General features: G+C 43.3%; 52 protein-coding genes and 1 tRNA gene (2 of these 53 running past the window's edge). 30 read left to right on the forward strand and 23 right to left on the reverse strand.

Annotated features, from left to right (window positions below):
- A protein-coding gene (clpA, locus tag BUR09_RS03460; protein ID WP_074215541.1) for an ATP-dependent Clp protease ATP-binding subunit ClpA crosses the window boundary here: on the forward strand, positions 1 to 328 show its 3' portion. Its footprint begins 1,949 nt before the window's first position; 328 of the gene's 2,277 nt are visible here — the last part of the coding sequence; its start codon lies off the left edge, out of view; the stop codon is at positions 326 to 328.
- Between the two features lie 64 nt (positions 329 to 392).
- Entirely contained in the window at positions 393 to 1,097 is a 705-nt protein-coding gene (gene aat / locus BUR09_RS03465) for a leucyl/phenylalanyl-tRNA--protein transferase (RefSeq protein WP_074215542.1), read from the forward strand.
- Between the two features lie 61 nt (positions 1,098 to 1,158).
- On the opposite strand, the gene BUR09_RS03470 is transcribed toward aat, so the two are convergent.
- Entirely contained in the window at positions 1,159 to 1,659 is a 501-nt protein-coding gene (locus tag BUR09_RS03470; protein ID WP_074215543.1) for a hypothetical protein, read from the reverse strand.
- Positions 1,660 to 1,840: 181 nt separating this feature from the next.
- On the opposite strand from BUR09_RS03470, the gene uvrB reads away from it, so the two are divergent.
- The 5 genes from uvrB to BUR09_RS03495 all read left to right on the forward strand — a co-directional run bounded on the left by uvrB (position 1,841) and on the right by BUR09_RS03495 (position 10,197).
- Entirely contained in the window at positions 1,841 to 3,859 is a 2,019-nt protein-coding gene (uvrB, locus tag BUR09_RS03475; protein WP_074215544.1) for an excinuclease ABC subunit UvrB, read from the forward strand.
- A gap of 18 nt (positions 3,860 to 3,877) precedes the next feature.
- Positions 3,878 to 4,918, forward strand: coding sequence for a potassium channel family protein (locus BUR09_RS03480; protein ID WP_074215545.1), 1,041 nt, complete (start codon positions 3,878 to 3,880; stop codon positions 4,916 to 4,918).
- Positions 4,919 to 5,310: 392 nt separating this feature from the next.
- Positions 5,311 to 7,668 (forward strand): NAD-dependent DNA ligase LigA, encoded by a 2,358-nt coding sequence (gene ligA / locus BUR09_RS03485; protein WP_074215546.1) that lies wholly within the window; start codon positions 5,311 to 5,313, stop codon positions 7,666 to 7,668.
- Between the two features lie 100 nt (positions 7,669 to 7,768).
- A complete protein-coding gene (dapB, locus tag BUR09_RS03490; RefSeq protein WP_074215547.1) occupies positions 7,769 to 8,548 on the forward strand; it encodes a 4-hydroxy-tetrahydrodipicolinate reductase in 780 nt (259 codons plus the stop codon).
- The gene (locus BUR09_RS03495) at positions 8,548 to 10,197 is read left to right on the forward strand and encodes an NAD+ synthase (RefSeq protein WP_074215548.1); all 1,650 of its coding nucleotides are present in this window, start codon (positions 8,548 to 8,550) and stop codon (positions 10,195 to 10,197) included. Before dapB ends, BUR09_RS03495 begins: the two co-directional genes overlap by 1 nt.
- Positions 10,198 to 10,258: 61 nt before the next feature.
- Here the strand turns inward: BUR09_RS03495 and BUR09_RS03500 are convergent, their stop codons facing one another.
- Both BUR09_RS03500 and BUR09_RS03505 read right to left on the reverse strand, forming a co-directional pair.
- Positions 10,259 to 12,181, reverse strand: coding sequence for a molybdopterin-dependent oxidoreductase (locus BUR09_RS03500; protein ID WP_074215549.1), 1,923 nt, complete (start codon positions 12,179 to 12,181; stop codon positions 10,259 to 10,261).
- A 218-nt stretch (positions 12,182 to 12,399) separates the two neighbouring features.
- A complete protein-coding gene (locus BUR09_RS03505; RefSeq protein ID WP_074215550.1) occupies positions 12,400 to 12,831 on the reverse strand; it encodes an ACT domain-containing protein in 432 nt (143 codons plus the stop codon).
- 317 nt (positions 12,832 to 13,148) lie between these two features.
- Here BUR09_RS03505 and BUR09_RS03510 point away from each other — a divergent pair, with 317 nt between their 5' ends.
- Positions 13,149 to 14,195: an FAD-dependent oxidoreductase gene (locus BUR09_RS03510; RefSeq protein WP_074215551.1), complete on the forward strand. Its 1,047-nt coding sequence runs from the start codon at positions 13,149 to 13,151 to the stop codon at positions 14,193 to 14,195.
- A 23-nt stretch (positions 14,196 to 14,218) separates the two neighbouring features.
- Positions 14,219 to 14,722 (forward strand): 4Fe-4S dicluster domain-containing protein, encoded by a 504-nt coding sequence (locus tag BUR09_RS03515; protein ID WP_074215552.1) that lies wholly within the window; start codon positions 14,219 to 14,221, stop codon positions 14,720 to 14,722.
- 167 nt (positions 14,723 to 14,889) lie between these two features.
- Here BUR09_RS03515 and bcp read toward each other — a convergent pair whose 3' ends face one another.
- The 3 genes from bcp to BUR09_RS03530 form a co-directional block, all read right to left on the reverse strand.
- Positions 14,890 to 15,369, reverse strand: coding sequence for a thioredoxin-dependent thiol peroxidase (gene bcp / locus BUR09_RS03520; RefSeq protein WP_084539308.1), 480 nt, complete (start codon positions 15,367 to 15,369; stop codon positions 14,890 to 14,892).
- A 465-nt stretch (positions 15,370 to 15,834) separates the two neighbouring features.
- The gene (locus BUR09_RS03525) at positions 15,835 to 17,151 is read right to left on the reverse strand and encodes a peptidoglycan DD-metalloendopeptidase family protein (protein WP_074215553.1); all 1,317 of its coding nucleotides are present in this window, start codon (positions 17,149 to 17,151) and stop codon (positions 15,835 to 15,837) included.
- Between the two features lie 306 nt (positions 17,152 to 17,457).
- Positions 17,458 to 17,883, reverse strand: coding sequence for a CBS domain-containing protein (locus tag BUR09_RS03530; protein WP_074215554.1), 426 nt, complete (start codon positions 17,881 to 17,883; stop codon positions 17,458 to 17,460).
- A 178-nt stretch (positions 17,884 to 18,061) separates the two neighbouring features.
- Here BUR09_RS03530 and BUR09_RS03535 point away from each other — a divergent pair, with 178 nt between their 5' ends.
- From BUR09_RS03535 to BUR09_RS03595, 13 genes are all read left to right on the forward strand, one after another.
- A complete protein-coding gene (locus BUR09_RS03535; protein WP_084539309.1) occupies positions 18,062 to 18,706 on the forward strand; it encodes a protein-L-isoaspartate(D-aspartate) O-methyltransferase in 645 nt (214 codons plus the stop codon).
- Positions 18,707 to 18,710: 4 nt separating this feature from the next.
- Complete coding sequence (locus tag BUR09_RS03540; RefSeq protein WP_245796691.1) at positions 18,711 to 19,295, forward strand: YqaA family protein; 585 nt, start codon at positions 18,711 to 18,713, stop codon at positions 19,293 to 19,295.
- 78 nt (positions 19,296 to 19,373) lie between these two features.
- The gene (locus BUR09_RS03545; RefSeq protein WP_074215555.1) at positions 19,374 to 20,276 is read left to right on the forward strand and encodes an Mrp/NBP35 family ATP-binding protein; all 903 of its coding nucleotides are present in this window, start codon (positions 19,374 to 19,376) and stop codon (positions 20,274 to 20,276) included.
- A 213-nt stretch (positions 20,277 to 20,489) separates the two neighbouring features.
- Positions 20,490 to 21,044 carry a CDP-diacylglycerol--glycerol-3-phosphate 3-phosphatidyltransferase gene (gene pgsA, locus BUR09_RS03550; protein WP_074215556.1) on the forward strand — a complete coding sequence of 185 codons (555 nt, stop codon included), beginning with the start codon at positions 20,490 to 20,492 and terminating at the stop codon, positions 21,042 to 21,044.
- 64 nt (positions 21,045 to 21,108) lie between these two features.
- On the forward strand, positions 21,109 to 21,381 hold the full coding sequence (locus BUR09_RS03555) for a hypothetical protein (protein ID WP_074215557.1): 273 nt from the start codon (positions 21,109 to 21,111) through the stop codon (positions 21,379 to 21,381).
- Positions 21,382 to 21,383: 2 nt separating this feature from the next.
- The gene (locus BUR09_RS03560) at positions 21,384 to 21,695 is read left to right on the forward strand and encodes an FtsB family cell division protein (RefSeq protein WP_074215558.1); all 312 of its coding nucleotides are present in this window, start codon (positions 21,384 to 21,386) and stop codon (positions 21,693 to 21,695) included.
- Entirely contained in the window at positions 21,692 to 22,603 is a 912-nt protein-coding gene (locus BUR09_RS03565) for a tetratricopeptide repeat protein (protein ID WP_074215559.1), read from the forward strand. The genes BUR09_RS03560 and BUR09_RS03565 overlap by 4 nt, the downstream gene beginning before the upstream one ends.
- A 30-nt stretch (positions 22,604 to 22,633) precedes the next feature.
- Complete coding sequence (locus BUR09_RS03570) at positions 22,634 to 23,419, forward strand: hypothetical protein (protein WP_074215560.1); 786 nt, start codon at positions 22,634 to 22,636, stop codon at positions 23,417 to 23,419.
- 277 nt (positions 23,420 to 23,696) lie between these two features.
- On the forward strand, positions 23,697 to 24,719 hold the full coding sequence (gene fbp, locus BUR09_RS03575; protein ID WP_074215561.1) for a class 1 fructose-bisphosphatase: 1,023 nt from the start codon (positions 23,697 to 23,699) through the stop codon (positions 24,717 to 24,719).
- A 29-nt stretch (positions 24,720 to 24,748) separates the two neighbouring features.
- Complete coding sequence (gene tsaD / locus BUR09_RS03580) at positions 24,749 to 25,834, forward strand: tRNA (adenosine(37)-N6)-threonylcarbamoyltransferase complex transferase subunit TsaD (RefSeq protein WP_074215562.1); 1,086 nt, start codon at positions 24,749 to 24,751, stop codon at positions 25,832 to 25,834.
- 165 nt (positions 25,835 to 25,999) lie between these two features.
- A complete protein-coding gene (trxA, locus tag BUR09_RS03585; RefSeq protein WP_020001787.1) occupies positions 26,000 to 26,323 on the forward strand; it encodes a thioredoxin in 324 nt (107 codons plus the stop codon).
- Positions 26,323 to 27,246: a thioredoxin-disulfide reductase gene (gene trxB, locus BUR09_RS03590; protein WP_074215563.1), complete on the forward strand. Its 924-nt coding sequence runs from the start codon at positions 26,323 to 26,325 to the stop codon at positions 27,244 to 27,246. Before trxA ends, trxB begins: the two co-directional genes overlap by 1 nt.
- On the forward strand, positions 27,239 to 27,970 hold the full coding sequence (locus BUR09_RS03595) for an outer membrane protein assembly factor BamD (protein WP_074215564.1): 732 nt from the start codon (positions 27,239 to 27,241) through the stop codon (positions 27,968 to 27,970). The genes trxB and BUR09_RS03595 overlap by 8 nt, the downstream gene beginning before the upstream one ends.
- 153 nt (positions 27,971 to 28,123) lie before the next feature.
- Here BUR09_RS03595 and BUR09_RS03600 read toward each other — a convergent pair whose 3' ends face one another.
- A complete protein-coding gene (locus BUR09_RS03600; protein WP_074215565.1) occupies positions 28,124 to 28,813 on the reverse strand; it encodes a Crp/Fnr family transcriptional regulator in 690 nt (229 codons plus the stop codon).
- Positions 28,814 to 29,158: 345 nt separating this feature from the next.
- Here BUR09_RS03600 and BUR09_RS03605 point away from each other — a divergent pair, with 345 nt between their 5' ends.
- Both BUR09_RS03605 and BUR09_RS03610 read left to right on the forward strand, forming a co-directional pair.
- On the forward strand, positions 29,159 to 30,700 hold the full coding sequence (locus BUR09_RS03605) for a tetrathionate reductase family octaheme c-type cytochrome (RefSeq protein ID WP_407645266.1): 1,542 nt from the start codon (positions 29,159 to 29,161) through the stop codon (positions 30,698 to 30,700).
- An 8-nt stretch (positions 30,701 to 30,708) separates the two neighbouring features.
- Entirely contained in the window at positions 30,709 to 31,317 is a 609-nt protein-coding gene (locus BUR09_RS03610; RefSeq protein WP_074215567.1) for a cytochrome b/b6 domain-containing protein, read from the forward strand.
- Between the two features lie 190 nt (positions 31,318 to 31,507).
- Here the strand turns inward: BUR09_RS03610 and BUR09_RS03615 are convergent.
- From BUR09_RS03615 to BUR09_RS03660, 10 genes are all read right to left on the reverse strand, one after another.
- Positions 31,508 to 31,583, reverse strand: a tRNA-Gln gene (locus tag BUR09_RS03615).
- Positions 31,584 to 32,238: 655 nt separating this feature from the next.
- Positions 32,239 to 32,889: a LexA family transcriptional regulator gene (locus BUR09_RS03620; RefSeq protein ID WP_074215568.1), complete on the reverse strand. Its 651-nt coding sequence runs from the start codon at positions 32,887 to 32,889 to the stop codon at positions 32,239 to 32,241.
- 216 nt (positions 32,890 to 33,105) lie between these two features.
- Positions 33,106 to 33,549: a hypothetical protein gene (locus tag BUR09_RS03625; protein WP_074215569.1), complete on the reverse strand. Its 444-nt coding sequence runs from the start codon at positions 33,547 to 33,549 to the stop codon at positions 33,106 to 33,108.
- Positions 33,536 to 36,253: a DNA mismatch repair protein MutS gene (gene mutS, locus BUR09_RS03630; protein WP_074215570.1), complete on the reverse strand. Its 2,718-nt coding sequence runs from the start codon at positions 36,251 to 36,253 to the stop codon at positions 33,536 to 33,538. Before mutS ends, BUR09_RS03625 begins: the two co-directional genes overlap by 14 nt.
- 142 nt (positions 36,254 to 36,395) lie before the next feature.
- Positions 36,396 to 37,493 (reverse strand): tetratricopeptide repeat protein, encoded by a 1,098-nt coding sequence (locus BUR09_RS03635; protein WP_074215571.1) that lies wholly within the window; start codon positions 37,491 to 37,493, stop codon positions 36,396 to 36,398.
- A gap of 23 nt (positions 37,494 to 37,516) precedes the next feature.
- Positions 37,517 to 37,891, reverse strand: a complete 375-nt coding sequence (locus BUR09_RS03640) for a LapA family protein (protein WP_074215572.1) — start codon at positions 37,889 to 37,891, stop codon at positions 37,517 to 37,519.
- 22 nt (positions 37,892 to 37,913) lie between these two features.
- The gene (locus BUR09_RS03645) at positions 37,914 to 38,399 is read right to left on the reverse strand and encodes an HIT family protein (protein WP_074215573.1); all 486 of its coding nucleotides are present in this window, start codon (positions 38,397 to 38,399) and stop codon (positions 37,914 to 37,916) included.
- A 206-nt stretch (positions 38,400 to 38,605) separates the two neighbouring features.
- On the reverse strand, positions 38,606 to 41,278 hold the full coding sequence (locus tag BUR09_RS03650) for a CBS domain-containing protein (RefSeq protein WP_074215574.1): 2,673 nt from the start codon (positions 41,276 to 41,278) through the stop codon (positions 38,606 to 38,608).
- A 2-nt stretch (positions 41,279 to 41,280) separates the two neighbouring features.
- Positions 41,281 to 42,198 (reverse strand): site-specific tyrosine recombinase XerD, encoded by a 918-nt coding sequence (gene xerD / locus BUR09_RS03655; protein WP_074215575.1) that lies wholly within the window; start codon positions 42,196 to 42,198, stop codon positions 41,281 to 41,283.
- Positions 42,199 to 42,213: 15 nt separating this feature from the next.
- A complete protein-coding gene (locus tag BUR09_RS03660) occupies positions 42,214 to 43,107 on the reverse strand; it encodes a sulfite exporter TauE/SafE family protein (protein WP_074215576.1) in 894 nt (297 codons plus the stop codon).
- Between the two features lie 267 nt (positions 43,108 to 43,374).
- On the opposite strand from BUR09_RS03660, the gene BUR09_RS03665 reads away from it, so the two are divergent.
- The 4 genes from BUR09_RS03665 to BUR09_RS03680 all read left to right on the forward strand — a co-directional run bounded on the left by BUR09_RS03665 (position 43,375) and on the right by BUR09_RS03680 (position 47,121).
- Positions 43,375 to 44,931, forward strand: a complete 1,557-nt coding sequence (locus tag BUR09_RS03665) for a methyl-accepting chemotaxis protein (RefSeq protein WP_074215577.1) — start codon at positions 43,375 to 43,377, stop codon at positions 44,929 to 44,931.
- 216 nt (positions 44,932 to 45,147) lie between these two features.
- Positions 45,148 to 46,314, forward strand: a complete 1,167-nt coding sequence (locus BUR09_RS03670) for an LL-diaminopimelate aminotransferase (protein ID WP_074215578.1) — start codon at positions 45,148 to 45,150, stop codon at positions 46,312 to 46,314.
- Between the two features lie 8 nt (positions 46,315 to 46,322).
- Positions 46,323 to 46,799 carry a 2-amino-4-hydroxy-6-hydroxymethyldihydropteridine diphosphokinase gene (gene folK / locus BUR09_RS03675; protein ID WP_074215579.1) on the forward strand — a complete coding sequence of 159 codons (477 nt, stop codon included), beginning with the start codon at positions 46,323 to 46,325 and terminating at the stop codon, positions 46,797 to 46,799.
- Positions 46,800 to 46,821: 22 nt separating this feature from the next.
- A complete protein-coding gene (locus BUR09_RS03680) occupies positions 46,822 to 47,121 on the forward strand; it encodes a transcriptional regulator (RefSeq protein WP_074215580.1) in 300 nt (99 codons plus the stop codon).
- A gap of 891 nt (positions 47,122 to 48,012) precedes the next feature.
- Here the strand turns inward: BUR09_RS03680 and BUR09_RS16800 are convergent.
- Genes BUR09_RS16800 through BUR09_RS03695 form a run of 3 tightly spaced genes read right to left on the reverse strand, consistent with a single transcriptional unit; the run spans position 48,013 to position 51,329 of the window.
- Positions 48,013 to 48,927, reverse strand: a complete 915-nt coding sequence (locus BUR09_RS16800) for a lysophospholipid acyltransferase family protein (protein ID WP_074215581.1) — start codon at positions 48,925 to 48,927, stop codon at positions 48,013 to 48,015.
- A gap of 9 nt (positions 48,928 to 48,936) precedes the next feature.
- Positions 48,937 to 49,569: a lysophospholipid acyltransferase family protein gene (locus BUR09_RS16805; protein WP_084539311.1), complete on the reverse strand. Its 633-nt coding sequence runs from the start codon at positions 49,567 to 49,569 to the stop codon at positions 48,937 to 48,939.
- Entirely contained in the window at positions 49,569 to 51,329 is a 1,761-nt protein-coding gene (locus tag BUR09_RS03695; RefSeq protein WP_074215582.1) for an ABC transporter ATP-binding protein, read from the reverse strand. Before BUR09_RS03695 ends, BUR09_RS16805 begins: the two co-directional genes overlap by 1 nt.
- 122 nt (positions 51,330 to 51,451) lie before the next feature.
- Between BUR09_RS03695 and yedF the strand changes: the two genes are divergently transcribed.
- Entirely contained in the window at positions 51,452 to 52,054 is a 603-nt protein-coding gene (gene yedF / locus BUR09_RS03700; protein ID WP_074215583.1) for a sulfurtransferase-like selenium metabolism protein YedF, read from the forward strand.
- Positions 52,055 to 52,057: 3 nt separating this feature from the next.
- On the forward strand, positions 52,058 to 53,944 hold the full coding sequence (locus BUR09_RS16520; protein ID WP_084539312.1) for a pseudouridine synthase: 1,887 nt from the start codon (positions 52,058 to 52,060) through the stop codon (positions 53,942 to 53,944).
- Between the two features lie 48 nt (positions 53,945 to 53,992).
- On the opposite strand, the gene lolA is transcribed toward BUR09_RS16520, so the two are convergent.
- The 3 genes from lolA to efp form a co-directional block, all read right to left on the reverse strand.
- Positions 53,993 to 54,625: an outer membrane lipoprotein chaperone LolA gene (gene lolA / locus BUR09_RS03710; protein ID WP_074215584.1), complete on the reverse strand. Its 633-nt coding sequence runs from the start codon at positions 54,623 to 54,625 to the stop codon at positions 53,993 to 53,995.
- A gap of 13 nt (positions 54,626 to 54,638) precedes the next feature.
- Positions 54,639 to 57,011: a DNA translocase FtsK gene (locus BUR09_RS03715; RefSeq protein ID WP_074215585.1), complete on the reverse strand. Its 2,373-nt coding sequence runs from the start codon at positions 57,009 to 57,011 to the stop codon at positions 54,639 to 54,641.
- 226 nt (positions 57,012 to 57,237) lie between these two features.
- Positions 57,238 to 57,671, reverse strand: the 3' portion of a protein-coding gene (gene efp, locus BUR09_RS03720; protein WP_074215586.1) for an elongation factor P. The gene runs 130 nt beyond the window's last position; the window shows 434 of its 564 coding nt (coding positions 131-564); the start codon falls outside the window, past its right edge; the stop codon is at positions 57,238 to 57,240.

The raw sequence follows: 57,671 nt of genomic DNA on the forward strand, positions 1-57,671 counted from the left end.
TGAATCTATTATGGTGCGCATAGTAGATAAGTTTGTGGCCGAACTGGAAGAAATGCTTAAGTCCAAGCGTGTTCAGATTGAATTGACAGAAGCAGCCCGTAAGCGTCTTGCTGCAAAAGGGTATGATGATGCCTTTGGTGCACGACCAATGCGTCGTGTAATTAGAACAGGGCTTGAAGATGCCATTGCACATGAAGTTCTGTTTGGCGATTTGCAGAAAGGTGGCATAGCGACTGTTGATGTGAAGGACGTAACGGCACCAAAGGAAGCTGATGATCTTGGCCTGAGTATGACTTTCTTGCCATTGAGTTCTAAAAAGAAAAAGTAATGCTATTGCCTCTGGCGGTTCGTCTCATTGCCGTGCCGTTGCGTAATATAATCAAAAAGAAAATATGACAGTATACTTACTATCAGATGATGATGTAGCCTTCCCCAATCCTGCGTTAGCAGGTGGGGAAGGCCTTCTTGCCGTTGGCGGTGACTTGCGTATAGAGCGTCTTGTTAATGCGTATGCCAATGGTATCTTTCCTTGGTATGATGACGAGTCGCCTATTCTTTGGTGGTCGCCTGATCCGCGCTTTGTTCTTTTTCCAGAGGATCTGCATATCCCACGCAGCTTACGTCGTGTAATTAACTCACGTAAGTTTACTATAAAAATAGATACAGCCTTTGAAGAGGTTATGCGAAATTGTGCTGCCTCTCTGCGTCCCGATGAAGAAGGAACTTGGATTGTTGAGGAGATGATCGAAGCGTATTGTGAACTTAATGAGGCTGGACTTGCACACTCCATAGAGACTTGGCGCGATGACAAGCTCGTAGGTGGTCTGTATGGCGTTTCTTTAGGCAAGGTTTTCTATGGCGAGTCTATGTTCTTTAAAGAGTCTGATGCCTCTAAGGTTGCGCTAGTATGGTTAGCTCGATTACTCGTTGCGGCGGGGTTTGAGATGATTGACTGTCAGCAGGTGACAGATAACCTTGAACGTTTTGGTGCAGTTGCCATATCTCGTGATGAATTTTTGAAAAGGCTTCATAAGGCGCAAGATGCTCCGACTATCCAAGGACAGTGGACGTTTCCAGAAGAGTTTTTCCCTTTATAAGCAAAAAATCCCTGTTTTCTTTTGAACAGGGATTTTTTTATGGTTAAGCGGTATGGTCTTATTACTCGGGTTCGATAACATTAGGTTCGTGCAGTTCCAAATCGTAGAAGCCTCTAACTTTGAAATCTAGAGGGTAATCGGGCACATTGTCGAATTTAATGAACCCCATGCTCTTACCTTCCGGTATGGTGGAAAGAGGCATAGTTCCTTGCGGAACCGGAAATGAGAGGGGGCCGGTTGTAATTTTTCTAAGTCGGGTGTGATACCGCTGCTCAAGGTATTTGATGACGGCATCACGTTCTTCTTTAGTAAAACACTCAAGAACCATCCGTTTGGTATCTTCAAGGGTGCCAGTAAGGCTTTGTTCGAGTTTATATTTTTCACAATCTGTATCTATACAACGAAGTAACTTTGCATCTTGTAGTTCGGCTTCAGGGATGTCAGAACGGAACAGATGCGCCTCTACATTTTTGCGTCCTTTGAAACTGCGTATGATAATGGACATGGTGTACAGTCTGTCTGTTGGTTCGTTACCGGTAGCAGGTGTGAATTCTTTCTGCATGTGGTTCCCTCCGCGGAAAGTAAGAATCCTATATTTCATAATGTTATGCGATAGTTTCTGGCGCTGCAACAGAGTGATTAATTTTTTCCATAACTGTGTTTGGGGTAGTCTTACGTCATGAACTGGTTAAGAATGCCTTTAACATTTTGATTAAGAAATTGAAGATAGTAATGAGGAAGTGATGCAGGATACGCTGTTTAAATTAGAAACTTCATTTACGCCGCAAGGTGACCAGCCACAAGCTATTGAAGAGCTGACCACGAACTTGGAGCAGGGCGTACAGGATCAGATCCTGCTCGGTGTTACCGGTTCTGGTAAGACTTTTACTGTTGCACAGACTATTGCACGTGCTCAACGCCCAGCGCTTATCCTTGCGCCGAACAAAACACTGGCAGCACAGTTATACAACGAATTCAAAGAACTTTTTCCTCATAATGCTGTTGAATATTTTGTAAGTTATTACGATTATTATCAGCCAGAAGCATATGTGCCGTCTTCAGACACGTATATAGAGAAAGATTCTTCTATTAATGATAATATTGATAAGCTGCGACATGCTGCGACCCACGCGTTACTTACACGTCGCGATGTAATTATTGTTGCTTCTGTTTCGTGTATTTATGGTCTTGGTTCACCTGAGTACTATGCAAAGTTGGTAATTCCGGTTGAGGTAGGTCAGGCAATCTCTATGGATGAGATAATTACACGCTTGGTAGATGTTCAATATGAGCGTAACGATTATGACTTTCATCGCGGAACCTTCAGGGTGCGTGGTGATGTGTTGGAGATTATTCCAGCGTATCATCATGAAAAAGCATTACGCATCGAATTTTTTGGTGATGACATTGATGCGCTGCATGAGATTGACCCTGTTACTGGGAACATCATCGGTAGTGTCGGTAAGACTGTTATCTATCCGGCTAGTCACTATGTATCTGATAAGGATAACTTGAAACGTGCAGTCTCTGATATTCGTGATGAATTACAAGTTCGCCTTGCAGATTTTAAGGCAGGGAACAAACTTGTAGAAGCACAGCGGTTAGAGCAGCGCACCATGCTTGATCTCGAAATGATTGAAGAGATGGGATACTGTACGGGGATTGAAAACTACTCACGACATTTGGATTGTCGTAAAGAGGGTGATCCTCCTGCGTGTTTGCTTGATTACTTCCCGAAAGATTTTTTGCTTTTTATTGATGAAAGCCACATTACGGTGTCACAGGTAGGTGCTATGTACAAAGGTGACCGTTCTCGTAAAAGTACTCTCGTGGACTTTGGCTTTCGTCTTCCTTCAGCATTAGACAACCGTCCTTTAGAGTTTAATGAATTTTTAGAACGTATCGGTCAGACAGTGTATGTATCCGCAACTCCTGGAAAATGGGAGTTGGAACGTTCACAGGGACTTGTTGTTGAACAAATTATCCGGCCTACTGGCCTCGTTGATCCTCAGTTGGAAGTACGTCCAACAAAGGGACAAATGGATGATCTGTTGGGTGAGTGTAAGCAGCGTATTGCCAACAATGAACGTGTGCTTGTTACAACTTTGACCAAACGTATGGCAGAAGACCTGACAGAGTACTTCAAAAGTATGGGTGTGAATACTCGTTATCTTCATTCAGATATTGATGCTCTGGAGCGTATGGCGATTATTCAGGCGTTGCGTCGAAAAGAGTGTGATGTTTTAGTAGGCATCAATTTATTGCGAGAAGGTCTTGATATTCCGGAAGTTTCTTTGGTAGCAATACTAGATGCGGACAAGGAAGGCTTTTTGCGTTCTGTCGGGTCTCTTGTTCAGACCTTTGGTCGTGCAGCCCGTAATGTCAGTGGTAGAGTTATCATGTATGCGGATACCATTACGAAGAGCATGAAGGCAGCAATGGGAGAAACAGAGCGTAGACGCGAAAAACAGTTAGCCTTTAACGAAGAGCACGGCATTGTTCCGCAGACAATTATGAAGCGTATTGATACTCCTTTTGACTCAATTGCTTCGACTGCTGCTGAGGCGGAGAAAGGTAAGAAGGGTAAAAAAGGTGTGGCTATTGCGCCTGAGCTTGAACATGACCCTAAAAAGCTGGCTAAGATGATCGCTAAGTTAGAACGCGAAATGCGTGAAGCGGCTAAAGAACTTGAATTCGAAAAGGCCGCAGAATTACGAGATCAAATTCATATCCTTCGGGATCGTCTGCTCGAAACCGGTTAATTTGAGGAATGTATTAAGGTGAAGTCTAATTCTTTTCTTGTCCGGCTCGTTCGCCTGCGGAACCAGCTAGGAGTATTCTGGCCTCTCATGGTAAGTCAGGTCTCTATACTTGGTGTCGTAATTCTCGCTGTATATGGCTATATGGTGCTAGAGGGCTGGTCCATGGCAGATGCCGTATATATGGTGGTGATTACGCTCTCCACTGTGGGCTTTGGTGAAGTTCAGCCTCTCTCCACAGAAGGGCGTATTCTGACTTCATTTCTTATTTTAGCTGGTGTTGGTAACTTTGCGTTTATTTTGGGTGCGTTTTCCCAGTTGTTGGTAGAAGGTAAGTTTTTTCACGTAATCGGGAGCCGTAGGGTGCTTAAAACAATTGGCAAGCTAAAAGATCATTGTGTCGTCTGTGGCTATGGCCGCATTGGTTCTGTTGTAGTGAAAGAAATTGTTGCAGAAGGTCAAGATGTTGTAGTTATTGAACATGACCCAGAAGCAATAGCTCTTCTTCAGGAAGAAGGAATTCTTTATATAGAAGGCGATGCTACCTCTGACGAAGTGTTGGCACAATCTGGGATCGTAAATGCTAAAAATCTGATTACTGCTCTTTCAGAGGATGCTGCTAATGTATACGTTGTGTTGAGTGCCCGTGAGATGAATGGGAGTTTACACATTGTTTCAAGGGCAAGCTCTCACGAGCGTGTGAGCAAGCTTAAACAGGCTGGAGCTGATTCTGTGATTCTTCCGAACCATATTGGTGGATTGCGGTTAGCTCAATCTGTACTGCGCCCGACAGTGACAAGCTTTATGGAGCTTGCAAACAGAAGAGCGACTCTGGATATTCAAATGGAAGAGCTTACAATTGGTGAGGATTCTTCTTTGGTAGGCAAAGACCTGATTGAGTCCGAACTTCGGCCTAAATTTAATCTTATAGTTATTGCCATTAAGAAGCAGGGACAGGATATGGTCTTTAATCCAGATGGACGGACTGTCCTAGAAGCTGGCAATACTATTGTAGCTGTTGGAGCGCAGGAGAAGCTTAAAGATTTTTCTCTGCTTTTATAATGCCTTCAAAAGAAAGCATATAATTGGTTATAACTGTTAAAATCTTCCCTTGTTTATGTTTATAAACAAGGGTGGGGAAAGTCTTCAAAGCACATAGTGAACCACTGTCTTTAGACTAATCAATATTTATGAGTGTAGAATATTGTGGTATGCCACCATACTCTGCACTCATTTTTTGTATGTAAAAAAGCGTCAAATATGAGGGAATATTCTGCTGTCCAAGGACAATGCACTGGACAATAAAGAGCAAGAAAAGTATCCAGCGGTTCTAAAAAGATTGGGTTCTAAAGCAGATCGTGCCAACTTGGTATTGTGATGTTTTATCAGCCTGCATCAAAAAAATTTTGTTAATAAGCTGTAAGCTTTCTTATACAGATAAAATAAGGTGTCGTATGTCTGATTCTACCACATTGTCTCTTGATAAAGCTCAAGAACGAGTTCTCAAGCTTCGTAAGGAACTCGAACATCATAGTTATCTTTATTATGTTCAGGATGCTCCTGAGATTACAGATGCTGAATATGATGTGTTGTTCAGGGAACTGATAGGTCTTGAAGAAGCATACCCAGAACTGCTTACACCAGATTCTCCAACAATGAAGATTGGCGGAGAAGTCCTTCCTAGTTTGCCATCCCAAGAACATAGTCTGCGTATGTACAGTTTGGATAACGCATTTAATGACGAAGAGTTTCTTGCGTTTGTAGATCGTATTAAGCGCCAACAGGCAGATGCCGAGTTGTCTTTTTGGATCGATCCCAAAATGGACGGGCTTGCAATGGAGCTTGTTTATGAAAATGGCTCCTTTACAACTGCATTGACACGAGGTGATGGAACTACAGGTGAGGTGGTAACTCATACTGTGCGTACTATTAAAAACGTGCCATTGCGTCTGCGTGGAGATAAGCTTCCAGCTCGGTTGGAGGTTCGTGGTGAAGTTGTTATTGGACGTGAAGCTTTTCTTAAGCTGAATGAAACACAGCGTAAGTATGGTAAGAAAGTATTTGCGAATCCACGTAACGCTGCGGCGGGGTCTGTTCGTCAGTTGGACTCATCTGTGGCAGCAGCACGACCTCTTATGTTCCTCGCTTACGGTATCGGCATTGTAGAATGGGAAGATGAAGGGCACGCGTGGACAACTCAGCAAGAGATCATCAACGGTTTGTCTGAGTTAGGATTTAGTGTGCCACCTGATGCACAGCTTTGCGAAGGTCCTGAGGATGTAACTGCTTTATTTGAGCAGCTGGGTGAGAAGCGTGATACCTTGCCGTATGAGATCGACGGTATGGTTGCAAAGCTGAATAACCTTGAATTACAGAGAGCTCTCGGCTTTACTGCACGTTTCCCACGCTGGGCAATTGCTTTTAAATTTCCTGCTCAGCAAGCTGTTACCAGATTGGAAGAGATTGCTATTCAGGTTGGACGAACAGGCGTACTGACACCAGTTGCTATTCTTGATCCCGTTGAAGTCGGTGGTGTCGTTGTATCCCGTGCAACACTGCATAATGAAGACGAGATTCGAGCAAAAGAGCTTATGGAAGGGGATATGGTTATTGTTCAGCGTGCTGGCGATGTTATCCCTGAAGTCGTACGCGCTTTGGTAGAAAAACGGGATGGCTCTGAAAAGGAATTTATCTTCCCGAAGGAATGTCCAGTTTGCCATTCAGAAGCAATTCGAGAAGAAGGTGAGGCTGCGTGGCGTTGTATTAACGTAACTTGTCCAGCAGTTGTGAAGCGTTCTATCGTACACTTTGTTTCTAAAGCCGGTCTCGATATTCAAGGCGTCGGTAAAAGCTGGGTAGAAAAGCTCGTAGATAAAGGCATGGTCAAAGACCCTGTTGATCTTTTTGAAGTGAAGCGTCTTGACCTCATGCAATTCGAAGGCATGGGACCTGTTTCTGCGCAAAAATTTGTTACTGCCCTTGTAGATGTTAAAAAGTCTGCAACGCTTTCCCGTTTTATTTGTGCATTAGGTATTCGTCACGTTGGTGAGCAGACCGGTAAGGTTTTAGCAAAGACTTATAAAGACGTAGATGACCTTTCTCGTGCTAATATAACAGAACTTCAGGAACTTCCGGATGTGGGCGCAGAGATCGCTGAGTCTATCGTTGACTTTTTTGATAACGAAGCCAACAAAGCCATGTTGGAGCGTTTTAAGTCTATCGGGCTAGATCCTAAGCAAGAAGAAGCGGCTGAAGTGGATGGTAACCATCCGTTTGCAGGTAAAACAGTAGTCTTTACAGGTTCACTTACAACAAAACGTGCTGAAGCTAAGGAAATGGCAGAAAATGTAGGCGCAAAAGTTGTTGGAAGCGTTTCTAAGAAACTTGACTACTTGGTTGCTGGTGAAAAAGCTGGGAGTAAGCTTGCAAAGGCAGAGCAACTCGGGATAACAATTTTGTCCGAAGATGAATTCTTAGCAATGTATAAGAATTCATCTTCAACACAGACTATGGACTCTGAAGCTGTGGCGGCAGCAGAGGAGCCCCCTTCAGATATCGAAGAACCATCACAGGCTCTTGTTGATGATTCTGTTGCAGATAAAGAGGAAAGAGAAGACGTTGCGGCGGAGATTGGCGTTGTAACAGAATCTGTTTCTTTAGAAGATTCTGCAGCGGAAGAGAATGTCGAAAAAGAGTTAGTGAAGGAAGAACTTTCTCAAGAGAAGGAAGATACTGAAAAAGAAAGGGTTGAAAAGAAGCTAGAAGTAAAAACGAGAGAGACTGTAAAGCCTCTTTCCTTACTAGACTTTTAATAAAAAACTCTCTTTTAATCGGGGTCAAGGGGGGTAACCTCCCTTGCGGGTGCAGGGCAGAGCCCGCCCGCCGGAGGCATAAACTTATCGGAGAAATGACATGAGTGTATCTATAGTTGTAATGGGTGCTAACGGTCGTATGGGTGCAACTATTGCGCGTATGGCACAGGATAGTGATAAGTACGAGCTTGCTGCAGTTGTAGAACGTAAGGGACACGAAGGCCGTCTTGATTTTTGGGGCTGTGAAGTTTCAAACGATCTTGATGAGGTTCTTGGTAAGATAGATAATGCTGTTGTTATCGACTTCACCATCCCAGCTGTAAGCCTTGAAAATGCAAAGATTGCGGCAAAGCATCACACTCCGATTGTAATGGGAACTACTGGTTTTACTAATGAAGAGCGTGCACAGCTTGAAGAGTTGGCTAAAACATCTCCTATGTTTTGGGCACCGAATACAAGTGTAGGCGTTTATGCTCTTACTCAGATTTTGCCTGAACTTATCAAGATTCTCGGTGAAGATTATGACCTGGAAATGGTAGAATTACACCATAACAAGAAAAAGGATTCTCCAAGCGGCACAGCAATGCGTCTTGCAGAGTGCCTTGCAGAAGCTAAAAAATGGGATCTTGATAAGGTCGCCAACTATCATCGCGAAGGCATGATTGGCGAGCGTCCAAAAGAAGAGATTGGTATTCAGACTATTCGCGGCGGTGACGTTGTGGGTGTGCATACCGTATATGCAATGGGGCCGGGTGAGCGTATTGAAGTTACACATCATGCGCATTCTCGTGAAACATTTGCAGCTGGTGCTCTTCGTGCTGCATTGTGGCTTGCTGGACGTGAGGCAGGAAAACTTTATTCTATGTCGGATATTATCTAATGAAAATAGCGCTTCTTCAGCTGAACCCTGTTGTGGGTGATGTCTCTGGCAATATAGTTAAGATTGTCGAAGCAGTAAAAAAAGCTGCAAAAGACGGAGCACAGCTTTGTGTGACCTCGGAATTATCTGTTTGCGGCTATCCTCCTCGTGACTTGTTGTTACGTCAGGACTTTATTGATGGCTGTCAGGCATCTCTTAAGACATTGGCTTTTGAGTTGAAAGATATGCCGCCGACGTTGGTCGGTGTACCTATCCATAACCCAGATAGTGTAGGTAAGCCGGTATTTAACGCTGCTGCTTTGGTAGCAAATGGAACGTACTCCATTGTAGCGCATAAAACCTTGCTCCCTACCTATGACGTATTTGATGAGAACCGATACTTTGAACAGGGGAAAAAACTTGGTCTTGTGAATATTCATGGTCGCAAGATCGGTGTAACCATCTGTGAGGATATCTGGAACGATAAATCATATTGGAAGGACCGCAGGAAGTATAAGCAAAACCCTCTCGGGGCGCTTGCTGAAGATGGCGCAGAGATTATTGTTAACCTTTCAGCATCGCCTTTTACGCTCGGCAAACAGTTTATACGTGAGCAGATGTTGTCATCCATGGTGCATCATTACGAACTGCCGTTCTTATATGCTAACCAGGTTGGTGGTAACGACGACCTTATCTTTGCAGGTAAAAGCCTTGCATATGCCGCTGATGGAACACTCATTGGACGCGGCAAGTCCTTTGAAGAAGATATTCTAGTCGTTGACCTCGAATCAAATTCTGGCCGCGTAGAACAGGAAGATGCTACTGACGAAGCACAGGCTTGGAATGCACTCGTTCTTGGAACTCGTGATTACGTTCGTAAGTGTGGCTTTAAGAAAGTTGTTCTTGGTTTGTCAGGTGGGGTTGATTCAGCCCTTACTGCAGCCGTTGCGGTGGAGGCTCTCGGTCCTGAGAATGTTATCGGTGTGCTCATGCCTTCTCCATATTCAAGTCAGGGCAGTATTGATGACTCTTTTGAGCTTGCAAAGCGTCTTGGTATTCGCACTGAAAAAATTGAAATTGAGCCAATGCTCACAGCATTTCTTGGTTCATTGAAGCCAATTTTTGAGGGTGCCAATACTGATGTAACGGAAGAGAACCTTCAGGCTCGTATTCGCGGTAACTTGCTTATGGCAATCTCCAATAAATTTGGTGCATTGCTTTTAACTACTGGTAACAAGTCTGAACTGGCAGTAGGTTACTGCACTATTTATGGCGACATGGCTGGTGGTCTTGCGGTTATTGCTGATGTACCTAAGACTCTTGTTTGGAAGGTCTGTCGTTGGGCAAATGATCACTGCGGAGAAAAGATTCCGGTTGAGATTATTGAAAAAGCTCCTTCTGCTGAACTTCGTCCAGATCAGAAGGACTCTGATTCTTTGCCGGAATACGAAGAGCTTGATGCTATTCTCCATAAGTACATTGTTGAGCGCTTGAGTAAAGAAACCATTATATTACAAGGGTATGCAGAGGAAGACGTTGAGCGTGTTCTTTGGCTTGTAAAGATTTCTGAGTTCAAACGCAGACAGGCTGCACCGGGGCTGCGTATTACAGACCGTGCTTTTGGTACTGGTTGGCGTATGCCTGTAGCAAGTCGTGTTCACTTGCTGTAGCTGATTTTGACTACAAGAAAGGAAAGGCGTGAGTCATATGACTCACGCCTTTTTTATTTATTTATTTAATACATTCTAGTCGCACCCGTTGACTGTAAAAGGCTGCATTGCCGCCCAGGTCGGTAACATGTGATTCAATAATAGTGTTGGCGCATCTATCAAACATCATCCAGCCGCCACGACGGATAATGACAGATTCAGGATGAACTGCAGTGTCTGCCACTGCCAGAACCTGTATTTTGCCAATTGGTGATATTAAATGTGCATGTTCATTGGGGATGATATTATATTGTGTTAGCGTGGTTGGGTGAATATGGGCTTTGAGTTGTTCTTGTTGCTCTTCGGCTGGAATTTGTGAGTGTTCATAGTCCTTGTTGATCAGCGACAACAAAGAGAGAGGGAATGTTGAATCGAACTCTGGTTCCTCGTGCAATACTGGATCAGGGAGACAATATTTTCCGTCCGGATGACTGAATGTCATGTCCTTGAATGCAATGTTAGGTCTATCTGTCGGTAGAAAACCTTTTTTTCTGATCTCTGTAAGCGGATTTTTAGTTAGGTTTGTAATTGGCTCTGTATTGAGTGCCGATGTAAGGATATCATCCTTTTGTGGCATAGGAATAGACAAGCGGGAAGCAATATCACTGATGATGTCATAGTCGGTGCGTGTATCTCCAGTTGGCTCGAAAACTTTGGCACTGTATTGAATATAGTTGTGAAAGTAGGAGCCGAGAACATCTTCGCGCTCATACATTAGGGCGCATGGTAGTATTATATCTGCTTGCTTAGCGGTATCATTTATAAATGCATCTACTACAACAACCATATCTATGGTGCAGAACGCATCTGCCATTTTTATTGCTTCCGGTGTTTGGTTGATAGCGTTTGTGCCGTCGCACCATAAAAATTCAATGTCGCCCGCAGCCAAAATTTCATCAGCAAGTTTTGGAGTAAGTAACGAACGCGATTTTTTTCCACCTGATCGCCAAGTTGAGTCAAAGTTTCTACCAGTGCTGACTCCTCCATAACTACCTGCACCTTTTTTTCCTACATTGCCGGAAAGCATGGAGAGGGCGTTGATGTATCGTACGTTTTCTCCGCCATAGATGTATCGTTGTAACCCCCATCCAAGGATACTGGAGACAGCAAAATCTTTGTTGCCGTATATCGCGGCAAGAAGAGATATTTCATCTGGTTTAACGCCGCACGTTTGAAGAAGTTTTTGTTCATCAAGTGATTTAATGAAGTTGACGAACTCGGGGCCATTTGAAGTTCGACTTAGAATCTTGTCTGCAATTCCATTTTGAATAAGGCGGTTGATGACAGCTGTGGCAAGAAATCTATCGGTTCCAGGGCGGATTTGAATATGAGTGTCGCTCTGGTGTATGCGCATTCCTTCTTCAGGAGACATTGGTGAAATGCTGAATAGCTGGCATCCATTGCTACGTGCATCTTTTAGTAACGCAGTAGTGTGAATAGAAGAACGAATGACATCACGTCCCCAGTTGACGATACAGTCTGCGTTGAGAAGCTCTGTATAGTTGTTCTGGTCAAGTTCACCGAAGTCGCGAATACAAGCTTCGATCATTGCATTGTCACAGAGTGCCCCGTGAGTTTTTGATGCGCCAAGTTGTCCGAAGAGATAGCGACTGGAATCAGCAAGCACTCCACGGAACCCGTACCCCCGGACATGAAGCATCCGCTCCGGAGTGCTCCGCAGAGTAGAAATTTTTTGAGCAATTGCGTCGAGCGCTTTTTCCCATGACACTGGGGTGAAGTCAGAGCCGTTGCGCATGAGCGGAGTAGTAATCCGGTCAGGAGCACTGATGCGTGAAAGGGCGTGTTTCCCTTTTTTGCAAGTGAAGCCTTGGGTTATAGGATGTGCGGGGTTGCCCTTTATTGAGTGACGCCCATATTCATCGGTTGTGACAATTGTTGAACAGCAGTCTGGGCAATCCAGTGTGCATGCAGAAATATGATCCATTAAATGTTCCTTTAGGGGGGGCTTTATGCGTTGCATTAGCTGTGTGCATCAGCCATAGCCGAAATATTAATTTGTACTTAACAGTGTAGCATTAATATTTCATCTGTTGACGGTAGCTTTTGGGGAATCGTTGTTTATATTCTTAGGAGTGAGTCATATTTCGTAAATGAAAAAAGCCGGAATGATCCGGCTTTTTTTTACTGTTATGATAGGCGTGCTTATTGAGCGTGAAGTTTTGTGCCTGGAATGATAGGAATATTATTCTCAGATAAAATTTCTACAGCCTGATCTGTTTTATCGAAACGGAAAATCAATGTGGCATTTGTGCTGCCAGGCATAACAAATGCGTACATGTATTCAACGTTAATTCCATTGTTACCAAGGGTATTAAGGATGTGGTTCAAGCCGCCCGGCTTGTCCTCAACTTCTACTGCAACAACATTTGTTTTACCGACAGTGAAGCCTTGATCTTTTAATACGGACTTTGCTTTTTCACTATTATCTACGATAAGGCGCAAAATTCCAAAGTCCGTTGTGTCCGCGAGCGAGAGGGCACGAATGTTAATGCCATTCTTTGCCAGTGTGTTAGTTACTTCTGCAAGGCGTCCGGCCTTGTTTTCCAGAAAAACGGATATTTGTTCTACTTTCATGAGGATTGCCCCTTATTGTCTTCAGATACATAGAAATATAGTCTGTTTCTAGCATTTGAAATTGTCGTGGGCAATATTTAATACAACATTGTCAAAAATTGGTAGCACGTGTTGTTTTGATGATGGGTACCGCATCGCATAAACCCACGGTTTGTGCCTATTTTCACACAATTTCTTTCTTGCCAGTATCCAATTGTGATGTATATTACAGAATCCAAGGGCTAGATTGAGTAATCAATGAACGTCGTTGGCAGTTACTCATTTAAATGAATTTACGAATAGGGGTATCCGTGTCCTCATCTCTACATACTGGTGTAATGAATTTTGGATTCTTGCAGACTAAAAATACACCTGTAATTAATAGAAGCGTTGGAATTATTGGTGCTGGGCCTTCTGGGCTAGCTGCTGCTGGGTTGTTAGCAAGTCAGGGGTATGAAGTTCATGTGTACGATAAGCTGCCCAAGCCGGGGGGGCTTATGGTTTTTGGTATCCCAAGTCATAGGATTCCTGCTGATCGAATCAATCGAGGAGTGCGTGATTTAGAGCGTCGCCTCGGAGTCATTTTTAGAACGAATACAAAAATTTGTTGTAGTGCGCCTATGCATGAAGAAGAAGGCGATCATTTTGCAGCAGATATTTTAAGCTTATCCGATCTTACAGATAATCACGATGCGGTCGTTATCTGCTCTGGTTCATGGAAATCTCGTAAACTGACTATCGAAGGAAGCACATTAAATGGTGTGTATTCCAGTTTGCAGTTTCTTTTTCCTATTCGTGCTGTCAAATATGCGCACAGCAATGTTTCTATGCCGGATGTTAAGGGAAAAAGGGTCGTTGTAATCGGTGCTGGGCATTCAGCTATTGATGTTGTGGATTCAGCAAGAACTCTTGGCGCTGAGGACATTACCCTCGTGTACAGACGAACCGTAGCTGAAGCTCCGTGTGGAAAGTTTGAAATCGATCGTATTCAGGAAATGGGTGTTTCCTGGCTTGAAAAACGGTCTCCAGAAGCTATTAAGGGCACAAACCATGTTGAAAAACTCGTTGTGCGCAACGGAACAACCGATGAACTGGAAGAATTGGATGCAGATGTCATTGTAAGTGCCATTGGGGAGATTCCGACACCTCCGTTCCAGAAGGAACTTGGGTTAGAGAATGTTCGCAAGGGTGATGTTCGTTGGTTGAACATGACTGCTATGGATAATGTTTTTGTAGCAGGGGACGTACTTACTGGGCCAAGTAAAATTGGTAAAGCTGTGTACAGCGGACTCCGTGCCGCCCGCTCGCTGACAAACTGGCTTGATTTGAAAGCACAGTCTAGAGAAGCAGAATATAATTTTGATGCAGATAAAATTTCGCGGTAGCTGCAGGAACAAAGGTAAAAACAATGCAAGAATATAAGACACTGTTCGTTGATTATTCCAAGTGTATTGGCTGCGAGACTTGTGAGTCCGTATGCAAGTTTCTTCATGATACACCCCGTATCGCGATGTCCCGTACCATTGAAGGTGTAATCGTTCCTCTTTATTGCCAACACTGTGAAAAAGCTGCTTGTCAGCGTGTTTGTAAACGTGGTGCAATTTCACATGATGCTCAGGGAGCAGTTTTACATGATCCGATGAAATGCCGCGGGTGTGAAACCAAAGATTGTTTGATTGCGTGCCCTTATGCAGCTTTTTTTGCGACCTGTAAGGGAGTCGCTGTAGCAAAGTGTGACTTATGCAAAAAGCGTAGGGCAGAGGGAATGCTGCCTGCCTGTGTTGAAATGTGTCCATGTGACGCAATTAAATATGTTGATCAAAAAGATGTTGGCTCTTTTAAAACTGCTGCATCTGAAGAAGCTTTTAAGCGTGTAATGTCACACATTCGTCCTAAAAAGTTTGTTGACTAATGTGTTGACTGCTTATGCTTGCACAGTAAAAAATTAAAAAAGCATATGCTCTTATTAAATTTGATGGATGAGATGCATGCTTAATATATTGCTACTTGTATTAAAAGTAAGCGAATTACTATGAGTAGATCACGAAAAAATGGTGGAGTAGAGACTCCACCATTTTTTTATGCGGTTCCGTGCTCTTTCAGATAGGTAAGCACGGTATGTGCATGGTCTGCTGTTTTGAATTTGTTGAAGACTTGTTCGATAACTCCATCTTCGCCGACAAGAAAACTTATTCGGTGAATACCTTCATAAACTTTGCCCATGAACTTTTTTTCTGCCCACACGCCAAACTGTTCGGCAATCTCGTGGTTCTCGTCAGAAAGCAAAGAAAAAGCGAGTAGTTCTTTGCGGGCAAATTTATCCAGACGTGTTATTGGATCAGGGCTGATGCCAAGAATTGCAATTCCCATTGCGTCAAATGTATTAAGGTTGTCACGCAACCCTTGTGCCTGAGTGACTCAGCCGGATGTGGATGCTTTAGGATAGAAATACACCAGCACACGTTGCTTACCTTTAAAATTTGAAAGACAGATCTCTTCTCCTGATTGATTTATCAGGCAAAAATCTGGTGCAGGGTCACCTTGTTTTAGTGTTTTCATAGTCACTCCTTATGATGAAGACAGTTTGTTATTCTACTGTATGACATCTGAACCTAGGGTTTCATTATTAGTTCTATAGCGTTGTGCGATCATACGTATGATATTTCGAAGCTCTTATCATAACTATTTGACGTTCCAATTTTTTAATAACTCATTTTGTGTTGCTGGTTATGATGAAGCGAGACAAGCAAACTATGGTAATGCACCATGAGTTTTAGATTTGAGCAAGCATAATGGTGTCTTTATTACAAGTTAACATAATCACAAAGGTCAAACTGACCCCCTTATGAAAGAAAGGGGAAAAAATCTAAGCCCGTTATTTCAATAACCACATAAGCTTCAAGGAGAAACAGCAAAAAGCATTGTGTATCTCATAGGGCTTTAATATGTCATGATCAATGGTTAGTGCACAAATAAAAAAGCCCGTGTAAAAAACTACACGGGCTTTTGATGATTATTTAATGGCTAGTTAAAATTGAGTTTGTCCGTAATGTTGTACTGAATCCAACGAGGATCGAACCACTCGACAGGAGTTACTGGAATACCAGAAACTATGACGCCAAAGTGGAGGTGGTCTCCACCGGACATTCCAGTCGAGCCGGATATACCGATGATATCTCCCTGGCTTACGACAGAACCGACAGTTGTCTTGATTTCAGTCATATGCGCATACAATGTTTGCAATCCAAGGCCATGATCAATGATAGCAACATTTCCGTAAATTCCGAGGTTCCCTGTGTAAACAACAGTACCTTTGTTTGCCGCAGGAATTGGAGATTGTTTACGGGAAGCAAGGTCGAGGCCTAAATGTGTTTGTTGGTCAATTACCTTATCGTTGTAAATGTAGCTTCTGCGGTCACCAAATCCTGCACGAGTTGCGGAGTTAGGGAAACGCATGAACTTGCTTTTCCATAAAATGGAAGAAGATGTTTGGCGACCAATTTTGATAAGAGCTGCGCGGTTTTCTTTGCGGATTTTTCTGTTCACCGTAAGAAAACGTTCAAGGTTTGTTTTTGCCTCTGGAGTGTCTTTGTTAAAGGCAGGCATTACACTATTCAAGAAACGATCACTTAAGCGAATTTTATCATGACGGAATTTGCGGGAGAGAGGATTGATGGCGAACGGCTGGTTGTAGATATTACCAGCAACATCCATTGCGAATACAGTAGGGGTATAGTCTTTTCTCTCTATATCATGAGGGAAAGCAAAAAGGCTGATGTATGTGCCGTCTGCTTGTTTATAGCCTGGGAAGAAGATGTCGTTAACTTTTACGCCTGAAGTGTCTACAGGCTCAGATACAGTGTAAGCAATTACACCAGTACCACCTTGCCAAATGTTTGGCGGCAGTGATTTTATGGTAACACTTGGTGGAGTATTATCCATTCTCATTGTAACAATTTTGCGAGTGGTGTTCCCTTTGCCAAAGGCTGCGAGAGAGGTGTCAGTCGCTGTAATGATCATTTCAAATGCGCCATCGGAAACATTCGCATTTGCAAGAGGAATATTAAGTGTGATTGATTTTCTTCCCGGCTCAAAGTCAGTAGAGTACAACGGGATATTTTTGGAATTTTTACGAACCGCAATGGAAAGATTTTTAAGCTCAGAAGTAACATCGTGTAGCGAAAGAGTGACGGTGCTGTTTTTGTTAACTCGAGCATTTTCTTTATCAACTGCAACGATTGGGCCTTGCTGGTCTTTAAATAAAAGCCAGCCGGCAATCGTACCGCCGCAAATGAGGGATAAGAATACAATGAAAAAGAATGTTTTTTTAAGGCTCGCCATGAGCAGTCCCTTATACAACGTTAATGTGATGGAATGGGGTAATAATTAAGATTTCCTAGAACAGGTTTTTGATAGGTGTCGTTGCAACCATGCTAAGGCGTGCGATGACACTATGGTTAAATCTAACCATAAATCAAAAAAATTGACTACTTCATGATATTTGTGGATGCGCCAATGAGAGTTGAGTAAAAGAAATACTCAATGTTCCATAAAGTGGAAAAGCGCAGCAGCCGATGAGACTGTACCTAGATCTACCGAATCTAACAAGTCAAAGAATCAGCTGCTATTCATATCGTAATGTGTGTTTTACGTATCTAGCGCATCCATTAACTCAATCGTTAATCGTAAAAAGTCAGCCTCTGTTATGATTCCTACAAGCATGTCTTTTTCTATAACAGGCAGGCAGCCGTATTTATGGTTTAGAAGAAGCTCGGCTGCGTCTCTAAGGCTCGCATCCGGAGCTACTGTATAGACATCATCTCGCATGATTTCTGATACAGGGATTGACGCCTCAATTTCATCCTGCTCATCTCTGCCAATATCTGCTAATTTTGATAGGGTAGAAGATAAAATGTCTCTGTGGGTTATAAGGCCGACAAAAATGTTTCCTTCCTCAATGACAGGGATATGACGAATACGTGCCAGTTCCATTAGTGACTTGGCAGCCATTAAAGAGTCAGATTTTTTGAGTGTGAACATATTGGTGGACATCAGGTCTTGTACATGAAGCATAATGGTCTCCATTGATTTCTAATTTACACAATGTTCATATGGTGTTGCAGAGCGTTAAACCTTGGTGACGGTTGACTTGTGAAGAAAAATCTGCTTCTCAAGCCGAACAGATATTGAATTCAGTGTAACGTCTGCTTGTTTTTCTGACTATACTATTTCACGTTAAAGGAATCTTATTTTGCCGAACGATTTGAAGCGCAATAGAGAGAGAATGGTTCGTGACCAGCTTGAAAGGCGACATATCACTGATCCGAACGTGTTAAACGCAATGCGGACTGTGCCAAGGCATAAGTTTGTTCAGGAAGCCCTGCGGCTTAGTGCTTATGATGATAACGCGTTGCCAATAGGCTATGGACAGACTATCTCTCAGCCATACATCGTTGGCCTTATGTCAGAGGCATTAGAAGCCGAACCTGGGATGAGTGTGCTTGAAATTGGCACCGGTTCCGGCTATCAAGCTGCTGTACTTTGTGAAATGGGCTTACAGGTTTATTCTGTCGAGCGTATTCCTGAATTACACACTGCTGCGGGAAAGCTTTTTGCTGAGCTTGGTTATACTGGAGTTCAGTTTAAACTAGACGATGGTACTCTTGGCTGGCCGGAGAAAGCGCCATTTGATCGAATCATGGTCACAGCAGGAGGGCCCGAAATTCCTAAACCTCTCGTTGATCAACTGGCTGATCCAGGAATTCTTGTGTTGCCTGTCGGGCGTATGAAACGAATGCAACAGCTTGTACGAATACGAAAAAATAACGGTGACATCACTCTGGAAAAGCTGGCCAGTGTAGCTTTCGTAGATTTGGTGGGTGCACACGGGTGGTAACTTAATGAAGTTGATGTCTAAGGTGATGGACTGGATTTCAAGATCTGCTCTATCTCCTAAAGCTAAATGGACACTGGCAATCGTTGCTTTTACAGAGTCCATCATTTTTCCTCTTCCTCCTGATTTGCTTCTGATTCCAATGGCGCTTACTCAGCGTAAAAAGGCATTTTTTTTTGCAACAATATGCACGGCAGCGTCAGTGCTCGGGGGAATAGTCGGCTATTATATTGGATATAATTTCATGGACTACGTAGGGATGCCGATTGTTCGTTTCTATAATTTATCCAATGAATATGTAGCCATTAAAGACTGGTACGACACTTACAACGCATGGGCTGTTGCTGCCGCGGGGCTAACTCCTGTTCCGTATAAATTATGCACTCTTTCTGCCGGTGCTTTTAAGGTTAATTTCGGTATCTTCCTTTTCGCTTCAGTCGTAAGCCGTAGTATGCGTTTTTTTGCTATTGCCGGTCTTATTTATGTGTTTGGCGAACGGGCACGGTACTTTTTGGAAAAGCGTTTTGATCTTGTTTTACTCGCTGCACTTGTGCTTGGTATTGCCGGATTTGTCGTTTTAAAATTTCTCTAATGGCTAATTTCTCGAGTCGACAGCTTGACTGATCGGATGAACTGCTTATCTAGCCATTAAATATAAGGAGTTGCAAATATGTCTTCTTGCAGCGGTTGCTCCTCTTCCAAGGAATTTGCTCCAGGGAAAGAGATTAAAGCGAGCCCAAAAAAGAATATTCAAGATGAGATGATTAACTGTACGCTGGATAAGATCCGCCACAAGTTATTCATTATGAGCGGTAAAGGTGGAGTGGGTAAAAGCTCCGTTACCGTTAACACCGCAGCGGCACTTGCTGCTAAGGGGTTTAAAGTAGGTATTCTTGATGTTGATATCCATGGTCCAAGTATTCCTGGCCTTCTTGGTGTTAAGGATACTGGTCTGGAAGCTGATCGCGGTGGTTTACTGAACCCAGCGAAGGTTAACGACAATTTATATGTTGTTTCCATGGATTCCCTGTTGAAAGATAAGGACACTGCAGTGTTATGGCGTGGTCCTAAAAAAACAGCAGCAATCCGCCAGTTTGTTTCTGATGTGAACTGGGGTGAGCTTGATTTTCTGCTCATCGATTCCCCTCCGGGCACTGGTGATGAACACATGACGGTTCTGAAAACTATTCCGGATGCTACATCAGTTGTAGTTACTACTCCGCAGGAGGTTTCCCTTGCAGACGTGCGTAAGGCGGTTAACTTCCTTCAGTACGCAAAGGCTAGCGTTCTCGGTGTAGTAGAAAATATGAGTGGCCTTTCTTGTCCGCACTGTGGCGAGGAGATCGAGCTCTTTAAAAAGGGCGGCGGTAAAGAACTTGCTGAAAAATACGGCCTTGAATTCCTTGGTGGTATCCCGCTCGATCCTGCAACCGTAGTGGCTGCTGACAGAGGCATTCCGGTGGTAATGCTTGAAGAAGAAACTGCTGCAAAGCGTGCGTTCTTGAATCTTGCAGATAATATTGTGAAAGCGTTAGACTGTAGTCTTGAGTCTGTTTCTTCAGATAATTCTTAACGCTGACAGTTAAAGCACGGTACTCAGTTGTCGTAAAATAAAAACCATGACGGTTTTCGTCATGGTTTTTTTATGTAAAAGTCGAAAAAATACTTTAAATAACCTTAGATGGTATCAATATATTATAATTTGCTGTCGTAGCAGTCTTTGCACCTTGTATGAACTGTGGTACACAGCGTTATCTTGAATAAACCAGCTAGAGGTAGAGCACACATGTTTAATTTGGCGAACAAGATTACCATGTTCAGAGTGTTGTTGGTTCCTTTTGTGGTAGTACTTTTGTACTTCCCTAATAAGACAACATGTTTACTTGCATTTTTTCTTTTTTCCCTTGCTTCTTTTTCAGACCTGATAGACGGCTTTATTGCCCGTCGTGAAGGCATGGTGACAAGTTTTGGCAAATTCCTTGATCCGCTTGCGGACAAGCTTTTGATCTGTTCAGTACTTATCATGCTTGTAGAACTGGGATGGGCTCCAGCTTGGGTTGTTATTACAATTATTTGTCGAGAGCTTATTGTAACTGGGTTGCGAGCAATGGCTGCAGATGAAGGTATTGTTATTGCGGCGGATAAGTACGGGAAAATGAAAACCGTATTACAAATGCTTGCACTTTCACCTATGATCATTCACTACCCTTTGTTTGGGTATGATGTTGCCGTTATTGGTGAAATACTTCTTTACATTGCACTGGTCCTGACTGTATTTTCTGGCGGAAATTATCTTTTCGGTTTTTACAAAAACTGGTTGCAGCAGGACGAGCAACAATAGAAATTCTGCTGAGGTATTCGACAGAAGGTACGTCCCTTTTATGTTAGACTCGCAAGGATAATACATGAAAGAACTTGAAGAATTGAAAAGCAGGTTGCGCAATTGCCTGCATACAATTCTTGAGCTGGAACCTGATCTTGATGACATTGAGTTAAGTCATGATTTGCGGGATGAGTTTGGCATGTTAAAAATGCTAATCGAGCGAATCAATGAGATGGAGCTGGTTGAAGATGATGTTGCACGTATTGAAACTGCAACTGCTAACTTCTTGGAAGAGCTACAACTCCCAATGTCACATCTAAAGGTTACTGCTGAAAAGCGACGTTTTTTACAATAGCGATGTTAGTAAAACGAACTTTGCTGGCTTTATCAGTCTTGCTCAATCTTACATTGGTTGCTTATTTGTTAATGAGTGATAACGGATTGCGTAATTATCAGACTCTTAAAGCTGATACGTATGCTTTTACCCAACAGCAAGATATGCTTGACGAAAAAGCGTATATGCTGAGTCATGAAATACGCCTTTTGCAGAATGACTCTGATTACGTGGAAAAAATTATAAGAGCGCGTCTTGGGTTTGTTAAGAGCAGTGAAATATTATATATTTTTCCAGATAGCAAAATAAAGATTCCTGTTGGAGTACATGAATGATTCAAGCAAAGATCAAGTGGTATAAGGAAGTATTGGAACTCGATCCTGGTTCTAAGGTCTTCTTTCCTCTTGCGCGTCTTCTTGTAAAAGAGAGGGATCTTATTGAAGCTGTCTCTGTTCTCAAAGCAGGATTAGAGAGGCATCCTGAGCACTTTGAAGCTCGTTTGCTTTTGTTAAACTGTCTTGAGCGAGTTGAAGATTTTGACCAGATTAATACAGAGCTTGGCGCGCTTGGAGAAATTCTGAAGCGCTACCCGAAGTTTTGGAAAATCTGGGCAGACTTACTTGCTGCTGAACCAGGATCTCAAGATGCAGCTCTTGCAATGACATTTCTTGCTGCAGCATTTGAAGAAACACCTATCACTTGGCGTGATGTTATAGACAGAGGGCTTCAGGCTTGTCTGGAAGATAATACAGATACGTTTGTTGCGTCTCAGCTAGAACGGAAACAACAAGCTCCATCAGGTCGTGAACCGTTATCTGCCGATGATGTTATGCCATCGGTAGAAGAAATTGCGGAAACGGTTGCGTCTACTGTCTCGCCTCAAGATGTTTCTCAATTGAAAAGTTTAGCCGAACTAGAGGGTGAAATACCGCTTATACGTAAACAGGACCCTGTTTTTAGCGGAAGCATGGAAGGGGGGGAGTCAATTTCAGAACGCACGTTATCTATGGCGCAAATTCTTGCTGACCAAGGCGATCTGAAAGGTGCTCTCGAAATCTGTGATGAACTCACAGAGCAAGTAACAAGTAGGGAAGAGCTTGAGAATATTACTGAGCTTCGAGCAAAGATTCTGGCAGATAAAAAGAATTTTGTGCCGGAAGATACTGAAGTTGTTACAAGCAAGGACAGGATTGTTCATACGCTTGAAGCACTTGCAGAACGTTTAGAAGCCAGAGCCTCATGATTTTTTCCACGATCGTTTCAGGAGATAGCATTGCATTATTCATTGAGATGTAGTGTAGCTTTATGCGCGCTGCTGCTCTTATTAACTGGTTGCAAACAAAGCGTTAATAATACATGGCGTGAGACTAAAGGGTACTACAACACATATTTGAATACCCCTGCTGAACTTGATTTTGCTGAAGTAGATGCTAATGCAGCTGAAGAGAATCTGGCTGCTATGTATACCCCGATTGGAGAAGAGCTAGAAAAATTTGTTCGTGTAATTGATGCCAAAGATGTATTACCAGATCTCGCATGGATTGATGCAACTATGCAGCGTTTCCCATGGCTTTCTGGCATTGCAGTTGTAAATCTTGAAGGTAACGTGCTTATGCAGCGTCCTGCTGTAAGTATGAAGCCTCTTAATTTTGCTCCGCTGCTTGATGAAAATAAAGACTATGGATTCCGTAAGCTGCGCGGCTATGTTGACGAAACTCCGCTTGGTAATGAAGCATATGTTGCGATGCCTTTTTTTGTTGATAACGAAATGAAAGGGCTTGTAGTTGCACATTTTGATGCACGTAGCCTGGTTGAGCTTTGTCCGAATCCTGATAAGCTCATTGTGCTTGCTGGAGAAAAAGTATTGTGGAGTGGTAAGTACCAGTTTGAACGCACACCGTTTGCACAAATTAACTGGGAAAAAATGCTTGGTGAAGAAAGCTATGGTGCTTTTGAAGACAGCGGTAACTCCTATACATGGCTTGTGCGTTACGTCGGTAGTATTCCAATTGTCTTCGGCACTGCAGCCACTGTTCCGGTTGAAGAGCCTGCAAGCTAGTCGGTAACCTACTTAGTCTTTATGACTTTAAACAAACTGTTTGACTCTATAAGGTAATATGCATAGAGCAAACTTTCATCCTGCATAATAACAAGAAAGGGTACCTGCATTGATTTCATCAGTACAGGTACCCGTTTTGTGTCGGGAGAATAGTGAGTAACAAACTCAAAGCCCTACAGCTGAGTCATATTATATTTATCGGGTAATTGACAAATCCCAGTTCCATTGTAGTATGAATAAATTGATTTTTATTCATAGATAGTTAGGAGTAATTCCCATGCGCCAAGTAACCGTTACTGAACATTTATTATTGCATCAAACAGAGACTCCTGATGCTTCCGGTAAATTTACTGCACTTTTTTATGATCTCATTTTGGCTGCAAAAACAATATCTAAAACAATGAACAAAGCCGGTCTACTTGATATTTTGGGTGCGACTGGCGAAATTAATGTTCAGGGCGAACAGGTACAAAAATTAGATGCGTACGCTAACCGCGTTCTTATTCATCGTATGGAACGTACTGGGGTTCTGTGTGCAATTGCTTCAGAAGAAAATGCAGATTTTATCCGTATTCCTCAGCAGTTTAAGCAAGGTGAATATATTCTTATTTTTGACCCGCTTGATGGTTCTTCCAATGTTGATGTTAACGTAAATGTAGGTACTATTTTTTCAATTTTGCGTCGCAAGTCTCCTACAAATAATGACGTTACGTTGGCTGATATTTTACAAAGTGGTGTTGAGCAGGTTGCAGCTGGCTACTTCCTGTACGGGCCGTCAACTATGCTCGTGTACTCTACCGGTGACGGTGTGCATGGTTTTACTCTTGACCCGAGTGTTGGCGAATTTTTGCTTTCTCATCCAAACTTGCGTATCCCAGAGCAGGGTAAGGTATACTCTGTAAATGAAGGCTACTATAAGTACTGGGATGATGCGACCCGTGAAGCTATTGAGTATTTTAAAGGTGATAATAACCCGTTAGGTAAGCCTTATTCTGCGCGTTACATTGGGTCTCTTGTTGCAGACTTCCATAGAGGCCTCCTGAATGGCGGGATTTATATGTATCCTGCAGATTACAGGACCCCTGGGAAGCCAAAGGGTAAGCTGCGCTATTTGTGTGAAGCTTCTCCTCTTGCATATCTCGCAGAACAGGCTGGTGGTGCTGCAACAGATGGTACAACACGCATTCTTGACTTGCAGCCTGAAGAATTACATGAACGAGTTCCTCTTTTCATCGGTTCTAAGAACGATGTAGAAGCGGTAGCTACTATTTATAAAAAGAAAAGAAAGACAGCAGACTAGCTGTCATTGATGATCTGTGGAATATTTGTATGCTCACTTTAGGTATTGAATCCTCGTGTGACGAAACAGCGTTTGCGCTTGTTCGGGACGGGGAACTTATAGATAGTGTTATTTCAACACAAGTTGATATTCATGCACTGTTCGGCGGTGTAGTTCCTGAGATTGCTTCTCGAGAGCACTATCGACTTATCGGTTATCTATACGATTCCTTGCTTGCCAGGACAGGTATAGATACTGAACAGATTGATAATGTCGCAGTTTCTCGAGGTCCGGGATTACTTGGAAGCCTGCTCGTTGGGGTTGGTTTTGCAAAAGGACTTGTTGCCGGAACAAGTAAAAAGCTTATTGGTGTAAACCACCTGCATGCCCACCTTTTGGCTGCAGGGCTTGAACAGGATATTCAATTTCCGGTTCTCGGGCTGCTTGTATCTGGCGGGCATACTCAGATTTATCTTATTCGTTCTGCAGATGATTTTGTTGAACTTGGTAAAACGTTGGATGATGCAGCAGGTGAGGCTTTTGATAAGGTCGCAAAAATGTTGAATATGCCATATCCTGGTGGTAAGTATATTGACCAGTTAGGTAGGCTTGCTACACCGGATAAAAAGCGATTTACCAGACCGTACCTTGATAATAAAAATCTTAATTTTAGTTTCAGTGGGTTAAAGACTGCATTAAGTTTGTACATTGAAGCACATTCACACTTAAAGCTCCCAAGCCTTAATGACGTGGATGAGTTGTTTAATGGAACACGTGATGTGACTGAGCTTGCTGAGCTATGTGCATCTTTTAACTTTACTGTTGCAGATACGTTGCGTGTAAAGATGCAACGTGCAATCGATCAGCGCAAAGAACAGGGCGACTCTATAAACAGTATCATCGTTGCTGGGGGCGTTGCTGCTAATAGCGTGATTCGTGAGACAATGGCTGACTTGGCGAAAAGTAACAATGTTGCGTTGACGCTGCCGTCATTTAACTTGTGTACTGATAATGCGTCCATGGTAGCATATATGGGCGAACAGCTAATTTTGAAAGGATACTCTCACGGGTTAGATTTAGATGCCATTCCGCGTGGTAGAAAGATTCCGCAGGACTATCTGCATAGTTTGTGTTAGAAATTAAGGGGTGAGCAAGTAAAAACTGCCTCACGCTTGACACTGTCTTACAGGCTTACTATTTGTAGTTTTCAGTAAATATAACCTCCTGTAGATATTTGCTGAGTACTGAACGTAATGGCTAATCGGCCAACTTTTTAATATCTAGTAAAAAAGGAGCGAACAATGGCTGCTCAAGTAACAGATAGCAATTTTGAAGCTGAAATTCTCGAATCCAAGATTCCTGCGTTGGTGGATTTTTGGGCTCCTTGGTGTGGCCCATGCCGAGCTATGGGACCTGTAATCGACGAGCTTGCTGCTGAGTATGAAGGCCAGGTTCGTATCGTAAAAATGAATGTTGACGAAAACCCAGGTACTCCGAGCAAGTACGGTATCCGTGCTATTCCTACCATCATTCTTTTTAAAGATGGCGAAGTTCTCGAGCAGGTAACTGGCGCAGTTTCTAAAAGCAGCATTCAGGATATGATTACCAAGAAGGCTCTTGGCTAATGAAAAAATACGATTGCTTTGTAATCGGGGGCGGTCCGGCTGGAATGACGGCCGCCCTTTATCTTCTTAGGTCGGGGGTGACAGTGGCGATGGCTGAAAAGCTGACGCCGGGCGGACAAGTTCTGCAGACCGAGGAAGTTGAGAACTACCCGGGCTTTCCGAAAGGGATTAAAGGGTACGAACTCGCAGATGTTTTTGCAGAGCATCTCGAAGGGTACGAACTGGATCGTTATACTGAACCAGTTACTTCTCTTCAGCATGCACAGGGTGCTAACAAGCTGAAAGTGGGTGAGCATGAAATTATCGCTCGCTCAGTTATCATTTGCACTGGTGCACGTTATAAAAAGCTTGGTCTCCCTAATGAAGAATTTTTGACAGGCAAGGGCGTTTCATATTGCGCTTTGTGTGATGGTAACTTTTTTAGAAATCAAACAGTAGCTGTAGTCGGTGGTGGAAACTCTGCGTTAGAAGAGTCCCTCTATTTGGCTAAGTTGGTAAAAAAACTGTATCTCATCCATCGTCGGGAAGGCTTCCGCGCTGCAAAATATTATCAAGAAAAAGTGAAAGCCTCTCCTGTTATTGAAGTTGTTAAAAGCACCATTGTCAAAGAGCTGCATGGTGAGAACGGCTTGACCGGGGTACTCATTAAGAACTTGAAAACAGAAGAAGAGCAAGTGCTGCCAGTAGATGGCCTGTTTGTTTTTGTTGGTTATGAACCGAACAAAGAGTTGTTGCCTGATGGGTTGCAGACAGATGAAACAGGCTTCATTTTAACTGATGTTGAAATGCGTACAACTTTACCGGGGATTTTTGCTGCCGGTGATTGTAGAGCAAAACAATGTCGTCAGGTTACTACTGCGGTTGGTGATGGTGCAACTGCAGCAAACTCTGCCTTCCTTTACTTGGAACAACTCAATGCGTAGAACGCTGCTTCGTTTCTTAGTTATTCTTCCACTGTTAAGTGTTTTGTCCGGTTGCGGTATTATTGACTACTTCTACTTACCACCTCCTGAAGATACCGCTCAGGAGATTTTTGAAGCGGGTAACGATGCCATGCGTGATAAAAACTACGCAAAGGCAAAAGATTATTTCAACAAACTTAAAGATAAGTATCCGTTCAGTCCGTATGCTGTCGAATCCGAACTTTCTTTGGCAGATGCGTACTACCTTGATGGCGACTACCTGTTAGCTGTTGATGCATACAAGGAATTTGAGTCGCTGCACCCAAGACACAAAGCTATTCCGTATGTTCTTTTCCAGATTGGTAATGCTAACTTGGAAAGCTTTGTTTCTATTGACCGTCCTCAGGACAACGTTGCAGAAGGGTATGAATACCTTACTCGCTTAAAGGAATCATTCCCTGGAACCGAATATGCTGAAAAAGCTACTGCTTTGATGCAGCGTGCACGTAAGTTGATGGCTGCTCATGAAGTTTTTGTTGCAGACTTTTATTGGCGACGTGAGGACTATGGTTCTGCATACGAACGGTATAAGTATGTGATGCAGAACTTTAAAGATGTTCCAGATTATCAGGAGTACGTAAAAGAACGTGCTCGACTTTCCTACCTTAAAAAGACAGAGCAGGAAGCAGAAATACTTCGTGAACAGGATGAAGGTTCTTGGAAAGACTATTTTGATTGGCTGTAGCAATCAAAGTTAGACAGAAAATAAAAAAACTCCCGAGTAATAATGTTACTCGGGAGTTTTTTTTTATTTCGACTAATAGATATTTCTTGGGACTGTTATGATTTAGTTTTTCTTAACGTTTTTCAATTGTATCAAAGTGTTATTGTCTACTGTCTATAAGCCCATCTCTGCGCATTGTTCAAGGCGTTCTCTGTCGAGTATATGGACGTTGCGCCCTTCGATAGCAATCATTCCTTTATCGCTCATTCGCTTCAACGTTCTGGAAAGCGCTTCCGGTGTTGCTCCAATGACTTTTGCTAATTCTTTGTGAGACATGGGCAAACGTACATTCTGCTGATTTTCAGAAGAATCATTTTCTGATTCCAGCTTGGTTATAAATGTTGCAATACGTTGCGGTACTTCCTGCAATGAAAGGGTCCCTGCAAGCTCCATTGCATCTCGTAGGCGTTCAGACACCTTAAGAAGTATAGAGAATAAAAACGCATTGTCTTTTTCTGCAGCTGTAAAGAAAGCTTGTTTAGTAATTGAAACAACTCGGCATGTGGTAGGGGCGGCAGCTGTGACAGGGAATGGCTTCTTGCGAAATGTGGAACATAAGCAAAAGGGCTCTCCACTATTAAGAACAAAAAGAGTTTGTTCTTTCCCGTCAGGAGAGCTCTTATAAAGCTTCGCGGTTCCATCGAGCAGAATATACAAGCCAGAAGGAGACTCGCCTTCACCAATGATGATCTCTTTGGCTTGGTATGTCATTTCAATTGCACCGGTGAGCAGTATTGGGAATACCTCTGAAGGGACTTCTGCAAAGAGTGGCAGTTTCCTAAGAGCTTGTTCTAATGTTTCCATTTTTTCTGACCTTGATGTATGTCAATGTATCATAGTGTCATTTATTGCATATTCTAAGCATGCTTTAAAAGCACTATTGTGAGTTAAGAAGGAGTCTAGCTAAAACAAGTTACTTACTCAATGTGCTTTTGACTGTGTAAAAGGAGTTCTTCAAGTTTTTCTATGCTGCTGTGCCAGCGTTGGTTATGGGCATGGTACTAATTTTATCCTCCCATTGGTGAGCTGACGGAGGTTGATATGCTAACTAGGGGTAACACGTTTTTTTCGCGACTTTTCCTAGTATTAGTTTCAGGTTGTATGTTGTCTATTGGGTATTACAGTTTTTCGTTTGCCAACCAGTTAACAATGATTCCGGAGAAAACTTATGGTGCAGAGCAAGCGCGTAAGGTTTCGATGCCTGCAAAGCGGTGGGTTACGACTGATCATAGCCGTCATGCTGTGTTGCAGCAGGAATTTTTATCACCCGAAGACGTAACAAAGGCTTGTCTCACATGCCATAACGAGGCATCTCGCCAAATACATAAGACAATTCACTGGGCTTGGACAGACCCTGCGGACAGTGAGAAACTTATGGGTAAAAATGGGTTAACCCTCAATAACTTCTGTATTTCTATTCATTCCAACGAACCTCGATGTACTTCGTGCCATGCTGGATACGGCTGGAAGGACGGCAGCTTTGACCTTAGTAAAGAGGAATCCGTAGATTGTCTTGTTTGTCATGATACTACCGGAACCTACAAAAAATTTCCGACAAAGGCGGGGTACCCCGTAACCAAAACTACAAAGTTTGGTAAAAAAACATTTCAACCTCCAAACTATACTGTAATCGCCGCATCTGTCGGACGTCCGACCCGAGCTAACTGCGGTGCATGTCATTTCTTCGGCGGTGGCGGAGATGGCGTTAAGCACGGAGATCTTGATTCCTCACTATTCAATCCAAGTCGTGATCTTGATGTTCATATGAATGCAGAAGGTGCGAACTTTACTTGTCAACGCTGCCATAGCACAGATGCACACTTCATCGCAGGACGAACATATAAACAACCGGCTTTTACTGATCGTCGCAGCCTTCTAGAGGATGATTTGGTGAAACGTATTTCGTGTGAATCATGTCATACTGCAACGCCACATGCACTTGGCCATAAAGCAAATGATCATACAGACAAGGTTTCATGTCAGGCCTGTCATATTCCAGCGTATGCACGTGTGAAGCCGACTAAAATGTATTGGGACTGGTCAACTGCGGGGAAAAAGAAGGATGGCAAGCCATACAAAGTAATGGGACCTCATGACAAGGCATCTTATATGACGAAGAAGGGAAGTTTTGTCTGGGAAAAAAATGTTCAGCCTGAGTACTTCTGGTATAACGGCAAGATGGATTATTTGTTGGTTACAGATAAAATTGATCCAAATGAAGTTGTGAAAGTGAATTCGGTTGAGGGAGATATGAATGATCCAGACTCGCGTATCACTCCGTTTAAAGTTCACCGTGGGAAACAACCGTACGATGCTGGCAATATGACAATGGCTATCCCGCATTTGTTTGGTAAAGATAAGGGCGCATATTGGAAAGGATATGACTGGAACAAATCTTTGGAAGCAGGGATGGCAGCGGCAAATGTTCCATACAGCGGCGAATATGGCTTTGTAGGAACCGAATATCATTATCCAATTACACACATGGTTGCACCAAAAGAGAAAACACTTGCGTGTGACTCCTGTCATGCGAGAAACGGCCGACTTACAAAATTGGCCGGGTTCTACATGCCGGGACGAAATAGCAGTGGTGTGGTGGATTTCATTGGTTGGTTCGCAGTAATTGCCGCACTAATCGGTGTAGTTGTTCATGGTGTAATGCGCATAATTAGCAAGCCCAAAGAGCAATAGGAGTAGTTATGTCATCTACAAAATTATATTTGTACACACGCTTCGAACGTTTCTGGCATTGGGCACAAGCTACATTAATCATTATTCTGCTTGTAACCGGATTTGAAGTGCATGGAACGTTCACGTTATTTGGGTTTGGTTCTGCAGTAGAAATTCATAATTTTTGCGCGTGGACTTGGTTGGTCCTGTATGCTTTCATTGTGTTTTGGATAATTACTACTGGAGAGTGGCGGCATTATGTGCCGACCTTTGTTAAAATGTTCGAGGTAATTCAATATTACGTATCTGGAATTTTCAAAGGTGAGCCACACCCTGTTCCTAAGTCTGAAAGAGTAAAGCATAACCCGCTTCAACGCATTACGTATTTGGGCATTGTATCCGTGCTTGTGCCGTTTCAGATTATAACGGGCTTTATGTATTATCTGTACAACGATTGGCCGACATTCGGTTGGGCGTTTGATTTGTCTACGATAGCTATACTGCACACTGTTGGTGCCTTTGCAATGTTGGTCTTCTTTGTTGTTCATGTTTACATGACGACAACAGGACATCACCCGTTTTCACATATCAAGGCAATGGTTACCGGTTATGAAGAGCTAGAGGCAGAAAATAAATAATTAACCTTATTTTGAGGGGGGGACTATATTCCAACCCTCAACGGAATTATTCATTCAGCCCACTGGGCAAAAGGCAATTGGCTTGTCTTAGAGGCAACCTTGTTTATTCAGAACATTACAAAAACAAAAAAAAGCCGCCGGAAAACCGGCGGCTTTTTTTGTCTTGATCAGCTCAAGATAAATTGTTGTTTGGCTGGGACGGCAGGACTCGAACCCGCGAGTGTCGGGACCAAAACCCGATGCCTTACCAACTTGGCCACGTCCCAGCAGCAGCAACAAGAGCGTGTATAGTTATGTGTTCGATTTCCGTCAAGCGAAAATTTAATTTTTTTTATATTTGGCGTGAGTTAGTTAGCAGCCAAATAGTATGAAAAGGCACTATGTATATATTCGAACATCTAAATACTTGAAATGGTTGTTTTGTTTAAAATTTGCGTCCATCACTTACATTTTGCTTGAGTAACGTAACTTTTTCACTGATATTTCGCGCTGTTTGACTTGGATACTCATTTTTTTAGCGTAGCGCATCGATGTGCAGTGGTTTGTGGCAGTGAGGGCAGACGATATGCGGACTATTTTTTGTTGTATCAAGCAGGGTATAAGTCCAATGTCCAGAATGTTTCACGTAGTCAACCAACAGAGCAAAACCACAAGTGCAGAATCGTTTTTGCATAATCACCTCGTTGTTTATAAAAGTTAACATATGTCGTTAAACAAAAGCCAGTCGAACTGGCTTTAGAGTTGTGACAGCCTGCATGCTGTACGTGCTGGAAAGCGCATTCATATGAAGCGCTTTCTTTGCGTGGTAGCACTCATTTCCTCCTTCTATTTGATGGTTTTCAAAGGAAGAAACTATTCATCATGCAGGTGATATCACAATCTGAACAAATTTAATGAGCTATTATTAGGCTCGTTGGTAAGTTAGTAGTCTCGTGCTGACCAGACAACTCTGCCGATAACGCGGAAGGAAAGTAATTCGTCTCCCTGGACTGTGATTGGAGAGTAGGCAGGGTTATCACTTAACAGAGTTATCTTGTCATGTTCCGCCGCAACGCGTTTAACCATAATAGAATCATCAATTCCAACTGCATAAATAACGTCAGGACGAAGGGTTGTTTGTGACTGATCAACGAGTACTGTATCGCCTTGACAGATGAATGGTTCCATACTGTCACCGATGACATCCATAAGCACCATTGCTGAAGGTGTACCTTTCTGTGCTAACCAGGATTCTTTGAAGATATGTTCTTCAATGGGGGTTGCTTCAACTTCGAAAGAACCGTCACCAGCACAAAGGCGTGCAAGCACTTTTGGGACAGTGAATGTTGCAGTGCTCTCAAGCAGAGAAGGATCAATTTGCGCCTCCGGTCTTCCGGATCCGAATTCAAGCCAATCAACTGAGAGCTGAAAAGAGCGTGATAATGCAAGAACCCACTTTTGAGGTACGGAGTTTCTACGCTTAGCTTGAGTAATGGCAGATCGGTTTACTCCTAGAGCCTTAGCAAGATCGTGCTGGGTAGCTATTGAAGTTGCTTCTTGAACGCGTGTAAAAAAGGTATGGAAATCAATCATAGTTTTCTCGATGTCGTTTCGACATATAAATGGAATCACCACTTGGTGTGTGTTAACTTATATAAACAAGTGTTGTTTTATTCTCAATTAGAAAAAAGTACAACGTTCAAAAATGACAAAAGAAAATGCTCCTCTGTAGAAACAGAGGAGCATAAATTTTAGATATGGACGGAGGAGGAAAGGGAGAAGATACTTCTCAAATACCCCTCATAGTAGTTACGGCATTTCGATGAAATACTCTCCACGTGTGGAATCAGGCATGCCAAAGTACTTGCTCTTGGCTGTTACTTTCAGTCGGTACAGTGTTGAAATCTGAGTAGGACAGATTGTTGTATTAAACTTACCGTTGTTACTGATTAAACCAAGTTCGCTTGGTGTGAAGAGGAACTCTTCATCTGCCTTGAAAGGACAACCCGGGCAGTCAGCTTGCTCTCCAGCTTTTTGCACTTCAATGAGCAATCCGTCTACGTTTCTTATGTTGCCTGAAATGTCGCCAGAAACATTAATGCAAGGGTTTTGAACTGATGTCTCAATGGTTTTTAATTCAAAGAGGTCAGCAGAACTGGCTGGTTTCGGGTCACTTTTGAACCCGCAGCCTGCAGCTGTAATTAAGAGTACACAGGCAGCCATCATACATACAAGGCGCTTAGTTGGCGTCATTTCGTTCTCCCCACAAGAGTTTCCACTCTGTAAGTTGTTTTAATGCATCCATCGGAGTCATGTTGTCAGTATCAAGGTCTTTTAATGCGGTCACGAGAGGGTGATCGATTGGTTCAGTATTAACAGGTGGAGTTTTGGCTGCTTTGTTTTTTGGTGGAGCTTCCGGTATTCCTGGAAGCAGGCTCGCCATAGTCGCCGCAGCTTGCACTTGATTTGAATTTTGTGAATTACTTTCAAGTGATGTAAGAACCTCTTTTGCTCTTTTTACAACATTTGCAGGTACTCCTGCAAGGTTAGCAACTTCAATGCCGTAGCTTCTGTCAGAAGGGCCAGGTACCAGTCTGCGCAGGAAGACAATTTCTCCACCCCATTCCTTAATAGCGATGTTCATGTTGTGAACGCCTGCAATTTTACCCTCGAGTGCGGTTAACTCGTGATAGTGGGTCGCAAACAGGGTGCGGATTCCTTCAGACTTTCTACATAACTCTTCCACAACAGCCCAGGCTAGAGACAGTCCATCAAATGTTGAAGTGCCGCGTCCAATCTCGTCAAGAATGATCAGACTGCGTTTTGTAGCCTGACGCAAGATACGAGCGGTCTCCATCATTTCGACCATGAATGTTGATTGACCCTGCGCTAAGTTGTCAGAGGCTCCGACTCGGGAGAAAACTCTGTCAGCAATGCCAATAGTTGCTTCTCGAGCAGGTACGAATGACCCCATCTGGGCAAGTATACAAATGATTGCCATCTGTCGAAGTACTGTAGACTTACCAGCCATGTTCGGGCCGGTGATAAGGAGCAGCTTTCGTTTGTTGTCTACGCGCAGGTCGTTAGGAATAAAATTAGAACTTCCTTGAACTGCTTCTACAACAGGATGACGGCCATCTTTAATGGAAATATGTGTTTCGCTGTGTAGTGACGGGCGAGACCAGTTCCACTTGCGAGCTGCTTCAGCGAGGCTTTGCCAGTAGTCCAGTCCAGCCAGCACGTCAGCCATAAACAGCAGACGGGAGCGCGCTTCCGCCATGGTTTCACGCATTTTTTGGAACAGTTTGTACTCCAAGCTCTTGCGTTTGTCTGTCGCAGCAAGAAGCTTCTCTTCCAACTCTTTTAACTTCGGTGTTGAATAGCGTTCGGAGTTTGCAAGGGTTTGGCGTCGTACAAAGTAGTCCGGTACATTCGCGACAGACCCTTTAGGCACATCAAAGAAGTAACCAAATACCCGGTTGTACTTTAATTTCATTTTTTGAATGCCGGTTGCTTCCTGTTCTTCCTGAAGCAATTCTTCAAGCTTGGATTCCCCGTGTTCGCTTAATTCAATAAGTTCATTCAGTTCATTGTGGAATCCGTGTTTGAAGAGGCCGCCTTCGGTGATGAGTGGTGGCGGGTTGTCGACAAACGCTTTATCGAGCAATTCATAGTAGTCGGCAAGGTCGTCCCAGTGCTTCAGTAACTTAGTCAGCCAGTCTGGAAGAGTAAGTTTCTGCTCTTCATCCATTGTTGTGTACTGCTCTGCTTCAGAAGGCACTTTTTCCAGAATGCTCCGTACGGTTGGAAGAGCACTGATACTTTGACGCAGGGCAACAAAATCTTTTGGGGCAGCACGGTTAAGTTGAATGCGTGTACTGAGTCGCTCAAGGTCGTACACTAAGTCCAGCGCGGAGCGGATATCCTTGCGGAGAGCATCGTTGGTGAAAAAGTATTCAACAGCATTTTGTGTTTCGAGGATCGGAGTAAGGTCTCGCCATGGGTGTCGCATGCGTTCCGCAAGCAGTCGTCCCCCCATAGGTGTGAGGGTGTGATCCATAACCTGCCACAGGGTACCGAGACCTTTTCTGCCGTCCAGAGTTTTGAAAAGCTCAAGGTTGCGTTCAGTAATGTCATCTAAGATAAGATGCTTTGAGAGGTTCAGCGGTTTGAATCTGGAAAGGTGTGTGAGCTCTGCCTTCTGAGTTAGTTTCAAGTAGGTGAGAAGAGCTCCGCAAGCTCGTACTAATTCATTGCTTTTTTCTAATCCAAGGGCGCCGAGTTCAACAATATTTTGTGATTCTAAAATTTTTTCTGTGCTGCGTTTAAGATCAAAGAATGCTTTTGCCGGCTTTTTCAGAATAATTGTGTTTGTAAGAGCAAAAGATGGCGGTGGGGTAAGTTCTTCAGGGATAATGAGTTCTCTTGGGCTCATTTTTTGTGCCCATTGCCATAAGTCTGCTTGCTTCTTTAGCTGCATGCCAGACCAGTCACCTGTAGAGTAATCTACCCAAGCAAGGCCGCCGCTGTTGTTTTTTGTATCCCAGCAAAGCGCACCCAGAAAGTTATGCCCCTTGGCCACAAGGTTGACGTCTTCAACAACGGTACCCGGAGTCAGAATTCGCTTAACTTCACGTTTAACAAGCCCTTTTGCTTCGCGTGGGTCTTCAACTTGTTCACAAATGGCAACGTTATGACCTTTAGCGAGCAGTTTAGGGAGGTATGTCTCTACCGCATGGTAGGGAACACCACACATTGGAATACGAAATTCTGAATTAGAGCTACTTCTGCTGGTAAGTGTGATTTGAAGATCGCGCGCAGCAACTTCAGCATCTTCAAAGAAGAGTTCGTAAAAGTCTCCCATGCGGTAGAATAGAAGACATTGTGGATACTGGTCCTTGATCTGAAGGTACTGCTCCATCATAGGGGTCAGCTTAGTAGGGCGGTTTGCAGTCATTATATATTTCGGGTGTCAAATTGTTTTGCGTTACAAGTCGGTAAGATACCGGCTTGTTCCCTGTATGTATAAAGGTAAAAAATGGCGTTGCCCAGAGACAACGCCATTTTCTGAAACAAATTATAAATCGGCTTCCAGAATTTTAGTCCTGAAGATGAATTCTGAACGCCGCAGTATGCCAGTTTCGGCATTTTGGGCAGCTGTAGAATGTTTCAAGGCGTCTGATGCCGCAATGGCTGCATACGAAACGCTTAACATTTCCAATCTGGTTTACAAAGAATCCCAGCTGATTTTTGAATACAGGTGAAAGAGGCTGTTCATTCATAGCAAGTTCAAGCAATTCCAAACGGGCAGCCCAGAAGTTTGGGTTAAGCACCATAGTTTTAGCAAGCCATGCATTAGCCTCTTCAATGTTTCCATCATAAATATGGAAACGTGCACAATAGTATTGGATGATAATATCAGGTTCTTGCGTGTCGAGAACCTCTACGACCATCTTGCATAAGTTAGCTGCAAAGTCTTCGCCGCAGGATTCAGCATATTTCTCAAGAGACGTGTAAATATGCTCAAGCATTAAAAAGCGCATACTTGGAGTAATACTTGCCAGTCCGTCTTTAAGGATAGAGTGGCATTTGCGTTGTTCGCATTTTTGTGCAGCAAGTGCGAATGTTGCAATCCATGCTTCAACAGAGCCTTTGTAGATACGTAGTGCTTTGTTGAATGCTTTTTTAGCATCGCTTTCTTTGCCGAGTGAAAGAAGTTCTTCACCGTGGCGAACCATATAGTGGGACTGGCCAATTTTATGACCGAGTTTCCCATACAGCTTGGATGCATCGAGGAAGTTGCCTACCTCTGCATATAATACAGCAAGAGACTGGAGAATTTCTTCAGAGTCTCCGGCAATTTTTCGGGCGCGTTCAAAGGATTGAAGTGCTCTGTCCATGAAGCCGCCACGACGGTAATCGTGACCAAGTTCGAGAAAAGCTCGAACACGGAATTCCTCATCAAGACCGGGGCGTGCAATCAAGTTATTACGTAATTGCACGGCGCGTTCAATATCACCTTGAGCGCGGTAGAGGTTGCCAAGGGCAATATAGATCTCTACTGCATCGGGATCATTACGAACGGCTCGGGACAGTTCAGCAATAGTTTCCTTGGTATCTCGTTCACCATATGGTGCTTCAAGTGTAGCAAGAACAGTTTTTCGCTTACTAGGAATTAATCGACTCAACATGGACATTGGCTGCCCTCCGTAAGTTGCGCTTACGCCTCAGTAGCTTTTTCCGGGGTACCTTCAGATTCAGGCTCAATCTCAGGCAGATTTGCTTTTTCATCAAGAGGGTTAGTGCGAAGAGCGTTTACTTCTTTTTCAAGTTTTTTGATCTGCTTGCGTGCTTTACGGATTGCAGAACCGAGACGAACGCGTTCGAGCAGGAAGAAGAAGGTAACAGCAAAGGCGCCAAAAACAAAAGCACCCAAGATAAGGAAATAAATAGGGAGTGGAATAGTTTCCCAAGATTTGTACAGCAGATCAACTTTCAGGGTAATTGCTTGAGAAAGTTCTGCTGTGTTCTGCTGGAAGAAAACCATACAGAGGAAAAATACAACAACAAGCAAAAGAACCTTAATAAAACGCATAGACTACTCCTTATTACACGCCCTACGGCAGGGAATCAAATTTTGGTTTCAGTTTAGCATAGGTACTCTGAAGGTGTTCAGAGATAAGCCGAACATCAGAACATGTTGCCATGAATGAAGAATCACCTTCCCATCGTGGAACAATATGATAATGAAGGTGTTCACGAATTCCGGCACCTGCGGAAGTACCAAGATTGAGACCTATATTGATCCCAGAAGGGTTAAATGTTTCTCTAATAATGGTGGTGGATAGTTGCAGCAAGTCCATTAATTCATGCGTCACATCAGTAGTAAGCTTGGTAATGCAGTCTGTATGTTCATACGGCATTACCATGATGTGCCCCACGTTATATGGATATTTATTCATGATGATGAAGTTTTTTTTACCTCTGTAGAGGATGAGGCGTTCTTCATCTTCGTCAGTATGGTCAGGAATGCAAAATACGCATGTATCAGGTTTGGGGCCTAGAATATAGTCAATGCGCCAAGGCGCCCACATATGTTGCATGATATGTCCTAATGTCTTTCTGAATGAGTCTGTAAAAATTGTCCGGTTCCGTTGCGTATGGTCAGGTGCGCCGTACAATCCTATCATTATTATCCCTTGCCGATTTACACGGGATGCGCAGGAAGAGCAAGATTTAGGTTGCAAAAAGAGCATACAGATTCTTGTGTTCGCTGCATAGAATCATAGTTTTTTAGGCTAACTGTCTATTATTGCCTAGCTTTCAGCATGCGGTATGCAAAGTCAAGCTGTTCCTGTCTTGTCTTCACCTTTTCATCTAACTTAGCCCAAAGGGTTTTGCGCAGTACTTCTCCGAATATAGGACCAGGTGCAAAGCCAAGCAGCTGCAAATCAGCACCGGTAATGTCGAGTGTTGTGGTCCGCAGGTATGCAAGGAAATGCGAAATATTCTTTTTAATCGTTTCAGATTTTGTTCGTGCCATCATATATAATACTCCTTCAAGTGGAATGGACACAAGCAGGTTGTATAAATGGCTGTATGCGTCGGGGCGGACTTTCCCGAGAGTGTTAGCAACTGTTTTTACGGTTTCTCGTAATGACATGAAGTCATTATATTGCTTTGGCGTGAAGTGGAGCCGTTCAAGAACTTCTTCTACTTCTTCAGCTTTTGAAGCTGAAGTGAGACCAAGTAGGTAGATAACCCAAGGTTCAGGAGAAGGTTGGGTGTACAGCATTCGGTACCATTCTACGACTTTTTCTACCTCTTTAAGGATCTTACTTTTAGTTGGAGACAACGTGAGTGCAGGGTGAATAGCCTCAAGAGCACCAAATTCCTGCATTCTAGCGAGAGACTGATATGGACTTACTTCGTTGAAAATGGCCTGCAGTTCGTGAAGAACACGTGAGCCGCTCAGTTTGGTAACAAGTTTCAACTGTAATGCGTTCTTTATCAGTTTCGTAGTCTGTGGCCCAATGGTAAATTCAAAGCGAGTTTCAAATCTGATTGCGCGTAAAATACGTGTTGGGTCTTCCACAAAACTTAATGAGTGGAGGACGCGAATCAGTTTGTCGCGAATATCTTTTTGGGCGCCAAAGAAGTCGATGAGCTTACCGAATTTGTCATGGCTTAACTGGATAGCCAATGCGTTGATGGTAAAGTCCCTGCGATATAAGTCCATTTTGATAGAGGAGAGCTCTACCGTAGGAAGGGATGCAGGCTGTTCGTAGTATTCAAGACGGGCGGTAGCCACATCGAGCCGTTCTTCTTCTCCAGCAGCATTTGTATATATAATGATAGCAGTTTTGAATTTTGTGTGTTGCCGGACACGTCCACCGAGCCTATGCGCAAGTTTTTTGGCAAACGCAATTCCGTCACCTTCAACAACCAGATCCAGATCAAGGTTTTTACGCCCGAGTAGAAGGTCACGCACAAAGCCGCCAACTACATAAACAGCAACATTAAGTTTGTTGCCCAGTTCGCCAGCCATTGTCAGCAGTTCAAAGTGGTGCTTTGGTAAACGTTCTTTCAACAGTGGGAGTACGTTGCGTTCCTTTGTTTTGTCCGCGAAAAGTTTGTCCGGTACACGAGACGGTTCCTCGACTAACGTATTGATGAGGTCGGTTCGGGTAATAACTCCCATAAGACGGGTGTCCATAACAACCGGAACTAATCGTTGACGTTTTCCAACGATAATTTCCATTACAGGATAGAGGTCATCATCAGGTTCCACCGTCTCGAATTTTTTGTGCATATAGATGCTTGCGGGAGCATTACCCAGACCATGAGAGCATGCGCGGACAGCTGTCTGGTATTCAAGATAGCCGGAAACAACCTGATTTTCTTCGCTTTCCAGTAGCGGGATGGCCTTGAGGCCGAAACGATTCATGATGGATTCTGCTTTGCACATCGGTACAGTTTCATATTCGAAAATAGCAGGAGCCGTCATGTGTTCGCGAACGGTTTTTTCGTAATGGATGGAAGAATACAGCAGTCCGAAAAGTTCATCCTTTACTTCAGATAATGGTTTGTTTTTTACCGAGGCTGATGCGGCAAAGTTGTGACCACCACCGCCCAGAGACTGGCATATTTGACCAACGTTTACAGAATGTATTTTGCTTCTGGCAACAACTTGCACTCGATCACTCATGCGGCATAAGGCAAAGAGCACTTTTACTTCCTGCATGTCGATCATCTTATGAGCAAGTAAGGCAAAGTCTCGCACATAGTGAGAGACAGAAGTTTCAGCAATAACAACGGGGATACCGTTGATGTCATGTGTTGTTGCTGATTCTAATAGGCTGTTTAGAATAGAAATTTGCTCAACGGTGAGTTCGCGGGTTGTCAGTTCGGAAATCGTGTTGACATCCATGCCCATTTTTCTCAGCCATCCGGCTGCTTCAAAGTCATGCTCTGTTATGGAGTTGAAGGAGAAAGAGCCAGTGTCTTCATAGATGCCAAGTCCAAGCATTGTTGCTTCTTCTGGAGAAATTGAGAGTCCTTTTTCTTTGATCAGCAGAGAAATGATTGTGGTAGCTGAACCCCATGGTTTGACTACGGAGTACGTTGCCTGAAGGTCGTCTTCGGAGTCTGGATGGTGATCGTATAGGTGGATTTCCAGATCAGGGTTTTCAAGCGCAGGAGCGACGTGGTCAATACGGCTGCGTTGTCTTGTGTCAACGATTACAAGCGTTTTGACAGTGGAAAAGTCAATCTCTTTAGCATCCTTAAAATTAAAGAGATAGGTAGCGCTTTCAATAAAGAAGTTGCGTAAGTTTGCTTCCTGCGACCCTGGGAAAACGAGAACAGCATTGTCGTACAGCTTGCTTGCGGCTACAATTGCAGCAAGGCAATCAAAGTCCGCATTAGCGTGACCTGTAATAAGAACGGGAGCCGGAATAAGTGGCTTAGAATTAGAGTTCACGCTTACATCCTTGAACGAGGGTGGAATTGCTTGTGAATTTGTCTGAGTCGGTCTGCTTGAACATGGGTGTAAATTTCTGTGGCAGAAATGTCCGCGTGTCCTAGAAGAAGCTGAACAGTGCGCAGGTCAGCGCCGCCATCCAGCAGATGCGTTGCAAAGGAATGTCTGAATGTGTGTGGTGACACACTCTTATGCACTTCAGCTTTCAGCACATATCGTTGCACTAGTTTCCATATGGCCTGTCGAGTTAAGCCCTTTCCGGAACGGTTAAGGAATACAAAATCTTCAATGGGGGCAAAATGTGGTCTCCAGTCACGCATGTACAACTGTAAAATTTGCATAGCTGCGTTGTGCATCGGGACAATCCTATCTTTTGATCCCTTACCATGTACTCGTAGCAGCCCACTTTGCAAATCAAGATCAATTGGCTTTAACTTAACACATTCTGTCACTCGCAGACCGGAGGCATACAGTAGTTCAAGTATAGCTCGATCTCTGAAGCCCAGCTTCTTTTTTATATCCGGTTGTTCAAGTACTGCTTGAACTTCTTCAACAGATAAAACGTCTGGCAGGGTCTTTGGAAGTTTTGGATTTTCTAAATATTGTACAGGATTCGCGTTGAGGTAGCTTTCGTCAAAACAGTATCGGAAAAAGCCACGCAACGCCGAGAGATGACGTGCAAGGCTACGGCTATTTAGTCCACCTCTGCGTAAGTGCATGATGTAAAGGAAGATGGATTGGTCTGTAACATCTTCGACATTATATCTCTTTTCTTCAAGGAAAAGCAGGAAACTACGTAAGTCTGTTTCGTAGGAAGTAAGGGTATTTTCAGAAAGCCCACGAGTTACAAGAAGGTATTGAAGGTAGCTGTCAACAAATGGATGACTGACTGCAATAGGTTCATTTGGCTGGGTGTTCATTATGTTTGCCCGTAATTAAAAGAAGTATCCTAAAGTATATTTACCCGCTGTAAACAGGATAAAAATCGTAAGAAGAATTTTGAGTGTAGTTGCAGGAACATATTTCTGGCAAAGTGCGCCAAGATACATCCCACCAACACCGCCTACTCCGAATAATATGCCTAAAAGGTAATCTGGAGCAATTACTTGTGTCGGATAAATGAAGGCAAGTAGCTGATATATTCCGACTCCAGCAATGGATGTCACAAATGTACCCATAAGGCACGCGCCGGCGACGGTATAAACCGGCAAGCCGAAAAAGGTGATGAAGAATGGAGCGATAATTGCGCCGCCGCCTATTCCATAGATACCACCTACGATTCCTACCACAAAGGTAAGAAAAAAAATACCGAGAGTAGATGCGGAGTACGTTTCGTTTTGGAAAGAGTACGAAATACGCTTGAGGGAAAATTCAAGAGTCTTTGTTTGTCCAAGCAGCTGAGGAGCTGCTTCGAGATTTGCTTTACAATGCCTGGCAGTGAGGATTGATTTTAAGAGTCGTCCGCCGATGTAAAGCAATACTCCGCCGACGAAAAGTTTAAAATCTGCTGTATTGGGCAGGTAGGTTACACGAATAATTGCTCCGATTAAAACTCCGGGAAGGGTGCCGGCAACAACGGCCCACGTTAGCGGCCACACCATTCGGCCTTCACGCATATAGCGTAGAACCCCGCTTGGAATAGCAATAATATTGAAGAGTTGATTTGTTGCACTTACCGAAGGGGGTGTATAGCCTAGAACTGACATTTGAAACGGCAGCAGTAAAAAAGCCCCAGAAAGTCCGCTCATGGACGTGAAGAAGGAAATAATAAAGGCTACTGCAGGAGGAACCAACGGGTGGACTTCAATGCCGGCAACAGGAAACAGCATACGTTCTCCGTTGTAAGGGTGAAAATGTCATAAGTTTAAGCTGTGTTATTAAAGATGTTACACTATTCTCCGATAAGTGTGCAACACGTACCCACTCAGACTACGCCATATGTATTTACATTATGGCGTGCTCTAGGTTGGTGCAACAAGTAGTGTGTGCACTGTCTATTTTAGAAATGACGTTATATGCAACAGCTGCTTTGCATTGGTAGCATTTTTAATAATAACGTGTGCCTTCGGCAATATTTTTTGTAAGGAAGAAATAGTATGTGGAGTTCTAAAAAAATTCAATATCTCGCACTAAGTGGGCTTTTAATTCAAGTTGTATCTAGTATTGTTGTGTATGCAACAACTGGTGCGATTCCAATTTATTTTCTTATTTCTTCGTTAATGATACTTGCTGTTTTTTTTGTGACGTATCTTGCAGCTTCAGCTGTAGATTTAGACAGTAAAAAGTTACAAGATTATCTTTCTGAAATTTTACAAGATAATTTTGATGCACCGTATCCAAACTTTGCATCTCAAAATGTCAATTTTTCTTTGATTAAAAATCTTATTGAAGAGTTAAAGCGGGAGAAAGGCGTTCTTTTAGGCGTTATTAAAGGACTGCCTGTCCCATATCTTTTTGTTGATGCAGAAGAAAAGGCATTATTCACTAATCAGGAATGTATGGACATGCTTGAGATAGATGGTTCTCCAGAATCTCAATATGGAAATACTCTTGGTGAAATTTTCTATAATGATAAAACACGCGAAACCGCTGTAGGCCAGTCTATTAAAAGCGGAAAGGTATTTAAGAATCTTGAAGTGACAATTAATGGACACAAGGGCGGGCAACGTCATGTACTTGCTAACGTGTATCCGCTTTATAATATGGATAGAGTCTGTGTTGGTGGATTATGTTTATACATTGATATGACAATGCTTAAAGAACATGAAGAAAGCTTGGTGGCTCAGCATGAGCTTATTGCGGATTCAGCAGAAAAAATTGCTGTTATTACAGACAGACTGACTGCGTCTTGTTCTGAAATTTCTTCGCAAATCGATGGATCATTGAAGCTTTCTGTCACCCAGCAGAATGGCACTACAGATGTAGCTGCTGCAATGGAGCAAATGAACACATCTGTGGTTGATGTAGCTCGAAGTGCTAACGAGGCATCCGAGTTGGCAGAATCTACCCGAAGCAGTGCAACACAGGGCGTTGAAGTGGTTCAACAGTCTCGAGATGTTATTACCAAAGTACACGAACATGCCTTGGAACTGAAAGGTGATATGCATGAACTGGGTGGACATGCTGAATCTATTGGTGACATCATTAGTGTTATTAACGATATTGCTGATCAGACAAACTTACTTGCGTTAAACGCTGCAATTGAGGCTGCAAGGGCTGGTGAAGCCGGTAGAGGCTTTGCGGTTGTTGCTGATGAAGTCCGTAAGCTTGCAGAGAAAACTATGCAGGCAACAACAGAAGTAAGTAGAGCGGTTGATGCTATTCAGATTAGTGCCGAAAAATCAATTGCTTCTACCGACTCCGCTTCTGATGCAATTGACGAGAATACTAGGCTTTCAGCTGACTCAGCAGCAGTTCTTGATACTATCGTTAGTATGGCAAATGCTACTGCTGACAGAGTACAGGAAATTGCAGCAGCGGCAGGCGAACAATCAGCTGCAAGCGATCAAATTTCTGCTTCAGCTACGCATATCAACGAACTGGCAACCGAGAATGCAGCCGCAATGAATGAATCTTCCGTTGCAGTTGAAGATGTTGCTCGGCTTGCATCTGAATTAACTGTACTTGTAGCTGAGTTGCAAGATATTAAGTAGAGAGTCGCGTGTTGTCTAAATCTTGAGGTAGGGTGATAAATAGCTGGCTCAGAGCAATTCTGACTGACTGCTTTGTTGACCGATAATCATTCTCAAGGTATAGACACAAAAAGCGTAAAAGCTATTTGATACGACTATGTAAGGAACAGAGCTTATGGCAGAGCTCTTTTTTCCCGACCGGTAATGGGATATATACCTTAAGGAGAATGCAAAGCTATGGCAGAGTTCAAGCTTGCTGACCGTTTGGCCGCAGTGCCACCGTATCTGTTTGCACAGATCGATAAAGTTAAGGCTGAAGTAGCCGCTCGTGGTGTTGATATTATTAGTCTCGGAATTGGCGATCCGGACACACCTACACCGCAGTTTGTTATTGATACCATGCGCAAAGCGCTGGATGATGCGGCTAACCACCAGTATCCTTCATACATTGGCATGAAAGAGTTTCGTACCGCTGTTTCTGACTGGTACAAAACTCGTTTTGATGTTGACCTTGATGCAGATAACGAAGTGGTAAGTCTTATTGGCTCTAAAGAAGGTATTGCACACTTCCCGCTCGCTTTCGTTAACCCGGGCGACCTTGTCCTTGTATGTACCCCTAACTACCCAGTATACGGCATTGCGACTGAGTTTGCTGGTGGTAAGGTTCAGTACGTACCACTTTTGGAAGACAATTCCTTCCTTCCTGATCTTGATGCTATCGATGAAGCAACTTGGGAAAAAGCCAAGGCTATCTTTATCAACTACCCGAACAACCCGACTGCAGCTACTGCAGACGAAGCGTTCTACAGAAAGCTGATTGATCTTGCGAAAGCATATAACGTAATTATTGTTGCAGACGCAGCGTACACTGAAATTTACTACGACGATAACAATAAACCTCTTTCTATTCTTGAAGTAGAAGGTGGTAAAGATGTTGCGATCGAGTTTAACTCCTTGTCCAAACCATACAACATGACCGGTTGGCGTGTAGGTATGGCTTGTGGTAACGAGCAGCTTGTTCGTGGTCTCGGTAAAATTAAAGAAAACGTAGACTCTGGTATTTTCCAGGCTGTTCAGCTTGCAGGTATCACCGCGCTGCGTGAAGGTGAGCCATTTGTTGCAGGTCTTCGTGACATGTACAGAGGTCGCCGTGATATCGTTGTTAATGCTCTGCATAAAGCTGGCATCAAGTGCAACATTCCAGATGCGACTTTCTACGTTTGGTCTCATGTACCAGACGGATACACCTCATCTGAATTTGTTACTAAGGTTCTGGAAGAGACTGGCGTAGTTCTTACTCCGGGTAATGGTTTTGGTGCTCCAGGCGAAGGGTACTTCCGTATCTCTCTTACAGTAAATGATGAGCGTCTCGAGGAGGCGGTATCTCGTATTCAGAACCTGTAGTTGCATTTATCTGCCTTGGCTCAAACATGGGCGATACGGATGCCAACCTTGCAAATGCCATAGCTGAAATTGATTCTCTTGAAGGGGTCTCAGTGCTGAAAAGTTCTTCAATTTTTCGTACCGAACCGCAAGACAAGAAAGATCAGTCATGGTTTGCAAATCAGGTTGTCTCTGTCGCATGTTCAGAGTATGTAACTGCGCATGACCTTTTGAACAACTTACTGGAAATTGAAAGCAAGCTTGGTAGGGTGCGTGAAGAACGCTTCGGCCCGCGTGTAATTGATTTGGACGTTTTGTTGTTCGGCAATGAAGTAATTGAATCGGAAGACCTTATTGTACCGCATCCGCGAATGACGGAAAGGGCATTTGTGCTTGTTCCGTTACAAGAGATTGCACCGCAGTTGCAGTTTCCAGATGGCAGGGGGCTTGAAGAAGTTCTCAGCAAGCTGGAGTACAAGGTAGACGCTGATCAGATCTGGCAATAATTTATCGTAAGGGAGAGCTCGCGTGATCAAATGGGTAGTTCTTTTAGTTTGTGGTTGGCTGCTTTTTAAGCTTGTTACTAATGACAGCAAGAAAAAAACAGAAAAAAAACAGAAAGATATGGAAAAAAAGTTTGCGACTGGTGATATGGTTAAAGATCCAGTTTGTGGCTCATTTGTTTCAATTGATCAGGACATTCGTGTCCGTGATGGGGAAACAATCCATCGTTTTTGCAGCTACGAATGTAGAGACAAGTTCATAGCCCGTCTTGAAGAATCTGGTCGAGCGATTCCTAAGGAAAATAAAGAAGAGCCAATTGATTAGTTGGTAATGATAAAATGAACCGGAAGCCTTAATTGGCTTCCGTTTTTTTTTATTTGATTAAGAATTCACAGTGACGCTTGTGTGGAGAGATGTTTTGTCGGACGTGACTAGAAATAGACAAGTTCGAAACGTGAGTCTTTGCAATGGAGCTAAAGATAGTTTTGGTAATTATGTCGAGAAGTCGAACTTAGCTTAGCAGATGATGCAAATTGAAGCTGATTAGCTTAGTTCTTAGAAAGTATATTTGATTGCTTTGCATCGTTTAAGTTGCACGTTGCGACTTGGTATTTCCATAAAAAGAATAGCTGGGACATTTTGAAGAGTGTTTTTTTACTCTGAAAAGAAAAAGAATTTGGTTAAGTCCTGATAGATCAGTTCATGTGCACGGAGATCGATTTTAGACCAAAAGATGAATAAAGAGCTTAAAGCAAAAAAAGAAAGGCTTAAAAGGCACAGGATAAGTTTTCAATTTTTTGCTTAGAGGCACGGAGAATTCAATAGGAGAGAAGGTGTATTTTTACACCTTATTTAATGTCTCATAATGTATATTATGTTAACTTTGATATTAAAATGCTAAGATATTCTAGATTGTTACTGTTCTGTGGATAATTGTGAAACAATCGATAAATGTCTTTTTAGAGTTTTGCTTCAGAATGCCCTTTTAAGGCTTTTTTTTGAAAAATGAGGGATAAGGCTACAGTGTTTAAAAAAAGGTGTGTCTGGCTGTAGCCCTATACTGTTTTTCAGATGAAAAAAGGAAATCCTTGAAGTAACAATTCAAGGATTTCCTCTTGTCGGTATGCTCGGTGGTTTCATCTGATGTGACGTTGATGAGTCCGGTGAGGTTAATTGATCGGAATAATCAATTAGAGAAGGAATAGTCGTTACGCCCTATTTTTGATCATTTCGTGGAAGTATGAAGTCATCAGTATTAGGCTGAGTCTTCCATCGATTATGCATCCAGAACCATTGCTCAGGGTGCTTACGTACAATTCTTTCAATTGCGTCTGTGTAGAATCGTGTAATTTGCTGAAGCTTTTCTTCACGGGTTCCTTCAAGTTTTGTGGTGTCGAGAGGTTCTTCAATAATGAACGTATAGCCCCCCTTCTCGTTACGAATAAGGAAGGTCGGTACCACAAGGGCTTTGCCGCGTAAGGCTAAAAACGCAGGGCCTGAATTGACTGCGGCTGTCTCACCAAGGAAGTCAGTAAAAATTGCTTCTTTGCGTTTGGTGTTGTGATCTACTAAAAATGCTGCGATAGCGTTCTTTTTTAACGATCTCATAACCTTAAATACTGCATTTCTATGCGAAAGTACTTCAGCACCACGTCCGCCACGAAGTTTGAAAATGAGTTCGTTAATGTTTTCGTTTTTATTGGAACGGACAACTACTAATGGTTGTGCTTTGTTTGATACAGAGCCAATTTCTCCCAAAAGTCCGGCAAGAACTTCCCAGGCGCCCATGTGAGCTGTTGTGGCAACCATTGGCCTTTCTGTCTCGACAAAAAAAGAAAAACCGTTTTCAGGAGCTTGGATGACGAGATCTTCGATAAACTTTTGGTTTACTTTGGGTACAAGAAATATTTCTAAAAAAGACCGGCAGTTGTGCATGAAACTGTTTTTAGCAATAACTGTTGCTTCTTCGTAGCTAACGTCTAGATGTTTTTGGACGGCTTCTATAGCTAGCTTTCTTCGTTTCGGTATACTGTTCCACATCAGAGTTCCCAGTGCGCATCCAAGCACTTTGGAACTGTGGACTGTCATCTTTGTACCTAAGCTGTAAATTGCTGAATAAATTGGATTCACGTGCTATCCTTAAAGTAATTCTTTAAGTTTGTTTTCTAGACGCTGACGCTCCTTTTCAAGGTATTCTTCGCTCAGCTCGCCTTCTGGGAGGTCGTATGGTTCTCCAAAGATGATTTTTACTTTTGAGAACGGTAAAGGCACTTGAAATTTGTCCCATGCTTTTTTGAATACGTATGAATTTGACATAGCAATACGGATTGGGACGATCTTAGCGTTGCTTCTGTGGGCGAGGAATACTGCGCCCTCTTTGGCTTTGTGTCTTGGCCCTCTTGGCCCATCTACAGTGATGCATCCAAGGTGGCGTGAAGTTTTCATCGTTCTGGCGACTCTAAGCAGAGCCTTAACGCCTCCACGGGAACTAGACCCCCTGCTGGTAAGCAGTCCCAGTTTCTCAAGGACCTGAGCAAGCAGCTCGCCATCAGAGCTTTGACTGACAACAGCGATGATTTCGAGTTGTCTCCGGGCATGCATAAGTGGGAAAAGTTCATCATGCCAGAGGCAAGTAACCATAGGGGTGTGAGCATCCCATAGTTCATCCAGTTTCTCACGCCCTACTTCTTCAAAACGTAATGTTCTGCACCAGACTTTGTATAGGTGGTAAATAGTTGAAGAAATAAAGGGGATTGGTAACGGAATTTTCACTAAACGAGCTCCTTCTCGAACTGTAAGGAGTAAAGTCGCTGATACAGCGGGCTATTCTCAAGCAAAGACTCGTGAGTGCCCTCGTCAACAATTTCACCGTCCTTCATTACCAGAATTCGATCTGCGGAGATAATGGTAGAGAGACGGTGAGCGATTACAAGGCTGGTACGGTCTTTCATCAAGTTTTCAAGTGCTTGCTGTACAATTTTTTCTGACTCAGAATCAAGTGCACTAGTAGCTTCATCGAGAATAAGTAACGGTGCATCCTTTAATAATGCACGAGCAATGGTAAGACGCTGCTTTTGTCCACCGGACAAGCGCACACCGCGTTCACCAACAATTGTGTCGTAGCCATCTGGGAAATCAGTGATGAAATCGTGTGCAAAGGCCGCTTTTGCTGCTTTTTCAATGGCTTCTTTAGGACTTCCGTCTGAAGAATATGCGATGTTGTCTGCAATTGATGTATCGAATAGGAAGGCATCCTGAGAAACAATTGCAACGTTTTTGCGTAATGATTTAAGTGTGAAGCTTCTGGAATCAACACCATTAATAAGAACGCGACCCTCTTGTTGCTCGTAGAAGCGCGGCACAAGGTTGACGAAGGTTGTTTTACCGGCACCACTTGGTCCGACAATAGCAACTTTCTCCCCTTCTTTGATCGTGAGATTGATATTTTTAAGTGCTGGCTGAGTTGTTGCATCGTAGCTAAAGGTCACATTTTCGAAGGAAACTTCATGTACTCCTTCAAGTTGTTGTGAGCCGTCTTGTTCTACTAAGATCTCAGGAGAATCAAGGATTTCAAAAACTCGCTCGGCACCGGCAAGCGCTTTCTGGAGTGAGTTGTTTGCAGAAGTCAGTTCTTTCACTGGATCGTACAGCATAACGAGTGCTGCAACAAAGGAGAAGAATGTGCCTGCTGTTTGTTCACCAGCAATAACTTGAGATCCACCGTACCAAATGACGAGACCGATACCAAGTGCACCAATAAGTTCCATAATAGGTGAAGACATTTGCCCGACAATAGTTTGCTTAAGAGCAATTTGGGCAATGCGGCTGTTTTCAATACGGAAGTTTGATTTTTCGCCCTCTTCGTTCGCAAAGGCTTTAACAACACGGATACCGCTGAATTTTTCCTGAAGGAAAATGGTCATTGCGGAAATAAGGATCTGGTTTTTCTTACCGAGTTTTCTAAGTTTTCTGCCGAAATGAATGAACGGGAATAAGGCAAGTGGTAAGACAAGCACTGCCCAAGTGGCAAGGTATGCATCTTGATAGAATACAACAAACAACAAGCCAATCATTGTAAGGAGTTGACGTACTCCTTTAATTACAGATGGAAGGCTACCACGTATTTCTGCCACGTCGTTAACAACACGTGACATGAGCATGCCGACTTGTTGTTCCTCGTAAAACTTAAGAGGGAGGCAGATGATTTTATCAAATAATTCGTTACGCAGTCGTTCAAGCACCTTAAGGCCGCAATAGGTCATAAAGTAGTTTTGTCCGTAACGCCCTGCTCCTTTTGCGAGAACTAGAAGAAAGTATGCAAAAGGGATAATCATTAGATAATCAGTGTTCTTATTGATGAAAATATCATCAAGTGCCGGCTTAATAAGGTACGCGGATGCACCTGTTGTTGCGGCTACAACTGCCATTGCAATAATAGAGATGATGATGGAAGCTTTGTAAGGTGCAAAGTATTTGAGAGTACGTTTTAGAAGTTTACCGCTGTTTTTAGGCAGTCTTTTAAATTTTGCCATGAGTTGGGGGTCTCCACGAAAGGCTTGTATTAAGATGATCAATAGTTTTTTTGAAACTATATTGTTTTTTTCGATTTGACGACTTGCGGGTCTGCGTATCTATTAGTAAGAGGAGGCTCGCAATGAGTAATATTGAACTAAATTGTCTTTCCCTGTCCTGTCCTCAGCCTGTCATCCAGTGCAAAAAATTGATTGAACAAGAAGCTCCGTCTGTCTTTACTGTCTTGGTAGACAATGATGCAGCAAAAGATAATGTGGTGCGGTTCCTTTCTTCTAAGGGATATTCCGCAAAATCTGAGCAAGTTGAAGGCGGTTGGCGTATTCTTGCAACCGCATCTGATGCTGATGCCTGTGAGATTCTTACAGACGACGAATTGGTTTCGGTAGACAGTAGTATATGCGTTTTCATTTCTTCTGCCACTATCGGCAGAGGTGATGATGAACTTGGTGCTAAGTTGATGAAGAACTTCTTAGCGACGTTGCCAGAACTTGGCAAGTCTTTGTGGCGTATTGTAATGGTAAATGGTGCCGTTACCCTCGCGACAGAGGATAGCCATGTTTTGGAAGAATTGAAAGCCCTTGAAGCAGCTGGCGTAGATATTCTGGTTTGTGGAACTTGTTTAGATCATTTTTCCATGCTGGATAAGAAAGCTGTGGGCGAAACTACAAATATGCTGGATATCGTAACCAGCATGCAGGTTGCTGCAAAAGTTATACGACCATAATTTATGTCAGAACAAAATAAAAAGTTTTCAGAAGACCGACGCGGACGTCGGACTGGCTTTGGTGATCGTTCAGAACGTCACCAATCAGGTAACAATGCAGCTCGTCATAATAACGATGAGCGAACTCCTAAAAAGCGTACCGAACGCTCTTACTTTGACAGTAACGGCAAGTACCAGGGACGCCCTATCAGCGATGGTGAAAGCCGTCGTAATACCTATAACGACCTCCCCGGTCGTGCATCATCCGGTAAATCTTATCGGAAAGACGAGCGCCGTGGAGACAGAGACAGCCGCGAGAATTTTGGTTCTCGTAACCGTGGTGAAAAGTCTGACTCAGGTCGCCGTTCTTCCCGTAGTGAATATAAGGGCCGCCCTGTAGACCAGAATGAACGTCGTCGTAATGACTTTGATCGTTCAGAACGCGTTGAATCACGTCGCACAGATCGTGATTTCCGCGGTGGAGATCGTCAGCGTGATTCTCGTAGAGAGGATTTCCGCAGCCGTGACAACCGTGACCGTTTCGACTCCCGTGATCGTCAAGGACGTAATGATTCTTGGAACCGAAATGAACGTGGCGAACAGACTGGTTCAGATCGTCGCCCGTCTCGTGGAGGTTATCAGGGACGTCCTGTTGAACGAAATGATCGTCAGCGTGATTCTCGTAGAGAAGATTTCCGCAGCCGTGACAACCGTGACCGTTTCGACTCCCGTGATCGTCAAGGACGTAATGATTCTTGGAATCGAAGTGAACGTGATGAGCAGACTGGCTCAGCTCGTCGTCCGTCTCGCGGTGGTTATCAGGGACGCCCTGGTGAGCGTGGTGAAAAACGACGTAATGAAGAGCGTGACAATTTCCGTCGTAGTGACCGCGATTATCGTGGTGGTGATCGTCAGAATAATTCCCGACGTTCATCTTCTGAGAGAGATGATAGACGTAATTCTGAAAAACGTCGTTTTGAGAACCGTGATCGTAATGATCGCTCTGGCCGTTTTTCTCATACAAAAAATGGTGGAAATGAGCCTCTTAGAAAACATCATCCACGCAAGGATTCTACCGAAGGTGATTCCTCACGTGAGAATCGTCCGTCACGTCCTGAGAAAAAGCCATTTGTACCAGCTAAGCCAAGTGTACCAAATTTAAATGAACCGTTGCGTATCAATAAGGCTCTTGCCTTTGCGGGGATTTGTTCTCGTCGCGCAGCTGATGATTTAATTGCTCAGGGCGTTGTCTTTGTTAATGGCGAAAAGGTTGAAGAACCGGGATTGAAGATTACTCCTACTTCAGATGTACTTGAAGTAAATAGTGAGCGTGTGGTTTTTGATACTGAAAAAGTTGAGCCATTATACGTTCTTCTTCATAAACCTGTGCAGACAGTTTGTACGGCAAATGATCCAGAGGGGCGCCCTACTGTTCTGGATATTCTGCCTGAAGAATTTAAAGGAAAGCGAATCTTCCCTGTTGGTAGACTTGATTTCTTCTCAACCGGCCTTTTACTGCTGACAAATGATGGTGACTTAACCTACAGGCTTACCCATCCGAAGTGGCATCAGAATAAGGTTTATCGAGTACGTGTTCGTGGCAATGTGCCTGAACAGGTTCTGGAAAAATTCCGTAAAGGCATGATTCTGGAAGAAGGTGATAAGCTTGCTCCTGTTGAATGCAAAATTATTGCTCAAGATGAAGGGAATACTCGAATTGAGATGGTGTTAACTCAGGGGGTTAACCGTCAGATTCGTCGTATGTTCCGTGATGTTGGGTTGACGATACTTAACTTACATCGCGTCAAGATTGGACCAGTTCAAATTGGTGATCTTGAAAAAGGTGAAAGTCGTGAATTAACTCAGGAAGAGTTAGCTCAAATTTATGAAGCAACCGGACTGAGTAAGTAATTCAAGATAGTTGATAAAAAAAGCGAGTGGAATTCCACTCGCTTTTTTTTATTTTTTGGTGTTGTCTTCCACCTCTACTCCGTTAGGTGGAGTGAAGTTGAAGACAAGGTTGTTTATCGACTTATTAAACTGAACATTTTTAAAGGTTATGTCATTCACGTTTCCATAAAAGTCGATGATTCTGAGCCGAGTAATGATCCCTGATGATTCATCAAGCCATAACTCTGCTTCAGTCAGGTTTGCTGTTGGTTCTTTAGGAAAAAGAAGGTACTTTCCTTTTGTTTCCCCATCTTCTACGTAGAAATTATTATCAACCTTTGCATCACCGAGAAGAAAACTTAATGCATTTTGGCTTTCTTCTGCTACGTCGCGTGGGTATTTATATACTACTTCTTCATCTTCAAGGTAATTCCAGACAGCATCTTTGTTTACAATAAGCAGTTCGTTGAAAGGCTTGCTTGTTACCCAGCGTACTAGTTCTGGGCGTTTGATAACAAAGTTGCCAGTACGAACTTCTTTTCCACCACTATCTTTATGAATAAGTGTCTGCACAAAGTCTGCTGTTACGGTCTGTGCATTTCCGTATGTTTTTGTGAGAATTTCAAGTCCTGCATTTGCAGTACTTGCGAAGGTAAAAAGAAGACAACAACTCAGCATCACTGCTGTAAGTTTACGATTCATATTGTATCCTACTTTATCCGGTTGGTTGCTCTTTTTTGGCAAGCACAGCGCGTGGCTTGCTGCCATCTGCCGGTCCAACTATGCCGTCTTGTTCCATTTGTTCTACAAAACGGGCTGCTTTGTTAAAGCCGATTCTAAATCTGCGTTGAATAAGTGAGATAGATGCTTTGCCATTTTCGATAACAAATGCGACGCATTCAGCATAAAGAGGATCATCTGCGGTACCGTTGTTTCCACCGCCACCGTTCATTGATCCTGATACATTACCTGTTCCTTCCGTTGCCCATTCTACAAAATCCACCTTGTATGCTGGTGGCAGTTGTTTTTTCCAGTGGGAAACTACAGCCATTACATCATCATCACTTACAAAGGCACCATGCATTCGAGTGAGTCGACCGCCACCCGGTTTGAAAAGCATATCGCCTTTTCCAAGCAAGTGTTCTGCTCCGACCGTATCAAGAATGGTTCGAGAGTCATGCTTGCCTGTAACCTGAAATGAGATACGACATGGGAAGTTTGCTTTAATTAAACCAGTTACAACATCAACACTTGGGCGCTGTGTTGCAAGAATAAGATGAATACCTGCTGCTCGGGCAAGCTGAGCAAGTCGAACAATACTAGTTTCAACCTCTTTAGCTGCGGTCAGCATCAGGTCTGCAAGTTCATCGATTATTATTACCATGTATGGAATTGGTTGCAAGTCTATCAAGTTCTCAGGTTTATCGTCGCCCATTTGCTTAAGTTTTGTGTTGTAACTTATGATGTTACGTACTCCCATGCGGGACATTGCTTCGTAACGTTTGTCCATTTCATGAACTGCCCAGTCCAAAGCATTTTTTGCTTGCGACATATCAGTAACAACTGGATGAACCAAGTGTGGCAGATCTGCATAGACTGCAAGTTCAATTCGTTTTGGGTCAATAAGCAGTAATTGCAATGACTCCGGTGTCGTTTTGAATAGCAAACTCATTAACACAGAGTTGATGAAAACACTTTTACCCTGACCCGTTGCACCAGCGACAAGCAGGTGCGGCATTTTGGCTAAGTCAGAGGTGAAAGGAATGCCTGAGATATCCTTACCAATGGCCAGTGTGAGAGGATCTTTAGAGCTGACAAAAGTATCAGAAGCAAAGAGTTCTTTCAGAGAAACTAGTTCCCTGATCTCATTTGGAATTTCAATACCGACAGTGTCTTTTCCGGGGATTGGCGCCTGAATACGAACAGATACAGCACTCAGTGCCATGGCAATGTCGTTAGATAAGTTTGCAATTTTACTTACCTTAACTCCAGGTGCCGGTTTTACTTCGAACATAGTGACAACTGGGCCCGGAGTGATGCGTTGCAGTTCGCCGTGAACATTGAAGTCCTCAAGGCATTCCATAACAAGACGGCCTTTTGTCTCCAAAACTTCACGGGGAGTTGTTTCTATTTCATCGTCACTGTTGGTGAATAAATCAAGTTTAGGCAAAAATACTTTTTTGCTTTTTTTAGCGGTAGTTCGTTTGACCTCTGGAAAGTCCAGATCATTTTCAAAAGGATTACCCTCCCCGATCAGAGAAGCTTCTTCTCCAGAGGATTTCACTGGTTCATCAATAATTACTGAACTGAATTCAGCAGGGATAGCTTCCTGTGGGGCAGCAATTTCATCCCATATTTCTGGTTGATGAGATTCTTCTGGAATATCCAGTGCAGGTAATGCTGTATCTGGTTCTTCAGTTTTTTTGCTAAAGAGTGAGCGTCGTGCTTTTTTCTCTTTGCTTACTTGTGAAGATTTTTTTGCTTTAGGCTTTTTCTTTGTTGAAATTGTTTTTTTGAATAACGGCTTCTTGGCGTCACCAATGTGTTCTTTAAGCCATGCGAAGAGCCCGGACCATGTGCCACCCATAATAAGTTGGATGGAACACAGCGTTACAAAAATCCAAAGTAATGTGCTGCCGATTGGTCGTAAGTAATACCAGTTGACTCCGAAGAGCACGTCACCCAGTAGGCCGCCACCTTGGATTTCTCCAATGGTAAGCGGTACGGCGGAGCTGAATGAACAGATACTAATTCCAAATAAGGACAGACCGATCCAGCGCCACCACTCAATATTAATTTTAGCAAAAAAGCAGCGGATACCGGATGCAAGAAATCCGAGTGCTAAAAGATACGAGGCTAGACCGAACATATCTACAAGGAGTCCTGAAAGATATGCACCGAAGAGCCCTGCAGCGTTATGAATAGACTTAGGCGAACTTACAATATGGTTGAGGCTTGGGTCAGCCTGACTAAACGTCATTAGGCTGATAGTAAGCAAGGTGCCCCAGAACGTGATGAATAAAGAAAAAAGTTCGCGAGTTATACGTTGCGTATTCGTAATACCATCCTCCAGTAGGAGTACTTCCAATTAATAGCAGATCATAATGAAACCATATCAGATATAGATAGACGAGCTAACCTGCTAGTTTGTCTAGAATCTGATAACCTTGGTGTACTGTAGTCATATTACGGAATGCAATCAACAGCAGATTTTTTCAATGTATTGATATGAACAACTTTTTTCACATGTAAAATAGCATAAAAAAAACGCGCTTAAAATAAAGCGCGTTTTTTTATACAGTTGGATGCGAAACTTAGGAGTTTTCGCGACCAAGGTACTCACGGGTGCGAGTATCAATTTTGATTTTGTCACCAATGTTGATGAACAAAGGAACGTTTACTTCCAGACCGGTTTCGATGGTTGCTGGTTTAGTAACGTTGGAAACGGTGTCGCCTTTTGCACCCGGCTCAGTGTGAGTTACTTCAAATACAAGAGCTGCAGGAAGTTCGAGTGTAAGCGGTTCACCATTGTAGAGCATTACTTTTACTTCCTGACCGTCTTTAAGGAAGTTTTCCGCACCATCAGATTTTTCGGTGCTCATGTAATGCTGTTCGTAGGAGCTAAGATCCATCAGAACCAAGTTGTCGCCTTCCATGTAGAGGTACTGCATTGCAGAATGCTCAATATCTGGACGGCCAACTTTTTCACCGGAACGGAAGGTGTTATCAACTACGCGACCAGTAAGAA

The organism is Halodesulfovibrio marinisediminis DSM 17456, assembly GCF_900129975.1.
Taxonomy (GTDB): domain Bacteria; phylum Desulfobacterota; class Desulfovibrionia; order Desulfovibrionales; family Desulfovibrionaceae; genus Halodesulfovibrio; species Halodesulfovibrio marinisediminis.

What these genes read in the sequence shown, in the direction of transcription:
- mutS (WP_074215570.1), bottom strand. Translation starts at nt 36,253, where the DNA reads ATGACTGCAAACCGCCCTACTAAGCTGACCCCTATGATGGAGCAGTAC.
- BUR09_RS03635 (WP_074215571.1), bottom strand. Translation starts at nt 37,493, where the DNA reads ATGTCCATGTTGAGTCGATTAATTCCTAGTAAGCGAAAAACTGTTCTT.
- BUR09_RS03660 (WP_074215576.1), bottom strand. Translation starts at nt 43,107, where the DNA reads ATGCTGTTTCCTGTTGCCGGCATTGAAGTCCACCCGTTGGTTCCTCCT.
- xerD (WP_074215575.1), bottom strand. Translation starts at nt 42,198, where the DNA reads ATGAACACCCAGCCAAATGAACCTATTGCAGTCAGTCATCCATTTGTT.
- BUR09_RS03525 (WP_074215553.1), bottom strand. Translation starts at nt 17,151, where the DNA reads ATGGCGAGCCTTAAAAAAACATTCTTTTTCATTGTATTCTTATCCCTC.
- BUR09_RS03600 (WP_074215565.1), bottom strand. Translation starts at nt 28,813, where the DNA reads ATGGAAACATTAGAACAAGCTCTTAGGAAACTGCCACTCTTTGCAGAA.
- BUR09_RS03540 (WP_245796691.1), top strand. Translation starts at nt 18,711, where the DNA reads ATGAAGTTGATGTCTAAGGTGATGGACTGGATTTCAAGATCTGCTCTA.
- BUR09_RS03505 (WP_074215550.1), bottom strand. Translation starts at nt 12,831, where the DNA reads ATGAAAGTAGAACAAATATCCGTTTTTCTGGAAAACAAGGCCGGACGC.
- BUR09_RS16520 (WP_084539312.1), top strand. Translation starts at nt 52,058, where the DNA reads ATGTCAGAACAAAATAAAAAGTTTTCAGAAGACCGACGCGGACGTCGG.
- tsaD (WP_074215562.1), top strand. Translation starts at nt 24,749, where the DNA reads ATGCTCACTTTAGGTATTGAATCCTCGTGTGACGAAACAGCGTTTGCG.
- BUR09_RS03530 (WP_074215554.1), bottom strand. Translation starts at nt 17,883, where the DNA reads ATGCTTCATGTACAAGACCTGATGTCCACCAATATGTTCACACTCAAA.
- BUR09_RS03555 (WP_074215557.1), top strand. Translation starts at nt 21,109, where the DNA reads ATGAAAGAACTTGAAGAATTGAAAAGCAGGTTGCGCAATTGCCTGCAT.
- uvrB (WP_074215544.1), top strand. Translation starts at nt 1,841, where the DNA reads ATGCAGGATACGCTGTTTAAATTAGAAACTTCATTTACGCCGCAAGGT.
- pgsA (WP_074215556.1), top strand. Translation starts at nt 20,490, where the DNA reads ATGTTTAATTTGGCGAACAAGATTACCATGTTCAGAGTGTTGTTGGTT.
- dapB (WP_074215547.1), top strand. Translation starts at nt 7,769, where the DNA reads ATGAGTGTATCTATAGTTGTAATGGGTGCTAACGGTCGTATGGGTGCA.
- BUR09_RS03495 (WP_074215548.1), top strand. Translation starts at nt 8,548, where the DNA reads ATGAAAATAGCGCTTCTTCAGCTGAACCCTGTTGTGGGTGATGTCTCT.
- BUR09_RS03500 (WP_074215549.1), bottom strand. Translation starts at nt 12,181, where the DNA reads ATGGATCATATTTCTGCATGCACACTGGATTGCCCAGACTGCTGTTCA.
- BUR09_RS03610 (WP_074215567.1), top strand. Translation starts at nt 30,709, where the DNA reads ATGTCATCTACAAAATTATATTTGTACACACGCTTCGAACGTTTCTGG.
- BUR09_RS03470 (WP_074215543.1), bottom strand. Translation starts at nt 1,659, where the DNA reads ATGCAGAAAGAATTCACACCTGCTACCGGTAACGAACCAACAGACAGA.
- BUR09_RS03545 (WP_074215555.1), top strand. Translation starts at nt 19,374, where the DNA reads ATGTCTTCTTGCAGCGGTTGCTCCTCTTCCAAGGAATTTGCTCCAGGG.
- fbp (WP_074215561.1), top strand. Translation starts at nt 23,697, where the DNA reads ATGCGCCAAGTAACCGTTACTGAACATTTATTATTGCATCAAACAGAG.
- BUR09_RS03640 (WP_074215572.1), bottom strand. Translation starts at nt 37,891, where the DNA reads ATGCGTTTTATTAAGGTTCTTTTGCTTGTTGTTGTATTTTTCCTCTGT.
- BUR09_RS03595 (WP_074215564.1), top strand. Translation starts at nt 27,239, where the DNA reads ATGCGTAGAACGCTGCTTCGTTTCTTAGTTATTCTTCCACTGTTAAGT.
- BUR09_RS03605 (WP_407645266.1), top strand. Translation starts at nt 29,159, where the DNA reads ATGATTCCGGAGAAAACTTATGGTGCAGAGCAAGCGCGTAAGGTTTCG.
- ligA (WP_074215546.1), top strand. Translation starts at nt 5,311, where the DNA reads ATGTCTGATTCTACCACATTGTCTCTTGATAAAGCTCAAGAACGAGTT.
- BUR09_RS03620 (WP_074215568.1), bottom strand. Translation starts at nt 32,889, where the DNA reads ATGATTGATTTCCATACCTTTTTTACACGCGTTCAAGAAGCAACTTCA.
- aat (WP_074215542.1), top strand. Translation starts at nt 393, where the DNA reads ATGACAGTATACTTACTATCAGATGATGATGTAGCCTTCCCCAATCCT.
- BUR09_RS03695 (WP_074215582.1), bottom strand. Translation starts at nt 51,329, where the DNA reads ATGGCAAAATTTAAAAGACTGCCTAAAAACAGCGGTAAACTTCTAAAA.
- BUR09_RS03645 (WP_074215573.1), bottom strand. Translation starts at nt 38,399, where the DNA reads ATGCAACATATGTGGGCGCCTTGGCGCATTGACTATATTCTAGGCCCC.
- BUR09_RS03625 (WP_074215569.1), bottom strand. Translation starts at nt 33,549, where the DNA reads ATGACGCCAACTAAGCGCCTTGTATGTATGATGGCTGCCTGTGTACTC.
- BUR09_RS03510 (WP_074215551.1), top strand. Translation starts at nt 13,149, where the DNA reads ATGAATTTTGGATTCTTGCAGACTAAAAATACACCTGTAATTAATAGA.
- lolA (WP_074215584.1), bottom strand. Translation starts at nt 54,625, where the DNA reads ATGAATCGTAAACTTACAGCAGTGATGCTGAGTTGTTGTCTTCTTTTT.
- BUR09_RS03565 (WP_074215559.1), top strand. Translation starts at nt 21,692, where the DNA reads ATGATTCAAGCAAAGATCAAGTGGTATAAGGAAGTATTGGAACTCGAT.
- trxA (WP_020001787.1), top strand. Translation starts at nt 26,000, where the DNA reads ATGGCTGCTCAAGTAACAGATAGCAATTTTGAAGCTGAAATTCTCGAA.
- BUR09_RS03515 (WP_074215552.1), top strand. Translation starts at nt 14,219, where the DNA reads ATGCAAGAATATAAGACACTGTTCGTTGATTATTCCAAGTGTATTGGC.
- trxB (WP_074215563.1), top strand. Translation starts at nt 26,323, where the DNA reads ATGAAAAAATACGATTGCTTTGTAATCGGGGGCGGTCCGGCTGGAATG.
- yedF (WP_074215583.1), top strand. Translation starts at nt 51,452, where the DNA reads ATGAGTAATATTGAACTAAATTGTCTTTCCCTGTCCTGTCCTCAGCCT.
- BUR09_RS03670 (WP_074215578.1), top strand. Translation starts at nt 45,148, where the DNA reads ATGGCAGAGTTCAAGCTTGCTGACCGTTTGGCCGCAGTGCCACCGTAT.
- BUR09_RS03560 (WP_074215558.1), top strand. Translation starts at nt 21,384, where the DNA reads ATGTTAGTAAAACGAACTTTGCTGGCTTTATCAGTCTTGCTCAATCTT.
- BUR09_RS03665 (WP_074215577.1), top strand. Translation starts at nt 43,375, where the DNA reads ATGTGGAGTTCTAAAAAAATTCAATATCTCGCACTAAGTGGGCTTTTA.